Genomic DNA, 56,961 nt, shown 5'->3' on the forward strand with positions numbered 1-56,961 from the left:
ATCGAGGCGATGCCGGCCGAGCGCCGCGAGGCCCTGCTGCGCGAGGCCATGCTCGCGCTGATCGAGCGCATCGAGGCCGACGGCAAGCTCGACCAGCTCAAGTCGCTGTGGGATGCAGCCGGCGGCGCGCAGCGGCGCGACCCCATCCTGCGCCGCCGCTACGCGCGCGCCCTGCACCGGCTCAATGCCGACGCCGAGGCCGCCTCGCTGATCGGCGAGGCGCTCAAGGCCGACTGGGATGGCGAACTCGTGCGGCTCTACGGCGAGCTGCTCGGCAGCGACGGCGTGTCGCGCCTCGCTGCGATCGAGCAGTGGCTCGGCGAATACGGCGAGCGCGAGGAGCTGCTCGTCACCGCCGGCCGCGCCTGCCTGCAGAATAAGCTCTGGGGCAAGGCGCGCAGCTATCTCGAAGCGGCGGTCCGGCTCAAGCCGACGCCGGCGGCTTATCGCGAGCTCGCCCGGCTCTGCGAGCAGACGCAGAACCCCGACGAAGCCGCGCGCTATTACCGGCTCGGGCTGGAGCTGGCGGCGCCGTAGTCCCGTCGGTTCAAACGCCGAACAGCAGCCGGTGCAGCAAGCGCCCCGGCACCGCGAACGCGAAGAATCCGGCGATCAGCAAGCCGCCGACATAGAGCGCGATCATGCTGCGCTTGTGCGTGGCGATATCCCCGCGACGTGCGGCGAAAAACGCCCGCGGCGGGGCGATGATCGCGAGCAGGCTGAACAAGTGGATGTACCCGAAGTGGTTCATCCACCTCGGCCCGAGCACCGCCGGCATCGCCAGCGTGAGCCAGCCCGTCGCGAACATCAGCAGCAGATAAACCTTGCCGAGCGCCCGGTGCGGCGGTGTGCCCTTGGGCCGCAGCATGAGCCAGCTGCCGATCGCGAACGCCGGGACGACCATCGTCAGGTGGATCAGGCTCAATTCGGAATACGTCATTGGGAGCGGGCGGCGGCGGGATCGCCGATAGATTCGCATGCCTCGCATGGCCCACACGAGCGGTTTTTCCGAGCGCACCTAAACCGTTCGGCGGCTCGCATCTTGACCTCTTGGGAAGCTCCCATTTAATTTATTAACCGTTCGTTTTATAAATCGATGGGAGGAGAACCCATGTCGGTCCCCGCTTCGGCAATGGAATGGAAGGACAACAAGCGCGCGCTCTGGCTGCTCGGCGTGATCATCGTCGGCCTGCCGATCTACGCCTTCACCGGTTATGCGCTGACCGGCTGGGGCGTGTTCTGGTGGGCTGGGCCGGTGCTCGTCTATGGGGTGATCCCGCTGCTCGACTGGCTCGTCGGCACCGATACCGAAAACCCGCCCGAGGAACGTGTCGCCAGCCTGTCGCGCGAGCGCTGGTATCGCTGGGCGATCTATCTCGCCGTGCCGGTGCAGTACGCGAGCTTCGTCTGGGGCACGTATCTGGCCGTGACGCATGACCTGGCCTGGTACGAATGGCTAGGCCTGCTGCTGACCGTCGGCGGCGTCTCGGGCGGGGCGATCAACATCGCCCACGAACTCGGCCACGCCACCGACCCGGTCGATCGCTGGCTCGCCAAGATCGCTCTCGCCCCGGTGGTCTACGGCCACTTCTACGTCGAGCACAACCGCGGCCATCACGTGCGCGTGGCGACGCCCGAAGACCCGGCTTCGGCCCGCTTCGGCGAAACCTTCTGGGAGTTCCTGCCGCGCTGCGTGGCCGGATCGATCGCCTCGGCCTGGCGCATCGAGAAGCGCCGGCTCGCACGCCAGGGCAAGCCGGTCTGGCACTGGAGCAACGACAACCTGCAGAGCTGGGCGCTTTCGGCCGTGATCTTCGGCGCGATGACGGCCTGGCTCGGCTGGGCGGCGCTGCCGTTCATGCTGTTGCAGGCGGCCTACGGCGGCAGCCTGCTCGAAGTCGTGAATTATCTCGAGCACTACGGCCTGCGCCGCAGCCAGCGCGAAGACGGCAGCTACGAACGCTGCCGGCCCGAGCACTCCTGGAACAGCAATCACGTGGTGACCAATCTGTTCCTGTATCACCTGCAGCGGCACTCCGATCACCACGCCAACCCGACGCGCCCGTACCAGGCGCTGCGGCATTTCGAAGAAGCCCCGCAGCTGCCCTCGGGCTACGCCTCGATGATCCTGCTCGCCTACCTTCCGCCGCTGTGGTTCCGCGTGATGGATCCCAAGGTGGTGGCGCACTACAAGGGCGACATGCGCCGGGCCAACATCCAGCCGCGACTGCGCGAACGCGTGCTCGCCCGCTATGGATCGACGGTCGAGACGGGGGTTTCTACCCAGACAAGTCAGGCATAATTGCGGCCCCGCCGAGCGGCGGGGCCCCCGACACCTGACTGTTTATCCGAACGTTCCGCATATGAAGAAGTGGCGCTGTCTGGTCTGCGATTTCGAATACGACGAAGCCAAGGGTCTGCCGATGGAAGGCATTCCGGCCGGCACGAAGTGGGAAGACATTCCCGAAGACTGGACCTGCCCGGACTGCGGTGTGGGCAAATCCGACTTCATCATGGTGGAAGCAGACTGATGACCGCCCAATTCGACCAGGTCTCGGTGCTGACCAAGGCCAACGTCTATTTCGACGGCAAGTGCGTGAGCCACACGATCCTGCTGGCCGACGGCACCCGCAAGTCGGTCGGCGTGATCCTGCCCTCGACCCTGCACTTCGGCACCGCGGCGCCCGAGATCATGGAGCTCGTCGGCGGCCGCTGCCGCGTCAAGCTCGATGGCAGCACCGAGTGGAAGGATTACGAAGGCGGCCAGTCGTTCAGCGTGCCGGGCAATTCTGGCTTCGACATCGAAGCGCTCGACGCCGTCCATTACGTCTGCCATTTCGGCTGATAGGCCTCGCATGAACCCGGCCGCCGCAGACTGGATCGCGCGGCTCGGGCTGGCGCCGCATCCGGAAGGCGGCTGGTTCCGCCGCATCCACACCGATGCGCGCCTCGTCGACACGCCCGCCGGCCCGCGCGCAGCAGCGACTTCGATTCACTATCTGCTCGATCGGCGTTCGCCGCTCGGGCGCTTTCATCGCAATCGATCGGACATCCTGCATTACCTGCAAAGCGGCGGGCCGGTGGATTACTGGCTGCTCGAAACCGACGGTTCGGCACGCCGCGTGACGCTCGGTTTCGCGCCTGGTCAGCAGTTGTTCCTGCACGTGCCGGGCGGCGTCTGGAAGGCCAGCGTGCTGCAGGAAACCGCCGATCACGCGCTGGTGTCCGAGGTCGTCACGCCCGGTTTCGACTACGCCGATCACGAGTTCCTGACGCTCGAAACCCTGCGCGCCGATTACCCGCGCCAGGCCGAGTCGCTGGCCGCCTTCGTGCGTCCCGGCTGAGCTCGTCGCCAGCGCGGGATTTCGCCCGTGGATCGCACGTCGAAACCGTGTAGAAAGATCGCGGTCCACCACGTCCGTCACGGCCTCGTCACGCGAAACCGTTTCTCTATATCGGTGGGGGATCGCTGTCGCTACAATGCGCCCCCCATCCGTGCATCCGTATGCGCGGATTCCAATCGATCTCGTAGTTTTCACTTTCCCGCTGTTCCCGTCTTGGAGCGTTTGATGTCCGAATACCTGTTCACGTCCGAATCCGTTTCCGAAGGTCATCCCGACAAGCTCGCGGACCAGATCTCGGATGCCGTTCTCGATGCGATCCTGACCCAGGACAAGGCCGCGCGCGTGGCCTGCGAAACGCTCGTGAAGACCGGCGTCGCCATCGTCGCGGGCGAGATCACGACGAGCGCCTGGGTCGACCTCGAAGCGCTCGTGCGCAAGGTCATCAACGACGTCGGCTACACGAGCAGCGACGTCGGCTTCGACGGCGCCACCTGCGGTGTGCTGAACCTGATCGGCAAGCAGTCGCCCGACATCGCCATGGGCGTCGACGGCACCGACAAGAAGAAGAAGGCACCGGAAGAAATCGGCGCCGGCGACCAAGGCCTGATGTTCGGCTACGCCTGCGGCGAGACCAAGGAGCTCATGCCGGCCCCGATCTACTACAGCCACCGCCTCGTCGAGCAGCAGGCCAAGGTGCGCAAGGCCAAGAAAGGCGGCCTGCCGTGGCTGCGTCCGGACGCCAAGAGCCAGGTCACGCTGCGCTACAACGCGGCCGGCGAAGCGGTCGGCGTCGATGCCGTGGTGCTGTCGACGCAGCACAACCCGGAAGTGAAGCTCAAGGACCTGCGCGAAGCGGTCATGGAGCAGATCATCAAGCCGGTGATTCCGGCCAAGTGGATCGGCAAGAACACCAAGTTCCACATCAACCCGACCGGCAACTTCGTGATCGGCGGCCCGGTCGGCGACTGCGGCCTGACCGGTCGCAAGATCATCGTCGACAGCTACGGCGGCTGGGCTCGCCACGGCGGCGGCGCGTTCTCGGGCAAGGATCCGTCGAAGGTCGATCGCAGCGCGGCCTACGCGGCGCGCTACGTGGCCAAGAACATCGTCGCCTCGGGCCTGGCGACCAAGTGCGAAGTGCAGGTCAGCTACGCCATCGGCGTGGCCGAGCCGACCTCGATCTTCGTCACCACCTTCGGCACCGGCAAGATCAGCGACGCGAGCCTCGAGAAGCTCGTGCGCGCCAACTTCGACCTGCGCCCGGGCGGCATCATCAAGATGCTCGACCTGATCCATCCGATGTACCAGGCCACCGCGAGCTACGGCCACTTCGGCCGCAAGCCTTACGAGATGACCGTGAACGGCGACACCTTCACCGCGTTCTCGTGGGAAAAGACCGACAAGGCCGAGCTGCTCAAGAGCGCAGCCAAGGGCCTCAAGTAAGTTTCACGAGGCTGCAAAAAAGGCCGGGGTGATGCATTCGCCCCGGCCTTTTGTTTTGACAGCGCGCCGCTGGAAGCCGCTCAGGCCTGCTTGTTCCAGGTCACTTCCTGCCCGCCATCGAGGCGCGCGAGCGTGCGTGCGGCGACGAACAGGTAATCGGACAGGCGATTCGCATAGCGCGGCGTGAACGGGTTGAGCGGCTCGCGCTCGTTGAGCTCCCACAGGCGACGCTCGACACGCCGCGCGACCGCACGCGCGACGTGGCAGGCCGCCGCCGACGGATTGCCGCCCGGCAGCACGAATTCCTTGAGCGGCGGTAGCGAGTCGTTGAGCGCCTCGACGGCTTCTTCGAGCCGCAGGATGTCGTCTTCCTTGACGAACACCGTGCCCGGCATCGACAGCTCGCCGCCGAGGTTGAACAGCGTGTGCTGCTCGCGCGAGAGCGTGCGGCGCACTGCCTCGGGCAGCTCCTGCGTGAGCAGCACGCCGATCACCGAATTGAGCTCGTCGGTCTCGCCGATCGCTTGCATGCGCGCATCGAACTTCGGGATGCGATCGCCGGTGGCAAGACCGGTGGTTCCCTGGTCGCCGGTGCGCGTGACGATTTTGCTGAGTCGGTGGCCCATGATGATTTCTCGAACGCTCGAAATGAAAACGGCGGAGCGAGACTAGCTCGACTCCGCCGCCGATGCGCTGGCTTTGACGCTCGAATCAGCTGAGCGGAACCGTCACGAAGTCGATGTTGATCGGAGTGAGACCGGTGTCGATGAAATCCTTCACCACCGTCTCGCGACCGCCCGCATAGCCGAGCACGCTGAGTCCGGGCGCTTCGTTGTCCGTGCGCGAAACCCACAGCTGGCCGTTCGGATCGACCGCTAGCGAACCGAGGGCGAGCGAGGCGTAGCCTTCCACCGCGACCGGCGCCGGCGTGGCGAGGTCCGGGTTGAAGCGGTAGAGCGTCTGGTCGGCGCCGTATCCGGTGCTGCCGATGAAGTACGCGCGATCTTCATCGACCACGGCCACGTCGACGATCTGCCCATACGGATGCGTGGTCGCATCGCCGTCGTCGACGAGCAGGCGCACGTCGTAGTCGTCGCTTTCGATCTCCGCGATGCCACCGTCATAGGCCGGAATGTAGGTCGGGAAGCTGCCGTAATCGCCCGGCGCGACGACCAGGATTTCATCCTCGCCCGGCACCGCGACGAGCTTGCTCGGGTTGCGCAGCGGAAGCTCGATGCCCTTGAGACCGTTCTCGCGCGTGGCGGTGGTGATCTCCTGATCGGTGGAGGTATTGATCACCGCGACGTAGCCGGCCTTGGTGGCCGCGTAGGATTCCAGTCGCTGCATGAGCACGAACAGCTTGCCGTCCTTGATCACGCCGTCGGTGATCTCGGGCACCCCATCGCTGTCGTAGGCGGCCAGATCGATCTCTCCGGTCTTGAACGCCGCTTCGGTGGTCGCAGAGGGATTCACGATCCAGATCTTGCTCGAGCCGTAACGCAGCAGATAAGCCTTGGTCGCGCTCGCGACGACGATGTCGTAGGGGTTGCTCTCGACTTCGCCGGCGCTTTGCGTCGAGTAGGTGTATGTCGGCGTCGTGCTGCCGGCTTCATAGCGCGAAATCAGATTGGCGCGAAACTTTTCGATCAGGAAGTAGTGGTCACCGCCACTGCGCACGCTGATGTCCGAACCCTTGGGGGTGAGATTGTTCTGCGCCGCGAACGGAGCCTGTGCCTGCACGAGCGACACCGCACCACTCGAATAATCGGGAGCCCGCGTCGCGATCACCGCAGCGTCGGCGAATTCCGGATCGTCGTTACCACCACCGCCGCCACCGCAGGCGGCGAGCAGCAGCGCCGGAAGGGCGAGCAGATAGGGTTTCAGATTCATGGAGAGCTCCTTGGGTCGGTGAAATCAGGGGTTTCGGAGGCAGCCGGCGCAGTCGCCGAAGCTGCGGAACGCGGGTAACTCAGCGAAGCCATCCAGCGCCGGCCTGGCATCGGATAGCCGTTGAATTGCTCGGCGCGGTCATCGCTCAGGTTGAGCGCCTGCACCGACCAGCCGAGCTTGCCGAAGCCGCCGCTCAGGCCGATGTCGTGGCGCTGCATTTCGGGCGCCTTGAGGTTGTTCGGGCTGTCGTAGAACTGGCCGGCTTCGAGCCGCCAGGCGTAATGGACGACGAGCGTGCCCCAGCGCTTTTCGATGCGCGTGTTGAGCTGGGTCTCGAAGCGACCGGGCAGCTGCTTGCCGCGCGTCGCCCGCACTTGGCTGCGATCCTCGGTGTGCTGCCAGGTGCCGCCGAGCTCCCAGCCCAGACCGAACAGCGCGCCCGCGCCCGACAACTCGACGCCGTAGATCAGCCCGCGATCGGTGTTGATCGAACGGCCCACGCCCTGCGCGCTGTAGACCGGGCTGATGACGTCGTGCAGATCCTGGGCGAAGGCGGTGAGTTCGAATCGCTCGATGGCGTCATCGAATCCGCAGCGCGCGCCGAGATCGGCGTAGTTCGCGCTCTCGGGCTCGAGCCCCGGATTGCCGCGGAACAGGCCGCGATCGCCATAGCGTTCGAAGAAGGTCGGCAAGCGTTTGCGATAGCCGAGATTGCCCGCGGCGACGCAATCACCGCCGAGCTTCTGCGTCGCTCCGACCGCGGGCTCGATCTGCCAGTAGTCGTCCGAATCGCCGGCCGACTCATCACGAGACCAGGTCGCCTGCAAGGCGGCGTTGTAGTGACGCGGCAATTGTGGATTCGGATCGCTGAGCACGCCGACACCACTGCCGATACCAAGTCTGCGCGCCGAGCCCGTCGGCACCGCGCCGAGCGAATCTTCGGCCGTGTACTCGGTGAACTCGACGCTGCTGCTGTGCTGCCAGCGCTCGAGCTCGCGACCGGCGCTCAGTAGCGTGCGGTTTGTGTCCGAGCGCGTTCGCTGGGCTCCGAGGCCGATCTGGCTGTCCGGATCGCGATAGGTCTCGCGCGTGTAGCGATGCGAAAGCACCGCGCTCCAATCGGAGTCGGCCGGCAGCGCCAGCGAAGCCGCGTAGGACTCGGTGTCCAGGCTTGCATTGGACGTTTCGGAATTGAGTCGCGTCGGCAGCTCCTGGTGATCGTCGACCGCATGCAGGCTCAGCTCGAGCGGGCCGTGGTAACGCAGCAGGCCGTAGTGCTGCTCGGTTCCGGCGTTGCGACGCGGCTCTCTGGCGGTGCGGTCCGGATCGTCCGGGTCGTAGGGCTTGTACTCGTTGACGTAGCGAAAATCGTTGTCGGCCGATTGCGTCCCTACCGCCAGCTGGGCATCGCCGAGCTGGCCGGCGACGTCGAGCTGGCGCTGGCCGAAGCTGCCGACACTCGCCGCTCCAACGACGGGCGCCGGCAACTCGCGCCGGCTGCGCAGGTCGATGGTGCCGGCCAGTCCGCTGCCGAGGCCGATCGGCACGCGGCCCTTGTAGATCGTCACCTCGTCGAGCAGCAAAGGGCTGATCAGCGATAGCGACTGCGATTCGCCGCCACCGCTGTCGAGCGGCAAGCCATCGAGCAGCACGCGAACCTGGCGCCCGCTGCTGCCGCGCAGGCTCGCCTCGCTGTAGCTGCCGAGACCGCCACTGCTGCGCACCTGCACGCCGGGCAATGCGGACAGCAGCTCGGCGAGGTTCGATGCCCCGAGCGGGGCGACCGGCACGGCGATGACGACACCGCTGTCCTGAACCTCGATGCGCTGGGCCTCGACCAGCACCGGCGCCAGTTCGATCGGGGCGTCTTCGGCCAAGGCGGGCCGCGCGCACGGCCACAAGAGCGCAAGCCATGCGGCGCTCCAAAGCGACAGCCGAGCGAAAACAGGATCGATTCTGTACAGCACGCGGGCACTCTTCGTGAACGAAACGTTCGTGGCCCGGCGTGGACTCGCCACACCCGCAAAGTCGCCCGCCGCGACCACGAGATGATCTTTGCAGGCCGGTCTCCGGGCTCATGGGCATGGCCTTCGGCACCTTCCCGGATGCACTGCATCCAGTGGCGTGTCGCCGTGGCTTCCCAATTACCGTTGCGGGGGCAGCGTTCGCTTGTGCACGAACTTCCCGTTTAACCCTTGAGCCGATTGGCGCGCGGGCACCTGCGGCGCGGATTCTACGGACTGCGGCCGCCAGCTGTCTGCTGGCAGAAGCGATCGCCGGAGGCGGGCGGCTTTGCCACGCGCGCTATGATTCGCGCCCGTTTCCCGATCGCACGCCTGCCTGCCGCCATGACCACCCGCCCGTTTCTCGACGCCGCACTCGCCGCCGCCGATGCCGCCAGCGATCTGATTCGCCGCGCCTACCGCGGCAACTTTTCGGTCGAGTACAAGGCCGACGCGAGCCCGGTCACCGAAGTGGACGTCGCCGCCGAGAAGACCATCAAGGGCGTGCTGCAGTCGCGCTTTCCCGATCACGGCTTCTTCGGCGAAGAGACCGGGCGCAGCAACAACGATTCGGATTATCTCTGGCTGGTCGATCCGATCGACGGCACCAAGAGCTTCGTGCGCGGCTATCCGATGTTCTCGGTGCAGATCGCGCTGATGCACAAGGGCGAGCTGATCCTCGGCGTGTCGAGCGCTCCGTGCTGGAACGACAATCGCGGCGAGACCCTGCACGCCGAGAAAGGCCAGGGCGCCTGGCTCGACGGCCAGCGCCTGGCGGTCTCATCGACGAGCGCGATCGAGAAGACCACGCTGTCGACCGGCAATCTCGCAAGCCTGGCGCGCCAGCCCGAGGCCTGGTCGCGCCTCGGCGCGCTGATCCCGCGCCTGCACCGCATTCGCGGCTACGGCGACTTCCTGCACTACCACCTGCTCGCGAGCGGTCGCATCGATGCGATCGTCGAATCCGACGTGAACATTCTCGACATCGCCGCGCTGACCGTGATCCTGCGCGAGGCCGGCGCGGTGTTCACCGACCTGCGCGGCGAACCCGTGGGCCTGGCGACGACGAGCGTGCTCGCGACGGTGCCGGCGCTGCACGGCCCGATCAGGGACGCGATCCGCTTCTGACGCTCAGACCCAGGGTCTGACGGGCCTTCATCCAGAACGCGCGCCGCTCGTCGAGCCCTTTGGTTGCACCATTGATCGCAATGGTGATCTTTTCGAAATCGGCGTCGTCGTCATCGTCGCTGAAGTCGTCGGCCAGCGCGTTGAGGCCGCGCGATTTCCAGAAGTAGCCGGCCGATCGCGCGGCCTGGATTTTCTGCTCGAGCAGCTCGGGCTGCTGTTCGAGGCCCGGCAGGCCCAGCGCTTCGCCGACTTCGCGGTAGTTCGAACGGCCCGTGATCTGGATCAGCCCACGCCCGCGGAACGTCCAGCCATCATCGCTTCCGGGTTGATTGCCGAGCTTGCCGTTGTAGACACGATTGGCCAGCGCGCGATCGCGGCCGTCGTCGACGCCCTTGGTCGACACGTAGGGCGCGGCGTCGGCCGGCATCGGGAAGCGCTTCGGCCAAGTCCTGCAGATGGTCTCGGCCTTCGTGTACTTGAGGCTTTCACGAACGCGCGTGAGCTCGGCGGACTCGTGCGCGATCTGCGCGACGAAGGCGGCGACGCGATCCAGGTTCCTGGCGATGCCGAACTCTTCCATCGCCTGATTGAGTACCGGCGTCCACGCGGCGGTTTCCGGGTTGTTCGGCAGAATCTTCGATAACTGCGCCTGCGTGATCATGCAGCCTCCTTCGCACTGTCCTTATCGACGTCGATGGCGTCGTCCTTGGGCTTGAGGCTCGCGCGCAGATCGACGAGCTTGCTGAGCAGGTCGAACCAGAACGTCGCCCCGAACGACAGCGCAAAGCCGGTGAGCAGCAGGCCGACGATCTTCTTGATGAGGTCATCGACGTGCGCATCGCGGCCGAAGTGGCGCGCGAACTCGCCTTCGAGCCAGCCCAGCGGCAAGCCGAGCGTTTCGGCGATCTCGCGGTTCTGGTTGATCAGGGCGATCTGCTGATCGAGCTTGTCCTCGTCGGCGATGTCGATGCTGTCGGTACGCCGGTCGACGTAGGTGGCGGCGCTGTCGGCGATGCGTTCGGCGAGCAAGGGATCCATCGACAGGCTGCGCACGATCTGCAGCGTGTCCACGTTCGCCGCGAACGCGAGCACCAGGCCGATCGCCAGCAGCACGCCGCGCGCATAGCGCGCAAACCAGCCCGAGACGCGATCCATCGAGGTGTTGAAGTGCTCGACCAGCTCGGCTTCCATCGCGCTGACGAGCGTCTCGCCGGGCGCGAGCACGCGCTGTCCGACCAGGCGCTCGGCATAGGCCCGCAGCCGCACGAACGGGCCTGTCGCCGATGCGTCCTGCGCCAGCGACTTCTCCGCGAGCATCAGCACGGCGCGTGCGAAGCGCAGCGGCGGAATGTACGAGGGCAGCCTGCGGCTGTCTTTCTCGAAGTTTCCATCGAACAGGCTGTTGATGAGCTCGTGTTCGTAGAAGCGCTCGACGTCGGCGTCCACCTCGTCGGACAAGCGCCGCAGGATTTCGGTGATGCCCCTGGCGAGCAGCTTGCCGCGCCGCTTGACGATGATATCGACCGCATCGAACAGCGCCGAGGCGATGCTGCTGAAGATCACGTAGACCAGCGTGAGGCCGATCAGCACATTGAGCAGCTGAAGAATCATGCCGGTGGCTCCTGATGGTCGGCGATGGCGGACCTGCGCCACCAGACTTCGATCACGCCCTTGTCGGTCCTGCCCTGGAAGCGGCTCATGTAGACGCGCTTGATTTCCAGCCCGCCGCCTCCGCAGCCGGGCTGGTCCTTCAAGGCATCGACGATGATCTGCGCCGCCGACTCGTCGGCCGGATACGTGTAGCGAACCTGCAACTGCGCGGGCGAGCGGCTTTCGCCGACGTTTTCGATCTGCGGAGATTTGAACTGGCCCTGCGCGTTGAGCGCATCGCGCAGCGGCGTCGCGGCGGCCAGCGCGCTCGGGTCCGGAACCTGGATGAAGACACGGATGCGCGGACGGTCGCCGGGGCTTGCGATCACGCAAGCGGGCGGTGGTGGTGGTGGCGGCGGCGCTGCGAGTACCGGCGATGGCGAAGTCGCGGGCGACGGATGCAGCATCAGCTGCTGCCGCAGCGCATCGCGTTCGCTCGTCAGGCTGGCGATCCGCTGCTCGAGTGCGCCGACAGCCGACCCGGACGCCGCGCCGGCCTCGACATCGCAGTGGCTCTCGGCTCCGCGCGCGAGCTTGTTGAGCTCGCTGAGGCTGTCGCGCTTGTCGTCCGGCAACTTGGCGATGAAATCGTCCAGCCACTGCTCGGAACCTTCGCGTATGCACTCGCAGACCATCGGCTGCTTGCTCACCGGATCGGCAAGCTGCAGGGCGGCGATCAGCACGGTGCGTGTGCGCTTGGAGACCGTTTGCGTCTTGAGCAGCGAGGCGGCGAGATCGATGCGGGAGCAGAAGCGATCGCCGTCCCGCAGCAGCACCTGCTGCAAGGCGTCGGCGGTCTTGGTGTCGACGTCGGCTTCGCTGGCGAGCCGCCGGTCCTCGGCCTCCTTACGCGCCTGTTCGCGCTCGGTGTAACGCTGGCGCTGCTGCTGGCCTTCCTGATAAACCCCGGTCGCGAGCGGAGCCAAGGCCAGCAGCAGTGCCGCGTTGCGGCCACCGATCAATGGCGGTTTCGGCTTGCGATCGCTCACGACGGCAAACCCCGATTGCCATCGACGCATCCACGATCGCCCAGCAGCGACAGCGCCATGTGACGTTCCCCCCGGAACATGCCCCGGGGAAGAAATTGCCTTTACGGGCGCTGACGGACAAGCGGCTCAGAAGGCTGAACTGTGAGCCGAATCACAGTTCAGCGAGCCGTCCAAAAAGTCAGTCGCCCGATGGGCCGAGCAGGGACTCGAGCTCTTCGAGCGCCTCGCCCGTATAGACCGACAGGCGCTGCACGTGCGGCAGCGTGTCGCGGCAACCGGTGTAGCCGACGTTGAACTGACCGGCGTAGCTGACCACGGTGATGTTGAGCGCCTGGCCGTGCGCGAGCAGCGAAACGGGATACATCTGCTCCATCTTCGCGCCGTTGAAATAGCGGATCGTGTCCGGACCCGGCACGTTGGAGATGGTGATGTTGAACATCGGCCGCGTGAGGCCGCCGAGCCCGCTGAGCAGCTGCAGCATGAACGGCGCCATGAACAGCGAGGTGTAGCTGTTGATGGCCTCGCGCGGCAGGTTCTGGAAACGCTGCTTGGCCAGCTGCGTGCTCTTGCGGATGGCGGCGAGACGCTCGAGCGGATCGGCGATGTGCGTGTGAAGGTTGGCGATGATGAAGCTGATCGCGTTGCCGCTGCCGACGTCGTCGTTCGCACGCACCGACACCGGCAGGCCCGCGGTCAGCGGCTCGTCCGGCAGCACGCCGAGCTCTTCGAGATAGCGCCGCAGCGCGCCCGCGCACATGCACAGGAACACGTCGTTGACGGTGCCCTTGGCGCGCTTGGCGAGCGCGCGGATGCGCGCGAGATCGTAGTGCTGCGTGGCGAAGCGGCGCTGCGCGCCGATCTTGCCGTTGAGCAGCGACAGCGGCGCGCGGAACGGCGAGCCGAGTTCCGGGTGGCGATGCTGCAGCGATTCCTTCCAGGTGTCGGTGATCGCCTTCGCCAGGCTCGGCACGAACTGCGCCTGGCGCCTGGCCTGATCGATCAGCTGCTGCCAGTTCGCACCGGCCGACTTGCCCGCGCGACTCTTTTCGCCCGAGCCCGCAACCCACGGCGGCGGCAGATCGGCCACGTTCGGGTCGGCCGACAGCAGGCGGCTCAGCATGCGCATGCCGCCGACGCCGTCGACGAGCGAGTGATGCATCTTCATGTACAGCGCGAAGCGATCGTTCTCGAGCCCTTCGATGATGTGGCATTCCCACAAGGGCTTTCCGAAATCGAGCGGATACGAATGCAGGCGCGAGATCAGCACGCCGAGTTCGCGTTCGCCACCAGGCTGCGGCAGCGCCGAATGGCGCAGGTGGTAATCGAGATCGATGCGGGTTTCCTCGACCCACGACGGGATCAGGCGATGGGCACCCGGCAGCAGGCGCGACCCGCGCAACTTCAGGTTGAACGGCGCCGCGAAGCCCGCGGGCTTGCGCAGGTGCGCGAACAGGTTCTTGATGAAATCGGGCCCGGCGTCGTCGGGCAGCGAGAAGATGGCGAGCACGCCGACCTGCATCGGCGTGCGCGGCGAATCCACGAACAGCCACGACGCATCCAGCGGATTCATCTGCCTCGCCATGCGCTTCTCCATTGTCGTTATGGCTCCGGCAGCGGGAGCCGGGCGCAGCTACATAGCACCCGTGGGCGAGGCCGACAATGGCCGTTCAACGCGCACTATCGATCGGCAGACCTGGCTGCGGGCGCCGGCAGGCGAGCCCTCGCGCTCAGTGCAGGCGCAGCCACTCGCTGAAATCGGCGGCCGATTGGGTCCGCGCATAGAGCCAGCCCTGGCCCCCGGCGCAGCCCTCGCTTGCGAGCAGATCGCGCTGGGCCGCGGTCTCGATGCCCTTGGCGACGACCCCAACCTTGAGGCTGCGCGCGACGCCGATCACCGCGCGCACGATCGCCGCGTCGTCCGGATCGTCGACGATGCTCTCGACCACGCTGCGATCGATCTTGAGCGTCACCGGGCCGAAGCGCTTGAGATGCGCGAGCGACGAATAGCCGGTACCGAAGTCGTCGATGACGATCTGCACGCCGAGCGACTTGAGCGCGTTGAGCACGGCCAGGCTCTGCTCGGAATTGCCCTGCAGCTGCTTCTCGCCGATCTCGAGCCAGAGCCGCTGCGGCGGCAGGCCGCTTTCGCGCAGGGCGCTGGCCACTTCACCGACGAGCTGAGACGAGCGGAACTGGCGCGAGGACAGGTTCACGCAGACCGCGAGCGCCTTGCCGCCGATCTCCGGCCAGGCCATCGCATCATGGCAGGCGTGGCGAACCGCCCAGTTGCCGATCGCCAGGCTCAGGCCGCTGTCCTCGGCGATATCGAAGAACGCCGCCGGACTCAGCAGGCCGCGCTCCGGATGCTGCCAGCGCAGCAGCGCCTCGGCCGCCACCGGATGCTCGCCGCCGATCGACATCACCGGCTGATAATGCAGGCTCAGCTCGCCACGCTCGGCCGCGCCGCGCAATCCGCGCTCGATCGCGAAGCGCTCCTGCAGGCGCGTGAGCATGTCGCTGCGAAACACCTGCACGGTGTCGCGGCCTCCGGCCTTGGCTTCGTAGAGCGCGCTGTCGGCGCAGCGCAGCAGCGTGGTCAGATCGCCGCCGTCGCGCGGGAACAGGCTCACGCCCATGCTGGTGGTGACGAGCAGCGCGTTGTCTTCGGAGGCGATCGGCTGCTGCACCTGCTGGCGCAGCTTCTCGGCGATCGCCGCGACGTCGGCCTCGCCATGCACGTCCGGCAGCAGCAGCACGAACTCGTCGCCGCCCAGCCGCGCGACGCAATCGCCCTCGCGCACCGAGCTGCGCAGGCGATCGGCGACGACCTGCAGCAGCCGGTCGCCGACCTCGTGGCCGAGCGTGTCGTTGACCTGCTTGAAGCGGTCGAGATCCATGTAGATCACGCCGATCTGCTGCGGCGCCCGGCTGCGGCCGGCGAGCGTGATCAGGCGCTCGGCCTCCTGCGAGAGCCCGGCGCGATTCGCCAGGCCCGTGAGGCTGTCCTGATGCGCGAGCCGCGCGAGCTCGGTTTCGACGCGGCGGCGCTCGGTCAGGTCGCTGACCTGGTACAGGTAGCGCCACGGCCGCTCCCACTGGCGCAACAGCGACACCGACACCAGGCCCCAGATCGTGCTGCCGTCCGCGCGCCGGTAGCGCTTCTCGAACTGGATCGACGACAGCCCCGAGCCGAACAGCCGATGCAGCTGCTGGCGTTCGATCGACCGATCCTCGGGATGCGACAGCCGCTCCTGCGTCGTCGACAGCAGCTTGCGCGCGTCGTAACCGAGCAGCTCGCAAAAAGCCTTGTTGACCTGCTCGAGCTTGCCGTCGAGGCCGACCAGCGCCATGCCGGTCGGGGCGTGATCGAAGGCGCTGCGGAAGCGCTGCTCGGATTCACGCAGCGACTGTTCGGTGCGGATGCGCTCGGAGACATCGCGAAACGCGGTGACCCGGCCCAGTTCGCGGCCCCAGCGATCGTGGATCGGAGCCGACGATTCGTCGGTGCGGATCGTGCGCCCGCTGCGCGTCACCATGACGCTGCCGAACTCGCGCGGAGCCGGTTCGTTGCCAGTCGGCGAGGGCTCCATGTCGAAGCTCGCGAAGCACATGACCTGGCTCACGGGCTTGCCGATGGCTTCGGCGAGCGTCCAGCCGGTGATGCGTTCGGCGGCCGGATTCATGAAGCGCACGCTGCCGTCTTCGTCGCTCGCCACCACGCCGTCGCCGACGCAGCGCAGCGCCGAGGCGAACCACTGTTCGGATTCGCGCAAGCCCGCTTCCATCTGGCCCTTGTAGACCGCGAGCTGGATCGCGGCGCGCAGCTCGCGAATCTGGAACGGCTTGTTGAGATAGCCGAAAGGCCCGACCTGCGTGGCCCGGTCGATCGTCTTCGTATCGCTGAACGCGGTCAGGAAGATGACCGGAATGCCGAGCTCGTCGTGGATCGGCCTGGCGGCCTCGATGCCGTCGCGATCGCCCTTGATTACCACGTCCATGAGCACCAGATCGGGCCGGTGCTGCGTCGCCAGGCGCACGGCCGCCTCGGCGTTGTCGGCGATGCCGACCACCTTATGGCCCAGATCCTGGATCTGGTTCGACAGGTCGAGCGCGACGATCGCTTCGTCCTCGACGATCAGTACTGCTGCCATCTACCGCTCCTCTGCACCCGAAGCCGATCCGCCTGATCGGCGCGAAGCTTCGAAGTCCGCTTCGGGCGCGATCGATGCACGTGATCGCGAAAGCCGCAGCCTGGCCAGCGTTCCGGCGCCGGATTCGAGCGCGAAATCCGCATCCAGCTGCGACGATAGGGAGCGCACGAGCACCAGCCCGAGCGAAGCCGACGAGAGGTGCCGGCCGTCCGCCGGAAGACCGACCCCGTCGTCGTCGACGCTCAGCACGATGCCGTCACCCTCGACTTCCACGCGCAACCGGACCCGGCCGGTGCGGGCGTCGGGGAATGCGTGCTTGAGCGCATTGCCGACCAGTTCGTTGACGATCAGGCCCAGCGGCACCGCGGTATCGAGCCCGATCTGCAGGCGCACGCAGTGGCTCTGCACGTCGATGCCGCGCTCGGCCGCAGCGGTCGAAACCGCGATGCGATGCAGCAGGTCGCCGAAATAATCGTCGAGGTCGATGGCCGACAGCGTCGGCGAGCAATAGAGCTTTTCGTGCAGCAGGGCCATCGTGTGCACGCGATCGGCCGCATCGGCGAGCACCGCCTGCGCCGGGCCCGGCGGCAGCGACCGCAGTTGCAGGTTGAACAGGCTGCCGACCACCTGCAGGTTGTTCTTCACACGGTGGTAGACCTCGCGCAGCAGGGTCTCCTTTTCTTCGAGCGCGGCCTTGAGCTCGCTTTCGTTGCGCTTCTGCTGGCTGATGTCGCTGGCGATGCCGACGAAGCCGGTGACGCGGCCGTTCTCGTCACGCAGGGCCGTCGACGACAGCAGCACCGGCACGCGCACGCGGTCCTTGCGCACGTACTGCCATTCGCGATGATCGGCATCGTGCACATGCAGATAGGCCGTCAGCGCCTCGAAGCCGGTGCCGACTCGGCGGCCGAAGCGCTCGCTGAGCCAGGCGGCGTGCGCCGCCATTTCCTGAGGATCGTGCAGGGCTTCGGCGCGCAGGCGGCCGATCACCTCATCCTCGCGGTAGCCGAGCAGCCGCTGCGCGGCCTTGTTGAAACTGACGATGAGCCCGTCGGCGTCGACGCTGATGATCGCCGCCTGCGCCGAATCGACGATGGCCGACTGCAGGGCCAGCGCCGAGCGCAGGCGCTGACGCTCGCCGGCGTCCTTGATCTGCGCGATGAAGTAGAGCGGCTTGCCGTCGGCACCGCGCACCAGCGACACCGCGAGCAGCACCCAGATCACCTGGCCCTGGCGATGGATGTAGCGCTTCTCGATCTGGTAGCTGCTGATGCGCCCTTCGACGAGCTGCGCCGCCTGGCCGAGATCGGCCTCCAGATCGTCGGGATGCGTGATGTCGTGGAAGCGCAGCCGGCGCAGTTGCGGCGCGCTGTAGCCGGTCATCGAGCACACCGCCGCGTTCACTTCGAGCCAATGGCCGCTCAGCGAGATCAGCGCCATGCCGATCGGCGCGTGCTCCATGGTGCTGCGGAAGCGCTGCTCGGACTCGCGCAGCGACAACTCCGCGGCCTTGCCGGCCCGCAACCGGTTCGCGAGCGGCCCGAGCCGGCGGCGCAACAACCAGCCGCCGCACATCGCCAGGATCAGCGCGAGCACCGACACCTCGAACGCATCGCGCAAGGCGGCGTAGCGCTCCACGCGACCGACGTCGAGCGCCGCCACCAGCCCGAGACCAGTGATCGGCGCGTACGCCACATGGCCGACCACCAAGGCCATATCGCGGTCAGGAAGCGGACGCCGGGACGCGACCGCCTCGCGCAGCGGCTCCGGCAGCTTCGACGACGCGACGCGCTGCAACGTGTCGCCACCACGTCGCGGCAAGCACTCGAGGTCGCCATCGAGCGGCCGGCACAGCTGCAACCCGGGCTCGTCCTGGGCACCGGGACGCAAGCGCGACAGGGGCTGATCGGCGACCAGGTCGGCGAGCGGCCCGCGCCCGTCAGCGATGCGCTCGCGAAAGCGCAGCACGATCGCCTCGGGCGTCCAGCGCAGCTCGATGTCGTACGGGCTCAGCACCGGCAGGCCCGGCCGCGATCGCTGGTCGGGCTCGCCGACCGTCGCGAGTCGCCGGCCATCGGGCGCGAGCAGCTCGATCGCGCTGAAACCGTGGCCGGAAAACTGCTGCAGCTGCTCGCGCAGGCGGGCGCGCTGCGCGGTGTCGTCGGGCTGACCGGCGAGTTCGCGCAACAGCGCGCGCAGCTCGGGACGGTCGGCGATCATCGCGGCGAGCGCGCCGTGCGCTTCCACCGAGTCCACCACGCTGTCGACCGAATCGGCGAGGCTGCGATCGAGCCATCGGCTCAGCGCGCGCGCGCTGTAATGCTGCAACAGCGTCCAGCTCGCGACCGTCAGCACCGCGAGCGCAAGCAAGCCGCCGGCGATCCAGCGCGACCAGGAGTCGGCTTTTTTTGATCGCTCGGTCTTTGGGAAATCCGCCGTGTTCAACGCCGGTGTCCTTGCAGCGGGCATCAAGGCTTATCGGCATCATGCGGCGCAACGGCAGACCTGGATGCATAGAGCATTTATACTCATCGCCCCTTGCTGACCGATCGTTCGATTACGCGGAGCCACCATGACGAGCAACGCCAACGTGTCGTATCTGCCCGGCTCGCAGAGCCATGCGAACGCCAATGAAACCGCACGGTCGATTCAACGCGTCTTCGAACGCCAGCGCGAAACCGCGCTGAGGCTGCGCAGTTCCACGCGCGAGGAACGCGCGTCGAAGATTCGCCGGCTCAAGCAGGCCGTGCTCGATGCGCGGCCGCTGTTCTACGAAGCCGGCATGCGTGATTTCAAGAAGCCCGCGGCCGAAGTCGACCTGACCGAAATCCTGCCCGTCGTCGCCGAAGCCAACGATGCGCTGCGTCACCTCAAGCGCTGGATGAAACCGCAGCGCGTCGCGCCGACGATGATGATGTTCGGCACCCAGGCCTGGGTGCAGCACGAACCCAAGGGCCGCTGCCTGATCATGTCGCCGTGGAATTATCCGGTGAACCTGACCTTCGGCCCGCTGGTGTCGGCGATCGCGGCCGGCAACACCGTGATCCTCAAGCCGTCCGAAATGACGCCGCACCTGACCGCGGTGATGGTCAAGCTCGTGCGCGAGCTGTTCTCCGAAGACGAAGTGGCGATCTTCGACGGCGATGCGAGCGTCGCCACCGCGCTGCTCGAACTGCCGTTCGATCACATCTTCTTCACCGGCAGCCCGGCGATCGGCAAGGTGGTGATGGCGGCCGCGGCCAAGCATCTGACGAGCGTGACGCTCGAACTCGGCGGCAAGTCGCCGACCATCGTCGATGCGAGCGCCGATCTCAAAGCCGCCGCGCGCAACATCCTGTGGGGCAAGTACACCAACAACGGGCAGACCTGCATCGCGCCCGATCACGTCTTCGTGCACGACAGCGTGAAGGACGAATTCGTCCGCCATTGCCGCGAAGTGCTCGCGAGCTCGTACGGCGAAACCGCGCAGGCGCAGATGAGCTCGCCGTATCTCGCGCGCGTGGTGAACCAGCGCCACACCCAGCGCGTCGCGGGCCTGCTCGAAGACGCGAAGCAGCGCGGCGCCCTGGTACTCAGCGGCGGCAGCGTCGACCAGGGCGAATGCTTCGTCGCGCCCACGCTGCTGACCAACATTCCGGCCGAAGCCCGCATCATGAGCGAGGAGATCTTCGGGCCACTGCTGCCGATCGTGGGCTACAGCGAGCTCGATGCGGTGATCGCCGAGATCAATGCGCAGCCCAAGCCGCTCGCACTCTACATCTGGAGCAAGGACGAGCCGACGATCCGCTCGGTGCTGCAGCGCACGAGCGCCGGCGGAACCTGCATCAATCATTCGGTCGTGCAGTTCGTGCATGGACGCTTGCCGTTCGGTGGCGTCAACAACTCGGGCATCGGCAACGCGCACGGCATCTACGGCTTCAAGGCCTTCACGCACGAGCGCGCCGTCGTGCGCAACCGCTACCAGCTCGCGTCGCTGTTCTATCCGCCGTATACGAATTTCACGCGCAGGGTCGGCGAGCTGCTGATGAAGCTCGTCTAACGATCAGGTGAGATCTTCGGCCTGGCTCGGCACTCGCGAGGCCATCGCGAGCGCCGCCATGCAGCGCGCGATCTCGCGTTCGCCCATGACGGTTTCGTTGGCGCCACGCTTTTTCAGGTAAGCCTCGTCGCTGACCGAGTGGGCGCGCGCGATGATGTGCAGATCGGGCTTCTGCTTGCGTGCGAGCTTGATGATGCGCGCCGATTCGAGCACGTTCGGCGAGGCCACGAGCAGCGTGCCGGCACGCTGTATGCCCGCGGCGCTCAGCAGGTCCGGCGCGACCGCGTTGCCGTAGATCACCGGAATGCCGCGTGCGCGCGCGTTGTCGGCCGGCACGTCCTGGGTTTCGATCACCACAAGTTCACGCGGGCTTTCGGCCAGGCCATCGGCGATCAGCGAGCCGACGCGGCCGAAGCCGATCAGCACCGTGTGGTTGTGCCAGGTCAGCGGCGCCATCGGACGAGGCCGATCGATCGCGAGCTTCTGCTCGCGCCGGTCGAGCAGCACGAACAGCAACGGATTGAGCAGGATCGACAGGATCGCGCCGGCGAGGATCAGATCCTGCGCGGGCTTTTCGATGAGCCCCAGATCGAGCCCCATCGCCGCGAGGATGAACGAGAACTCGCCGATCTGCGCGAGGCTCACGGCGATGGTGTTGGCGACCGTCGCCGGATGGCCGAACAGGCGCACGATCGCGAACGCCGCGAGCGATTTGCCGGTGACGATGATCAGGCAGGTCGCGAGCACCTGCAGCGGCTCGCGCACGAGGATGCTCGGGTCGAACAGCATGCCGACCGAGACGAAGAACAGCACCGCGAAGGCATCGCGCAGCGGCAGCGAATCGCGCGCCGCATCGTGCGAGAGCTCGGATTCGTTGAGCACCATGCCCGCGAAGAACGCGCCGAGCGCGAACGAGACGCCGAACAGCATCGCCGAGCCGAAGGCCACGCCGAGCGCGATCGACAGCACCGACAAGGTGAACAGCTCCTTCGATCCGCTGCGCGCCGCGCGCTCGAGCAGCGCCGGAATCACGCGCCGGCCGACCAGCAGCATGAAGGCGACGAAAGCCGCGACCTTGCCGAGCGTGATCGCGATCGTGATCAGCAAGCTGCCGTCGTCCTGCTGCGCTCCATGCGCGAAGGCCGGCAGCAGCACGAGCGCGAGCACCATCGCGAGGTCCTCGACGATCAGCCAGCCCACCGCGATCTTGCCGCGCGGTGTTTCGACCAGCCTTCGCTCTTCGAGCGCGCGCAGCAGCACCACCGTGCTCGCCACCGACAGTGCCAGACCGAATACCAGACCCGCGCCCCAGCCCCAGCCGAGCAGCCAGGCCATCACCGCGCCCATGGCGGTGGCGGCCGCGATCTGCGCGAGTGCGCCCGGAATGGCGATGTGCTTGACCGACAGCAGATCGTCAAGCGAGAAATGCAGGCCGACGCCGAACATCAGCAGGATCACGCCGAGTTCGGCGAGCTGCGGGATCAGTTCCTGGTCGGCGACGTAGCCCGGCGTGAACGGGCCGATGATGATGCCGGCGATCAGATAGCCCACGAGCGGCGACAGCCGGATGCGGCTCGCGATCCAGCCGAGAACGAACGCCAGCACCAGGCCGGCGCAGAGCGTGGCGATCAAGGGCGTGTGGTGCACCATGCCTGGCCTCGGGCTCCCGGAGCAGGCTTGCGAGGCCCGCCTTCGCATCGCACTTCGATCCTGGCGGCGTTCCGCATGCGCGCCACCCCGCAGCGAGCCGTCGAACCTACTTGGAGTTCGTCGGACTCGTCGTCGGCATTTTCTTGAGCAGCAGCTTGAGCGGAGGATCGTCCTCCTTCTGCTGCTCGGCCTTGACGACGATGTAGCCGTTGTCGGGCGACAGCCAGAACTGCGCGCGGCGCTTGTCGTTGTCGATGCGATCGAGCCGCACGGTCTTGAAGTTGCCGGCCGGCGTCTTCACTTCCTCGTGCGCCTTGATCTGGAACACATAGCTGTCGAGCTTCTTGCGATCGGCGTACTTCACTTCCTTGGTGCCGGTCGGCTCGTGGCCGGTGGCGGCATGCTCGGTCAGCAGCCAGTCGCGCAGCACCAGCTGCATGCTCAGGCGATCGACGACGCCGTCGGTGAGCGGCTTGACGTTGCCGTTCTGATAGACGACTTCCTTCTTCGCCCAGTCGAAACGCAGCGAGAAGTTCTCCTTGCTCGCCCCCACGCCGCTGCGGTTGTAACGGTAGGCCACCGGCCGCAGCTGACCGTCGATGACGCAGACGTGGCTTTGCTCGAGGATGTCGCCCGACAGCCAGCGCAGCCAGGCGTTCGGATATGCCTCCTGGCTGTACGACCAGCAGTCCGGCGTGCCGGCCGGCTTGAGCTCGATCTTGCCTTCGCCGAGCTGCTTGTTGTCGCGGTAGACCTCGTACTGCGTGGTGGTCGACACCAGCAGCTCGGGCGACAGCGCCGAAGCCGGAATCGACGGCAGCAGACTCAGGCAGCCGGCCACGAGGGCAGGCCATCGATGACGCATGTGAAGGCGGAATCGAGTGTTCATGATGGGCTTAAGGCTACCGGAGTTTGAGCGTAGGCGAGAAACATGAATGCCGGAGTGCATGGTGGGCGATTGCGGCCCAAAACGAAAAGGCCGGGAATCCCGGCCTTTTCGTCCGCATGGCCGCCGCCTCAAGCCACGCGGTTGCGACCGCCCGTGAACTCGAGCACCTTCGCGCGCTCGGCCTCGGCGGCGCCGACGCTGAAATCGCCCTTGATGTATTCGGGTGCGAAGTCGTCGGTCAGGATCACCTCGTAGCGCAGCGCGTCGTACTCGGCCACCAGCGCGGCTTCCTGCGGATTCAGCAGGCCGCGGGCGACCGCTTCCTGGAGTCGCGAGGTGGTGTCGCTGCCCGCGAACTCGCCCTTCGACAGCGCCTTGAAGAACTTGGTGTACGGCGCTTCGGCGGTCTGCAGCAGTTCGAAGGCCCGCTCGAGCTTGGACACCGCATCGCCCGGGCCGCCGTTGCGGAACACCAGATGGCTCATGCGATCGCGCAGATCGGACGGCTCCATCATCGCGTCGGCGAGCTTCTGGTTCAGGCGATCCGACACCGGCTTGTAGTGATTGCCGAGCGGGAACACCGCCAGGCGCAGCACGGCGGCGACCGGCCGAGCCGGGAAGTTGTCGAAGAAGCCTTCGAAGGCCCTGGCGATCTCGAACAGGCAGTTGTCGAGCGCCCAGCGCGCGTGGTCGAGTTCCTCGGCCTTCTGGCCGTTTTCGATGAAGAACTTGATCACCGCGCAGCCGATGTAGAGCTGCGACAGCACGTCGCCGAGGCGCGCGGACAGGCGCTCCTTGCGCTTGAGTTCGCCGCCGAGCACGCCCATGGTCACGTCGCTCGAAAACGCGAGCGCGGCCGAGAAGCGTTCGAGCTGCTTGAAGTACGGCGCCATCGGGCCCGAGACCGGCGATTTCGCGAGCGCCGAACCCGTCAGACCGAGCGTCAGCGCGCGCACGCCGCGGTTGATCGAAAAGCCCACGTGCCCGAACAGCAGCTTGTCGAAAGCCGCCAGATCGTTCTCGCGCGCGGCTTCCATCTCGGGGAACACGTACTCGTGGCAGCGGATCGCGCCCTGGCCGAAGATCATCAGGTTGCGCGTGAGGATGTTCGCGCCTTCCACCGTGATCGCCACCGGCACCACCTTGTAGGCGGTCGCGATCGGATTGCGCGGACCCTGCTGGATGCCGCGGCCCGACAGCACGTCCATCGCGTCCGTGACCGATTTCCGCAGCAGCTCGGTCATGTGGTACTTGGCGATCGCGGTCACCACCGACGGGGCGCAGTGATCGACCGCCGAAGCCGTCAGCACGCGCATGGCCTCGAGCGTGTAGGCGTTGCCGGCGATGCGGCCGGTGGCTTCCTGCACGCCTTCGAACTTGCCGATCGCCATCTTGAACTGGCGACGCACGCGACTGTACGCGCCGGTCATGCGGAACGCGGCCTGGCCGCCGGCCGTGGCGAGCGCCGGCAGCGAAATGCCGCGGCCCGCCGACAGGCACTCGACGAGCATGCGCCAGCCCTTACCGGCCATCGCCGGACCACCGATGATCCAGTCGAGCGGAATGAAGACGTCGCGGCCGAAGATCGGGCCGTTCATGAAGGCCGCGCCCGGGAAATGGCGGCGACCGATCTGGATGCCCTCGTGCTTGGCCGGAACCAGCGCGCAGGTGATGCCGTAATCGCTCTTTGTTTTGTCGCCGAGCAGGCCCTGCGGATCCTTGAGGTTGAACGCCAGGCCAACCACGGTCGCCACCGGTGCGAGTGTGATGTAGCGCTTCGAGAAATTGAGCTTGATGCCGAGCACGCGCTGGCCTTCGTGCTCGCCGTAGCAGACCACGCCGCTGTCCGGCATCGCGGTCGCGTCGGAGCCGACTTCCGGACCCGTCAGGCCGAAGCACGGAATCTCCTCGCCCGACACCAGGCCCGGCAGCCACTGCTTCTTCTGCTCGTCGGTGCCGTAGTGCATCAGCAGCTCGCCGGGGCCGAGCGAGTTCGGCACCATCACGGTCACCGCGAGCGAGATGTTGCGCGTCGCGAGCTTGGTCACCACGGCCGACTGCGCAGCGGCCGAGAAGCCCAGACCGCCGTATTCCTTCTTGATCAGCATGGAGAAGAAGCCCTTCTCCTTGATGTAGGCCCAGGCCTGCGGCGGCAGGTCCTTGTCCTCGAACTCGACCTTCCAGTCGTCGACGAGCTTGCAGAGCTCTTCGCACTCATGGTCGAGGAAGCTTTGCTCCTCGTCGGTCAGCTTGGTGTAGTGGAAGTCGAGCAGCTTCGACCAGTTGGGCCGGCCGCGGAACATTTCGGCTTCGAGCCAGACGTCGCCGGCCTCGAGCGCCTCGCGCTCGGTGGACGACATCTCGGGCAGCACCTTCTTGAAGGCGCCGAAGATCGGCCGCGTCAGGATCGCGCGGCGCAGCGGCACGATGTTGAGCAGCACGAGCACCGCGAGCGGAACGCCGAGCACGGCGGCCCCGGCAGTGCCGAGCCCCCCGGTCGCGACACCGGCCGCGTATGCCGAGGCGGACAGCACCGTCCACAACCACAGCGGAGCGCCGACAAAGGCCAGAACCCAGGCCACGGCGATGACAGCTACAGCAGCGATAACGAAGGACATGGAATGCTCCTTACGAACGGAAAACCGGATCGGCTCCCTGCGCTCAGACAGAGACCTGGCCCGACGGCGCCTGCGTGCCGTTGAGCGAGCCCGGACCCTCGACGTGCAGCTCGCGCGGCAGCAGGGTCTTGATCAGAAAGCGCAGGTAGTCGTTGAAATCGGGGCCGGTCGGCAGCGCGTCCGGGTTGTCCCGGCGCATGCGTACGGTGCCGATGTGCGTGCAGTGCGCGAGCGTGGCCCAGTAGCGGGCTTCGGCTTCGGTGCAGCCGAGCAGGCGATAGCCGTCCTGGATGTACGAGCGCCAGCATTCGGTCACACGCTGCACGCAGGCACGCGCGGCCGCGTTGTCGGAGCCCGAAAGTGCGAGCAGCACGCGCTCGGAGCGGCGGTCCATGCTCGCGAGCTGGCGAAACAGCGAGAGCATGCGCTCGCGCGCGTCGGGCGCGCTCTCGGCCCGGGCGATGGCGTCGGCGGTTTCGTGACGCTCCCAGAGCTCGAGGGCGGCGTGCAGCAGGGCTTCGCGATGCGTGAAATGCCAGTAGAAGCTGCCCTTGGTCACGCCGAGCCGGCGTGCCAGTGGTTCGACCGCCACCGCTTCGATGCCGTTTTCGGCAATGGCGTCGAGCGCCGCTTCGGCCCAGTTGGCGGCGGTCAGCGTGGCGCGATTGGCGGATTTGGTGGCGGTCGTGACTTCGGTCATGGGCTCAGCTCCGTACGGCGACGTATTTTGACGATGGGTATAACGATACGGGGCAGTATGGGTCAGTACGCTAAGGGGTTCAGTCGCCATAGTGACAACCGGTCGCGGCGCGCCGGACGGAACAACAGTTGATCTGTACACATTGCTGAAACGACTTTGAACCGCGCCGGAACGGCCGGGTCTATGTGCTATCGTCGGCAAGCGAGCGCTTACGCTCGCTTTTCTTTTCAGCAGCCTGAAAATCTGGAGTACGCGTCTTCATGCCTAACCGGCTTCGTGTTCCGCTGGCGCTTGCCGCCGGCGTGTTGATCGGCACCTGCGCCAGCATCACCAGCGGCGTGCTCGCCGAGAAGACCGCCAGCCCCGCGGCCGGCGCCCTGCCGGTCAAGGACCTGCAGAATTTCGTCCGTGTGATGGAGATGGTGAAGCAGGGCTACGTCGAGCCGGTCGACGACAAGAAGCTGCTCGACGACGCCCTGCGCGGCATGCTCTCGGGCCTCGATCCGCATTCGGCCTATCTGGCCGGCGAGGAGTTCACGAGCTTCGAAACCAGCATCAAGGGCGAATTCGGCGGCATCGGCATCGAGGTGCAGATGCAGGACGGCCTCGTGCGCGTGATCTCGCCGATCGACGACACGCCGGCCGCCAAGGCCGGCATCAAGCCGGGCGATTACATCGTCAAGATCGACGACACGCCCGTGAAGGGCCTGTCGCTGACCGACGCGGTCAGCAAGATGAAGGGCACGCCGGGAACCAAGGTGGTGCTGACGGTCGCGCGCGAAGGCCAGACCGGGCCGATGACCTTCGATCTGAAGCGCGACAACATCAAGCTCGTCAGCGTGCGCAGCAAGACGCTGGAGCCGCAGTTCGGCTACGTGCGCATCAGCAGCTTCAACCAGAAGACCGGCGAATCCTTCGAGAACGAGCTCAAGAAACTGCTCGCCGCCGACGCCAAGAACCCGGTCAAGGGCATCGTGCTCGACCTGCGCAACAACCCGGGCGGCGCGCTCGACGAGGCGATCCGCGTTTCCGATGCGCTGCTCAACAGCGGCAGCATCGTCTCGGTGCGCTCGCGCGAAGCCGGCGAGAACCGCGAGTTCAACGCGCGGCCGGGCGATCTGCTCGACGGCAAGCCAGTGGTGGTGCTGATCAACGGCGGCTCGGCCTCGGCGGCCGAAATCGTCGCCGGCGCCCTGCAGGACCAGAAGCGCGCGATCGTGCTCGGCACCAAGAGCTTCGGCAAAGGCAGCGTGCAGACCATCATGCGCCTGTCTGACGAGTCGGCGATCAAGCTCACCACGGCGCGCTACTACACGCCGTCGGGCCGCTCGATCCAGGCCGAAGGCATCGAGCCCGACGTCGTCGTGCGTCCGCTCAAGGTCGCCAAGGACGACGACGCGCCGCAGTTCGATTCGATCAAGGAAGCCGACCTCAAGGGCAGCCTCGTCAACGAGAAGGCCAAGGTCGTCGATCAGGCGGCGGTCGATGCGGCCAAGAAGGTCGAAGAGGACGAAGCCCAGCTCGCGCTGAACGACTACTCGCTCTACGAAGCGCTGACCCTGCTCAAGGGCATCACCGTGAGCCAGGCGCTCATGCAGAAGTAATAACGGCAGCGGATGCGAAAAGACCGGCGATGAGCCGGTCTTTTCGTTTGTGCCTCCACTTGCAGAACGGAACGCTCAGCGCCTGTCGCGCGGCTTCCACCACAGCGCGACGCCGATCGCCGCGAGCACCCAGGTCGCGAGCGGAGCGCCGGCGATGAGCTCGGGACGCACGCCGTCGAAAGCCCACAGCACCGCGGCCGAGACGATCAGGGCCGCGCCGATCAGCGTGCGACGCTGACTGCGACGCTGCTGCCGCAGATCGTCACGCAGTTTTTCGATCGAGTGCCGCAGGCGTCCGTCGAAGCCTTCGCCGCGCTCGAAGCTGCGCGTGAGCTGCTGCACGAGCAGCGGCAGCGATTCGGCGAGCGCCGGAATGTCGCGACGCGCCTGGTTGATGAAGCGCGATGGCCCCATGCGGCTGCGCATCCAGTCCTCGAGAATCGGCTTGGCGGTCTTCCAGAGATCGAGCTCCGGATACAGCTGGCGACCGAGGCCTTCGATGTTGAGCAGCGTCTTCTGCAGCAGCACGAGCTGCGGCTGCACTTGGTAGTTGAAGCGCCGCGCGACCTGGAACAGCCGCAGCAGGAACACGCCGAACGAAATCTCGCTCAAGGGCTTCTGGAAGATCGGCTCGCAAACCGTGCGGATCGCGGCTTCGAAATCCTCGAGTCGCGTTTCGGACGGCACCCATTCGGATTCGAGATGCAGCTCGGCGACGCGCCGGTAGTCGCGATTGAAGAAGGCGAGCAGGTTCTCCGCGAGATAGCGCTGGTCCTGCACCGACAGCTGGCCGACGATGCCGAAATCCACCGCGATGTAGCTCGGATTCCTGACGTTGCTCGCGTCGACGAAGATGTTGCCCGGATGCATGTCCGCGTGGAAGAAATTGTCGCGGAAGGTCTGCTTGAAGAAGATCTCCACGCCACGCTCGCCGAGCACCTTGAAGTCCACGCCCATGGCGCGCAGGCGATCGAGCTCGCGAATGCTGATGCCGCGGATGCGCTCCATCACGAGCACGTTGGCGCGCGTGTAATCGAAGAACACGGCCGGGTGATAGATCAGTTCCGAGCCGAGCCAGTTGCGGCGCAGCTGCGCGGCATTGCCGGCTTCGCGCATGAGATCGAGTTCGTCGAAGACGATCTTCTCGTACTCGGCGACGATCGCACGCGGACGCACGCGGCGCGCCGAGGCGTTGAAGCGCTCGGCCAGGTCGGCGAGCAGATACATGAGCTGCACGTCGTCGTGGATGGTTTTCTCGATGCCCGGACGCAGCACCTTGACGATGACTTCGAAGCCCGGGTCCTTCGGTCCGGTCGGCTTCAGGCGCGCGGTGTGCACCTGCGCGATCGAGGCCGATGCGAGCGGCACCGGATCGAATTCGTCGAACAGCTCGTCGATCGGCTTGCCGAGCGCCTGCTCGACGATGCGCTTGGCTTCCTCGCCCGGGAACGGCGGCACGCGATCCTGCAGCAGCGAGAGTTCGATCGCGATGTCGGGCGGCAGCACGTCGGGCCGCGTCGACAGCGCCTGGCCGAGCTTGACGAAGATCGGCCCGAGTTCCTGCAAGGCGAGGCGAAGCCGCTCGCCGCGCGGACGCGGGTCCGGCTTTTTCGGCGGCTTGCCGATGAACTCGTAGAGTGCGTAGCGACGCGCGACGCGTTGGATCGTCCACATGCGCTGCAGACGTTTGATGCTCATGGCTTGTGCGCCTTGTTGCGTTCCAGCTGTGCGAGGCGCGCCTCGAAGCGATCGATGCGCTCGCGCAGGCGATCGACATCGTCCATCCATTCTTCCACGTCGACACCGCGCGCGAGATCGCGCGTTTCCTCGCGCAGATATTCGGCGGTGTTCTGCGCGAGCGTGTCGGTGCTGCGACGCGTCCAGCCGAGCAGCGACTTGAGCCCTTGCGCGGCGCGATGCGCGGCCCCGTCGCCGATGAACGGAGCGATCCATTCCTCGACGTCGAAGCCGACGCGACCGAGCAGGCGGCGGAAGCGCTGCAGCACTTCGGCTTCGCCCTGCACGTCGAGCCCGGCCGGCACGCCGCCTTCGTGTCCGCGCTTGAGGGCAAGCTTCGCAAACGCGGGCGGCGGACCGCTCACGAGCACGCTCGCGGCTTCGCGACGTTCGTTGAGCACGCGCACGCCGCGCGCGTCGAACTCGATGAACATCCGCCATTCGAAGCCCGACAGATGCAGCTCGATGCTGCTGTCGGCCATGCGAGCGCAATCCTCGAGCGCGGCGGGCTCGAGTTGCAGGTAACGGTTGAGCGCCACTTCGAGGCCGGCGCAGACCAGCGATGGCGCCATCTCAGCGCGCCGCGTAGCGGTGGCCGCGCATCATGCGGCGAGATTGAAGCCGCGATGCACGGCGACGATGCCGCCCGTGAGGTTGTAGACCTGGCAGCGTTCGAGGCCCGCGTTTTCCATCATGCCCTTGAGCGTCTGCTGATCCGGATGCATGCGGATCGATTCGGCCAGATAGCGATAGCTCGCCTCGTCGTTGGCGACGAGCTTGCCCATCAGCGGCAGCAGCTTGAACGAATACTGGTCGTAGACCTTGGCCAGCCCTGAATTGAGCGGCTTGGAGAATTCGAGAACGATCAGCCGTCCGCCCGGCTTGAGCACGCGGCGCATCGAACGCAGCGCCGCATCCTTGTCGGTGACATTGCGCAGGCCGAAGCCGATCGTCACGAGATCGAAGCTCGCATCGACGAACGGCAGGCATTCGGCGTTCGCCTGCACCACCGGCAGCCCGACGATGCCCTTGTCCGCGAGCCGGCGACGGCCTTCGCCGAGCATGGCCGCGTTGATGTCCGACAGGATCACCTGGCCCTGCGGCCCGGCGAGCTTGGAAAACTCTCGCGTCAGATCGCCGGTTCCGCCGGCCACGTCGAGCACGCGTTCGCCCGGGCGCACGCCCGCGAGGTCGATCACGAAGCGCTTCCAGACGCGGTGGATGCCGAGCGACATGAGGTCGTTCATGACGTCGTAGCGGCTCGCCACCGACGAGAACACCTCGCGCACACGGCGTTGCTTGTCGGCGACCGGCACCTGCTCGTAGCCGAAATGCGTCGTGTTGTTCGGATCGCTGCGGTCGCTGCTCACGATTACGGTTTCGCCGGTCTGTGCATCTTGGGTAGGGCGGCCAGTTTAACGATGTCGCTGTCGCGCGACATGTTCATGTCCGCGAGCCGCCGCAGGTACGTGGCCCAGTAGCGCTCGTGGTTCGTCGCGAGATCGTGCAGGACCTGCCACGAGAACAGGCCGGTGTCGTGACCATCGGAAAACCGCAGGCGCACCGCGTACTGGCCGACCGGCTCGATCGCATCGACGCCGACCTCGCGCTTGCCGCCGATCAGGTTCGGCTCGGCTTGGCCGTGGCCCCAGACTTCGGCCGACGGGCTGAACACGCGCAGGTATTCGAGCGGCAGTTCATACGTGCCGCCGTCGGCGTAGCGCAGCTCGAGCGTGCGCGATTGCTTCTTGAGCTTGAGGGCGGTGGGTTTCGGAGCGCTGGTCATTCCCTCAGTTTATTTGGGGCAAACCGCTCCTGTATCGATCCACGCCTGGATCAGCGCCCCGAACTGCTCCTGCGTACCGGGCGCCGGCTCGCGCTTGCCGCCCGGCATCCAGCCCCAGCCGACCAGGCCGTCGTTGGCCATGTGGTCGGCGATCTGCGCGAGCGACTTGCCGCCGTTGCGCTTGCCATCCTTGATCTGCTCGCAGATCTGCCCGAGCGAGCGGCCCTGCCAGGCCATTTCCTTCGGCGCCAGATGCCAGGCGACATTGCCCGGCACGCCCGAGGCCTCGAAGTTGGTCGGCTGGTGGCAGGTCGTGCATTGCATGCCGATCGCCCCGTGCCCGTCCGGGCCGCGAACGACGAGCGGCGAATGCGGGTGCAGGTCTTCGCCCTGTGTCGGGCTGTCGCCCTTGGGATGGCAGTTCATGCAACGCGGATGCTGGATCACCTTGCCGGCTTCGGTGAACAGCGCCACCGAGCGCGCCTTGGGGTCGGCGATGGAGGTGAACTCCTCGGCCGTCTTGAGCGGCTGGGCCGCCACCGCCGAACCGATCGCCAAGGCCAGCAGCAGGCCCAGCGACGCCGCAATCCGGTTCCGATCGAACATGGTTCAAGCTCCTTTTCTGGCTGATCCGGCGGACGGCACGGACGGCTGGTTTTGCGCGATGATAAGCGCGGTTCGTAACCGATTGCTCGTTATGTGGCGACCGACATAACCGACGTTCGAGCTTGTCCGGTCATCGCCATTGAGTATTCTCACGATTCGCCGGGTGGTCCACTCGGCAATCCTTAGCCAACCCGGAACGGCGTTCCAAGGGATAGCCATGCTGAACATCAAGGTCAACGGCGAAGTTCGCGAAGTCGACGCCGACCCGTACACCCCGCTGCTCTGGGTGATTCGCGACGAGCTCGGGCTCACCGGCACCAAGTACGGCTGCGGCGTCGCCCAGTGCGGAGCCTGCACCGTGCACGTCGACGGCAAGCCGATGCGCTCGTGCTCGGCGCCGGCCTACATGGCCGGCGGCCGCTCGGTGACGACGATCGAAGGCCTGTCCTCGCCGGCTGCCAAGGCCGTGCAGAAGGCCTGGATCGACCTCGACGTTGTCCAGTGCGGCTACTGCCAGTCCGGCCAGATCATGTCGGCCGTCGCGCTGCTCGAAGCCAAGCCCAAGCCGAGCGACGAGGACATCGACCACGCCATGTCCGGCAACATCTGCCGCTGCGCGACCTACCACCGCATCCGCGCCGCGATCCACCAGGCCGCGGCCTCACTGAAAGCCTAGGAGCCGGCCATGCGCATTTTCGAAGACGGTCAGCTCGGCGCCGCGATCGGTGCCACCGTCGGTGCCGACGAGGCGCCCCAGCGCGAAGGTCTCAAGCGGCGCGATTTCCTCAAGGGTGGCGCGGCGACCGGCTTCGCGCTGGCCCTGCAGCTGCCGCTAGTCGCACCCGCGAGCGCCGCGCCGGCGGGCGCCGAGTTCGTGCCGAACGCCTTCGTCCACATTGCCCCCGATTCGACGGTGACCTTCGTCATCAAGCACCACGAGATGGGCCAGGGCGCGACCACGGGCCTGGCGACCATCCTCGCCGAGGAGCTCGACGCCGACTGGGCGAACGTGAAGATCGAATACGCCCCGGCCAACACGCCGGTCTACAAGAACCTCGCGTTCGGCGCCCAGGGCACCGGCGGCTCGACTTCGATCGCCAATTCCTGGCCGCAGCTACGCGAAGCCGGAGCGACCACGCGGGCCATGCTCGTGAGCGCCGCCGCGCAGAAATGGAAAGTCGCGCCCGAGCAGATCAAGGTCAGCAGCGGCGTGATCAGCGGCCCGGCCGGGCAGAGCGCCAAGTTCGGCGAACTGGCCGCCGCCGCGGCCAAGCTGCCGGTGCCCAAGAACGTGCCGCTCAAGGACCCGAAGAACTTCGTGCTCGTCGGCAAGCAGCAGACGCGGCGCCTCGACTCGATCGCCAAGTCCACCGGCAAGGCCCAGTACACGATCGACGTGAAGCTGCCGGGCCTGCTGACCGCGGTGATTGCGCGTCCGCCGGCCTTCGGCGCCAAGCTCAAGTCGGTCGACGACAGCGCCGCCAAGGCGGTCAAGGGCGTGAGGTTCGTCGTGAAGGTTCCCGAAGGCGTCGCCGTGGTCGCCACCGGCATGTGGCCGGCGTTGCAGGGCCGCAAGGCGCTCAAGCTCGACTGGGACTTGAGCGCCGCCGGCCCGAAGTCCACGGAGGCGATGTTCGCCGACTACCGCAAGCTCGCCAGCGCAAGCGGCGGCGCGCGCGCCAACCGTTCCGAGCAGACCGCGGCGCAGCTCCAGGGCGCGGCCAAGACCATCGAGGCGGTCTACGAATTCCCCTACCTCGCGCACGCGGCGATGGAGCCGATGAACTGCGTCGCCTGGCTGCACGACGGCATCGTCGAAACCTGGAGCGGCCACCAGTTCCCGACCTTCGACCAGAACTTCGCCGCCAAGGCCGCCGGCCTGCCGCCCGAGAAGGTCAAGCTCAACACGCTCGTTTCGGGTGGCAGCTTCGGCCGCCGCGCGAACAGCTGGTCGGACTTCACGGTCGAGGCCGTCAACGTCGCCAAGGCGATCTCGAAGCTGCCGGGCGGCAAGGTGCCCGTGCGCGTCCAGCAGACGCGCGAGGACGACATGCGCGGCGGCCTGTACCGGCCGCAGTACGTGCACGCGGTCAAGGTCGGTCTGGCCAAGGACGGCAAGCTCGCGGGCTGGCAGCACAGCATCGTCGGCCAGTCGATCATGGCCGGCACGCCGATGGCCGAGCTGATCAAGGACGGCGTCGACGAAACCTCGGTCGAAGGCGTCTGGCCGACTCCCTACGCGCTGCCGAGCCCGAGCGTCGAGCTGCATTCGCCGACGCAGGCCGTGCGCCCGCTCTGGTGGCGCTCGGTCGGGCACACGCACACGGCCTTCGTGATGGAAACCCTGCTCGACGAGGCCGCCACGCTCGCCAAGCAGGACGCGGTCGCCTATCGCCTGGCGCTGCTCGACAAGCAGCCGCGCATGGCCGGCGTGCTCAAGCTCGCGGCCGAGAAGGGCGGCTGGGGCAAGAAGCTGCCCAAGGGCAAGGCGCAGGGCGTCGCCGTGCATTTCTCTTTCAACAGCTACGTGGCACAAGTCGTCGAGGTGAGCCTCAAGCCCAGTGGTGAGCCGCGCGTGGAGCGCGTGACCGTGGCCGTCGACTGCGGCGTGCCGGTGAACCCGGACCAGATCAAGGCGCAGATGGAAGGCTGCGTCGGCTTCGGGCTCGCCGCCGCGCTCTATGGCGAAATCGAGATCGAGAACGGCGCCGTGAAGCAGAGCAACTACCACGACTACAAGGTGCTGCGGATCCAGGACATGCCGGTCGTCGAGGTGCATATCGTCAACTCGCAGGAGGCGCCGACCGGCGTTGGCGAACCCGGCGTGCCGCCGCTCGCACCGGCGGTCGCCAATGCGCTCGCCAAGCTCACGGGCCAGCGCGTGCGCCGGCTGCCGTTCTCGCGTCATACGTTCAAGTCGGTTTGAGCCGCGAGCATTGAATGGCTGAAGGCGAGGCGATCACCCAAACCTTCGAAGGCGGCTGGCCGGCCTGGCCGTCGTACGCGCTCGTCGATGACCTGCTGCCGGTGCTCGAGCGCTGGACGCGCCAGGGCCGGCGCTTCGCGCTCGCCACGCTGATCGACGTCGTCGGCTCCTCGCCGCGTCCGGTCGGCTCGGAGATGGCGATCGCCGACGACGGCGAGTGCGCAGGCTACGTCTCGGGCGGCTGCGTCGAAGCGGCCGTCGCGGCCGAAGCCCTGGCCGTGCTCGCCGACGGCAAGCCGCGCGTGCTCGACTACGGCGCCGGCTCGCCGGTGCTCGACGTGCAGCTGTCCTGCGGCGGCCGCATCCGCATCCTCGTGCGCGCGGTCGCCGACGCGCAGGCCTACGTGTCGACCCTGCGCGCCGCACGCAACGAACGGCGCACGCTGGTGTCGGTCACCGATTGCGAAACCGGCGGCACGCAGTTTTCGGCGGCGGACGGCGCGAGCGCCGCTCAAACCGGGATCGAGCGGAACCCGCAGCTTTATCGCCATCTGCACAAGCCGCCCCTGCGGCTGATCGTCGTCGGTGGCGATCCGATCGTGCTGGCGCTGCTGCGGCTGGCGCCGATGTTCGGCGTCGACACCGTGCTGCTGCGTCCGCGCGGGCCCGAATCGTATCCGGACGATCTGCCGGCTCCGCTGCACTACGACCGCAGCAGCCTCGAAACCTCGCTGGCAGCGATCACGCTCGATGCGCGCACGGCCGTCTACACGCTCTCGCACGATGCCGACGCCGATCACAGCTTGCTGATGTGGGCGCTGCGCTCGGACGCGTACTGCGTCGGCGCACTCGGCAGTCGCAGCAAGGCCAGGCTGCGGCTCGAACGCCTGCGCGCCGATGGCATCGACGAAGCGGCCTTGTCGCGACTGCACACGCCGGCCGGCATCGACATCGGCGCAAAGACGCCGCAGGAGATCGCGCTGTCCATCCTCGGACAAGTCATCGCCGAGCGGCCGGCCTGATCGCGCGGTGACGCGACGAAATGCTGGAGCGATCGGCTGCGTGGTCCTCGCGGCCGGCCGATCGAAACGCTACGGCCGCGCGAACAAGTTGCTGAGCCCGGTTCATGGACAGCCGCTGCTGTGGTGGACGCTCGATGCGGTCAGCGCGTCGAGCGCGCGACCGGTCGTCATCGTCACCGGGCATGAGTGCAGCTTGGTCGAACGCAGCCTGCGTGAGTATCGGCAGCGGCATCGTTGGGCGCCGCGGTTGCTCACGGTGTTCAATCCGCGCTACCGGCGTGGTATGTCGGGTTCGCTGCAGACGGGTTTGCGCCGCCTGCCCGAATCGAGCGCCGGAGCCTTGATCGTGCTCGGCGACATGCCGGCTCTGCGGCCGGGGTTGATCGAATCGTTGATCGAGGCATGGAATCCGAGCCTCGAGGCGGTGCAACCGATCGCCGACGGGCGACGCGGCAACCCGGTATTGCTGTCGCGGCGGATTTTCGCGGCCATCGACGAACTCGAGGGCGATCAGGGCGCGCGTCGCATCCTGCAGCGCTCCCGTCGCCTCGAGCTCGTCGAGACTCGCGAGGACATCGGCTTCGACGTCGACCGCCGGCGCGATCTGCGCCGGCCGTGGCTCAAGCGCCTTCTTTCAGCTCGGCGATAGACCAGCCGCTGGTTTCGGGGTGGGCCTTGCAGTCGAAGTGGCGCGTCACCACGCCCGCATCGCTCTTGGCCTTCACGCCGATCTTGAAGCGGTAGTCGCCGCTTTCGTCCACCGTTCCGGTGGTGGCTTCGAGCTCGTCGGCGAACTCCGCAGTCGACGGATCACGCAGGCTTTGCAGAATCGCCACGCGGCAGGCCGATGCGGCCTTGCGCTGGTCGAAAGCGGCTTTTTCTTCGGGCTTGCTGGGCACCTGTTCCTCGACCTGCGCCGGGCCTTCCTCGGGCACCGTGACTTCGGCCTGCTTCTTACCGCATCCGCTGCTCGCCATCGCGATCCCGCAAGCCATCGCGCCGCCCAGCAGCAATTTGATTCCCCGGCTCATGTCGCACTCCTCATTTTTTGGTGACATCAGCGCGAGTCTTAACACAGGCCTGGATAACCGAAACCTGAATGCGCGGCGGTTATTTACCGATGCAGAAGCTCGCGAAAATGCGGCCGAACAGATCCTCGCTCGTGACCTGGCCGGTGATTTCGCCGAGCGCCGCATGCGCCAGACGCAGTTCCTCGGCGATCAGTTCGGCGGCTGCATTCGCGGTGAGCGCGCGCATCGCCACGTCGAGGTGCCGGCGCGTTTCGGCCAGCGCGAGCACGTGACGCGTGCGCGCGGTGAAGCTGCTGCTCTGCTGGTCGGCCGCGCCGAGGCCGGCGAATTCGCGGATCGCGGTGGTTAGCAAGCCGATGCCTTCGCCGGTCGCGGCGCTCAGGCGAATCTCGGTCGATGCCGCATCGAGCCGCTGCGCGCCGCGATTCGCCAGATCGCACTTGTTGCGCACGACGATGCGCGGACGATCGGCCGGCAGTCTGGCGAGCAGTTCGAGATCCTGCGGATGATCGTCGTGCCGATCGTCGACGAGATAGAGCACGAGCTCGGCCTTGTCGACCGCGCTCCAGCTGCGGCGGATGCCTTCCTGCTCGATGCGATCGTCGGTCTCGCGCAGGCCGGCGGTGTCGACGATCGTGATCGGCATGCCGTCGAGCACCAGATGCTCGCGCAAGCTGTCGCGCGTGGTGCCGGGCTGGTCGCTGACGATCGCCGCGTCGACGCCCGCAAGACGGTTGAGCAAGGTCGACTTGCCGACGTTGGGCTGGCCGACGATGGCGACGACGAGACCTTCGCGCAGGCGCCGGCCCTGGCCGACCTGGGCGATCAGCGCATCGAGCGAGTCGCTCCAGTTCGAGAGCCGCGTGCGCAGGCCGTCGTCGGCGAGCCAGTCGACATCCTCGTCGGAGAAATCGAGCGCGCCTTCGACCCAGGCGCGCAGGCCCATGAGCTCGTCGGCCAGCGCGGTGACGCGTTCGGAGAACGCGCCTTCGAGCGAGCGCTGCGCCGCGACCACGGCTTGGCGCGAGGCCGCGTCGATCAGATCGCCGACCGCCTCGGCCTGCGCGAGGTCGAGCCGGCCGTTTAAGAACGCGCGTTCGGAAAATTCACCGGGCCGCGCCATGCGCGCACCGGCCGCGATCGCCGCTTCGAGCAGCAATTGCAGCAGCACGACGCCGCCGTGTCCTTGCAGCTCGACGAGATGCTCGCCCGTGTACGAGCGCGGAGCAGGGAAGACGAGCACGAGACCTTGATCGATAGCCTCGCCATTGCGGTCGCGAAAAGTCCGCAGCCCGGCTTGTCTGGGCGGCGGCAGCGAGCCGGCGATCGATGTGGCGACTTCGAGCGCGATCGGCCCGCTGATGCGCAGCAGGCCGATCGCGCCGCGGCCCGGAGCCGTGGCGATGGCCGCGATCGTATCGGCCGTCGCCACGTCGGCCTTACTTGGCCGGCTTGGGCTGCTTGGCAGCGCCGGTTTTGGCCGCTTCGGCGCGTTCGATCTTGCGCGTGATGTACCACTGCTGGGCGATGCTGATGCAGTTCGAGACGCACCAGTACAGCACCAGGCCGGCCGGGAAGAACGCGAAGAAACCGGCCATCGCGATCGGCATCACGTTCATGACCTTCTGCTGCATCGGGTCCATCGTCGCGGTCTGGCCCGAGAGCTTCTGCATGAAGAACATGCTGAGGCCATAGATCACCGGCAGCACGTAGAACGGATCGGGCGAGGTCAGATCGTTGATCCACAGCGCGAAATCGGCCTGGCGCAGTTCCACGCTCTCGAGGAAGACCCAGTACAGCGCAAAGAACACCGGCATCTGCACGAGCAACGGCCAGCAGCCGGCCAGCGGATTGAAGCCCTCTTTCTTGTAGAGCTCCATCATCGCCTTGGACATGCGCTCGCGATCGTCCGCGTAGCGCTCCTTGAGCTCGGTGATGCGCGGCGCGAACTTGCGCATCTTCGCGGTCGAGCGGTACTGCGCGGCCGCGAGCGGGTAGAACAGCGTCTTCACGAGCACGGTCAGCAGGATGATCGCCACGCCCCAGTTGCCCGTGTACTTGTGGAACCACTGCATGACGCTGAACAGCGGCTCGGAGATCGCGGTCAGGATGCCGTAGTCGACCGTGTATTCGAGGCCCTTGGCGGCCTTGCCGATCGAGTCCTGCAGCTTCGGTCCGACATAGAGCCTGGTGACGAAGCTTTGTTCGATGCCGGGCTGAACCTGCGCGCTCGCCCCGAGGTACTGCGCGACATAGCCTTCCTTGCCGGGCTTGCTCTCGAAGCGGTGCTTCTCGTCCTCGGCAGGCAGGATCGCGGCGACGAAGTAGTGCTGCAGCATCGCTACCCAGCCGCCGGTCTGCTCGACGCTGTAGGGCTCGTCGTCGAGATCCTTGAACGGCAGTTTCTTGAAGCGGAACTTGTCGGTGCCCGGCTTGGCCTCGTAGACGCCCACGCCCATGAAGGTATGGATGAACGGCGGCTCTTCGCCGGCCGCCACGTTGGTGCGCTGCATGCGCACGTAGGGGCTCGCCGAGACCGCGCTCGCCGAACTGAGCTTCTGCTCGAGTTCGAACTCGTAGCTGCCGCGGTGGAAGCGATAGATCTTGGTGACCTTGTTGCCAGCCGCGTCCTGGTGTTCGAGCGGCACTTCGAGCACGTCGCTACCCTTGGCCATCTGGTAGACCGCCTGCGGCGTGCTGAAAGCTTCGAGATGGCTGCCGAGCGCCTTGTTCGCGGTGGCGATGCCGCTTTGCAGCACGAAGAAATGGCCTTCGCGATCGTTGAGCAGCGGAATGTTCTGATCCGGCTGCTTCTTCGAGACCGGGTAGCCGACCAGTTCGAGCCGGCGCAGGTCACCGCCGAGCAGCGCGATTTCGCCGACGTACAGATCGGTCTGCACCTTGATGCGCGCGGATTCCGACACCGCCGGCGTCGCAGCGCCCGCAACCGCCTCGGGCGCCAGCGTCGGGATCTCGCCGGCCGTGGCCGCAGCCTCGGCGCGGGTCGCCGCGGTGGCTTCGGTTTCCGGCGGCGCGATCGGCTTCTTGGCGCCGTATTCGGTCTGCCAGGCCTGATAGATGAAGAACATCAGCACGCCGAGAACGGCGAGCAGGATGAAGCGACGATTTTCCATGAGCGAGTGTCAGCGCGATTCGGTGCTCGGCCGGTCGCCCCGGGCGCTAGGCACCGGATCGTACCCGCCAGGGTTCAGGGGATGGCAACGCAGGATTCTGCGGGTCGCTAGCGTAGCGCCCCTGGCGAAACCGTGTTGTTGCAGGGCTTCGACGGCGTAGTGCGAACAGCTCGGATAAAAACGGCAACGCGGCGGCAGCCAGCGGCTGATGCCCTTCTGATAAAGCCGGATCAGGACAACGAGGAAGCGGACCATCGTTGAATGACGCGATTCCAGAGCTTGTCCAGATCCGCAACCGCAGCGGCTGAACCGAGATTCTTGGCCTGCGGCTTGGCCATGACGACGAGATCGCATGCGGGCAGGCGATCCTGTGCTTCGCGAAAGCTCGCCCGAATCTGTCTCTTGATGCGATTGCGGTCGACGGCGAGCGCGGCCTGCTTGCGCGAAATCGCCAAGCCCAGCCTCGGCCCTTCGTCGGACAGGACCGCGACGGCGGTGAAATGGGTCACCGTCTCGCGTCTGCCGTTCTTGAAAACCCGCTCGAATTCAGCAGGTTTGAGCAGGCGAGCGCGCCGTGGAAAGCGCGCCACGCCTCAACAATCTCGAACAATGAGGATCTGCAAGAGATCCGATCGGACGAAGCGGCTCAGACCGGCGTCAGACGGGCGCGGCCCTTGGCGCGACGGCGGGCCAGAACCTTGCGACCACCAACGGTCGCCATGCGGGCGCGGAAACCATGCGTGCGCTTACGACGCAGCGAGTGCGGCTGGTAGGTGCGTTTCATTGTTAGATCGTCGGCAACAAAAAAGGGCGCGGATTGTATCGGGAGCCGAGAACAATGTTCAAGCGCCCGCGCCTTGGCAGCCTGTGGATAGCTTGGGCAAAGGGGCGATAGACTGTGAGGCCATCCGCAGTCATCCATCCTCTCGCCGGCCTCTCGTGCCTGGCGTGCGCGGCCGACTTTTCTCCAAGGACGGTTTTAGTGAGTCTGTCTGTCTATCCCTCGCTGTCGACGCTGTGGCGGTGTGCCCGATGAATCAGAGCGATATCGATACCTGGAACCGCTGCGTGCTCTGGCTCGAGGGCGACATGAGCCCACTGGACGTCAGCACCTGGATTCGTCCGCTGCAGGTTCGCCGGCTGCCGGACCGCCTGAGCATCGTCGCCCCGAACCGCATGGTCATGGAGCGCGTGCGCGCCGAGTTCGTCGGGGCCATCCAGCGCGCCTGGCTGGCCTGCGACGGCGCCGACCTGCCGGTCGAAATCGGTACCGCCAACGAGGCGCGGCCGACCAGCGCCGCAGCGACCACCGCGGTCGAGCCCGAGCGCTGGACCCAGAACGGCAAGCTCGATCCGCGCTACACCTTCGGCAGCTTTATCCAGGGCAAGTCGAATTCACAGGCCAGGGCCGCCTGCCAGCACGTGTCCGAATCGCCCGGCGTGGCCTACAACCCCTTGCTGATCTATGGCGCCTCGGGTCTCGGCAAGACGCATCTGATGCATGCGATCGGCAATGCGCTGCTCGCGCGCTCGGCTCGGGCGCGCGTGGTCTACGTCGGCGCCGAGCAGTGGGTGACCCAGTTCGTTTCGGCCCTGCGTCACAACAATACCGACGAATTCAAGAACTTCTATCGCTCGGCCGATGCGCTGCTGATCGACGACATCCACTTTTTCGCGGGCAAGGCGGTGAACCAGGAAGAGTTCTTCCACACCTTCAACACGCTCATGGACGGGCGCAAGCAGATCGTGCTGACCTGCGACCGCTTCCCGAAGGAGCTCGACCGTCTCGACGACCGCCTGAAGTCGCGTTTCAGCTGGGGCCTGACGGTGTCGGTGGAACCGCCCGACATGGAGACGCGCTGGGCGATCGCCCAGTCCAAGGCCGAGAGCTTCGGCCTCGCGCTGCCCGATGAAGTCGCCGAGTTCGTGGCACAGAACATCCGATCGAACGTTCGCGAGCTCGAAGGCGCGCTGCTGCGCCTGGCCGCGGCGGTTCGCCTGCAGGGCGTGCCGATCACGATCGAATTCGCGCGCCAGACCCTGCGCGACATGCTCGCGCACTACGAAAAGCTCGTGACCATCGACAACATCATGGGAACGGTCAGCAAGTACTACAACATCCAGCTCAAGGAGCTGCGCTCGCCTCGGCGCAATCGCTCGCTGGCCCGGCCGCGGCAGATCGCGATGAGTCTGGCCCGCGAGCTCACACAGCACAGCCTGCCCGAGATCGGCGCGGCTTTTGAAAAGGATCACACCACGGTGCTGCATGCCTGCCGGACCATCGGCAAGCTCAAGGAAGAGGATGGCCGGGTGCGGGAGGACTACGAAAACCTGCTGCGCCAGCTGAGCTTTTGAAGGCAATTGGCCGACAGTTGATCAAGCTGTTCGCAGCTATGTTGGCGGGACTGTTGATAACTTGGTGGAAATTGGAGGATGGATTTGATTCACTCCTTATCCACAGTCGGCGCCTTGGCTTACCCCGAGCTTTACGCTTTCTGAATGAGCAGTTAAGTTTCTGTTCCGACAAGATAAATTGAGTTTGTCCACGGCCACGGGCCTGCTCTATAACTAGTATCTAGAAATACAAGTACCAAGCTAGGTAATGACATGAAAATCCAGGTGGGTCGTAACGAATTGCTGGGCGCGCTCCAGTCGGTCATCGGTGTGGTCGAGCGTCGTCAGACCTTGCCCGTGCTCGCCAATTTCCTGCTCGAAGTCAGCGAAGATGTGCTGACCGTGATCGGTACCGATCTCGAAATGGAGCTCGTGGGTCGGGCCCGCGTGCAGAACCTGGCTCCGGGGAAGACCACGGTTCCGGCCCGCAAGCTGTTCGACATCTGTCGTGGCTTGCCCGAGGGCGCCGAAGTCTCGCTCGAGCAGAGCGGTGACAAGGTGCTGCTCAAGTCGGGCAAGAGCCGGTTCTCGCTGTCGACGCTCAAGCCCGACGAGTTCCCGAGCATGGGCTCGGCGACTGCGGCCTCGAGCGAGCTCCGGCTCAAGCGGGTCGAACTCAAGCAGTTGCTAGAGCGCACGCAGTTCGCCATGGCCCAGCAGGACGTCCGTTATTACCTGAACGGTCTGCTGCTCGACGTGGCGCCGGCTCGTCTGCGCGCGGTCGCCACCGATGGCCATCGGCTGGCTTTCAGCGAACTCAAGCGCGAAACCGGCGTGACCACTGCCCAGCAGGTGATCCTGCCGCGCAAGGCCATCATCGAGCTGAGCCGCCTGCTCGACGCCACCGATGAGGAAGTCGTGCTCGTGCTGTCGCCGGGGCAGGCGGTGGTCGACATCGATACGGTTCGCCTGACGACCAAGACGATCGACGGGCGTTTCCCCGACTACGAGCGCGTGATTCCGGAGAACGGCGACAAGCACGTGCTGGCCGATCGCGAACAGCTGCGCAAGGCGCTCGCCCGGACGGCGATTCTGTCGAACGAGAAGTTCCGCGGTGTCCGCCTGCTGCTCGAAGAGGGAACCCTCAAGCTGCAGACGCACAATCCCGAGCACGAGGAAGCCGAAGAGGAAGTGGAGGTCAGCTATAGCGGCCCGTCGATCGAGATCGGTTTCAACGTCAACTACCTCATGGACGCGCTCGGTGTCATGCATTCGGAGCAGGTCGCGCTCGAACTCAAGAACGCCGAATCGAGCGGCCTGCTGCATGAAGCGGAAGACCGGTCGAGCAAATACGTGATCATGCCGATGCGCCTCTGACACAGTGGCTCGAATCGCCCGCTTCAAGGGTGAAAATCTGAGGCTGTATTCGCAGGTCGAGCTCAGGCCGCATGAGCGGCTCAACTTGATCGTCGGTTCCAACGCGGCGGGCAAGACCACTTTATTGGAAGGGCTGTACATCCTCGGCCGGGCTAGAAGCTTCCGCGCCGCCGACCAGGGTGAGCTTGCTGGAAGCGGGGGCCGTTGGTGGCACTTGTTTGCCGAGCTTTCGGATGAACAGCAGGGCTGGAGCGACAAGATCGGCGCAGGCTGGAGTCCGGAAGGCCAGCAGCTTCGGCTCAACGAGCAACGCGCCAAGTCCTCGGAACTTGCTCGGCGGCTGCCGATTCAGCTGATCGATCCGGTGGGCCATCGGCTCGTCGAGGACGGGCCGGGATATCGGCGCAGCTATCTCGACTGGGGTGTGTTCCACGTGGAACATCATTTCTTTGGAGCCTGGCAGCGATACCAGCGGGCGCTCAAGCAGAGAAACCAAGCGCTGCGGATGGGCTTGAGCGATGCAGCGGTCTCAGCCTGGGACGCAGAATTGGCCGAATCGGGCGGCTTGGTTACGGCGGCCCGACGGCGCCACGTCGAGAATCTGGCCGTGAATTTCGAGCCGCTCGCCGAGGAGCTTCTGCAGCTTCCGGAGGCGCAGCTGGATTTCCAGGCCGGATGGGACGAGCAGCGCGAGCTCATCACGGTCTTGAAGGAACAGCTGGTTCAGCATCGGCGGCTCGGCGTGACGGCCCAGGGGCCGCAAAGAGCTGAGCTCAAGCTTTCTTTGGGCAGCCAGAGATTAAGGGGGAGGGTAAGCCGAGGACAGCAAAAACTGCTCGTCGCCGCCCTGGTCCTGGCACAATGTCGGATTCTGACCGACGCCGGACTGCCCCCACCCGTGATCCTCGTCGATGACTTCGGTGCGGAACTGTCGGCGGAGTACCAGAACCGACTCGCGACCGTGCTGAATCGCTATCCCGGGCAAATGTTTATTACGGCTTTCGAGCGACCCCAGGCCTTCGAAAGTGGATCGATGTCGATGTTCCACGTGGAACATGGGCGTCTGACAGCTGTGAACTGAAGAGATTGCAATGTCTGATAACGAACAGGTTTACGACGCTTCCAGCATTCGGGTTCTGAAAGGGCTCGAGGCCGTGCGTCAGCGTCCGGGCATGTACATCGGCGATACCGACGATGGCACCGGCCTGCATCACATGGTGTTCGAAGTCGTCGATAACGCCATCGACGAAGCGCTCGCCGGGTATTGCACCGAAGTCACGGTCACGCTGCACGGCGACGGCAGCGTCGCGGTAACCGACAACGGCCGCGGCATTCCGACCGAAATCATGCCCGAGGAAGGTCGTTCGGCCGCCGAAGTGATCATGACCATCCTGCACGCCGGCGGTAAGTTCGGCGGCAGCGGCTACAAGGTCTCGGGTGGTCTGCATGGCGTGGGTGTTTCGGTGGTCAACGCGCTGTCGGACAAGCTGCTGCTCGACATCTATCGCCAGGGTCGCCACCACCATCAGGAGTATCGGCTCGGTGAACCGCAAGCTCCGCTGGCCGATCAGGGCGACACCGACAAGCGGGGAACCAGCGTCCGCTTCTATCCGAGCGGCAAGATTTTCAGCAATCTCGAAATGCACTACGACATCCTCGCGCGCCGTTTGCGTGAACTGTCGTTCCTCAATTCGGGCGTGCGCATCGTGCTGCGTGAGGAAGCCAGCGGTCGCGAAGACGTTTTCGAATACAAGGGCGGCATTTCGGCCTTCGTCGAATATCTCAACAAGACCAAGTCGCCGATCCACGATTCGGTGCTCTACATGGTGGCCGAGCTCGACAATGTCGTCGTCGAAGCCGCGCTGCAGTGGAACGACTCGTACACCGAGAACGTGTTCTGCTTCACCAACAACATTCCGCAGCGCGACGGCGGCACGCATCTGACGGGCTTCCGCAATGCGCTCACGCGCACGCTCGGCGAATACCTCGAAAGCCAGGGCATCATCAAGAAAGAAAAGATTTCGATGATGGGCGACGACACGCGCGAAGGCCTGACCGCCGTGCTGTCGGTCAAGGTCCGTGATCCCAAGTTCTCGTCTCAAACCAAGGAAAAACTGGTCTCATCCGAAGTGACGCCGGTCGTCTCGACCGTCGTCGGTGACAAGCTGCGCGACTTCCTGCTCGAAAACCCCAAAGACGCCAAGATCGTCGCCGAGAAGGTCGTCGAAGCCGCTCGAGCACGCGAAGCCGCCCGCAAGGCCAAGGAACTGAACCGTCGCAAGTCGGTGCTCGATATCGCTGGTCTGCCCGGCAAACTCGCGGATTGCCAGGAAAAGGATCCGTCGAAATCCGAACTGTTCCTCGTCGAGGGTGACTCCGCAGGTGGTTCGGCCAAGCAGGGCCGCGATCGTCACTTCCAGGCGATCCTGCCGCTCAAGGGCAAGATCCTGAACGTCGAGAAGGCGCGCATCGAGAAGATGCTGTCCTCGGCCGAAGTCGGCACGCTGATCACCGCGCTCGGCTGCGGCATCGGCAAGGACGAGATGAGGCCCGAGAAGCTGCGTTACCACCGCATCATCATCATGACCGACGCCGACGTCGACGGCGCGCATATCCGCACGCTGCTGCTGACCTTCTTCTACCGGCACATGTATTCGCTGATCGAGAACGGCTACATCTACATCGCCCAGCCGCCGCTCTACAAAGTGAAAAGCGGCAAGCATGAAACCTACGTGAAGGACGACAACGAAATGGCGCGCTGGCTGCTGTCGGCCGCGTTGTCCGATGCGGGCCTGCGCACGGCGGCCGGCGAAGCCTGGACCGACGAAGTTTTCAAGAAGCTGGCGGCCGATTACACCGAGGTGGAACAGACGCTCGAACGCCTATCGCGCCGCTACGACGAGCAGGTGCTGCGCACACTCGCACGGTCACCGCGCATCCCGACCCAGGAGAGCGAACTGAACGCTTGGGGTGAAGCGCTCGAAACGCGCCTGAACGCCGAAGTTCGCTTCGGTAGCCACCAGGTTACGGCCCGTTTGGGCGAAGATGGACCGACGCTGCGCATCCTGCGCCGCCTGCACGGGCTCGATCACTGGTTCGTGCTCGGGGCCGATTTCTTCGTGTCGGCCGACTACCAGCGCATTGCCGATCTAAGAGCCGCGATCTCGGCCCACGATCTGGCCGGCGCCACGGTCCATCGCGGCGAACGCAGCAGCGTCGTAGACGGTTTCGACGCGGCCTATCGCTGGCTGCAGAACGAGGCGCGCCGCGGTCTGAGCATGCAGCGCTACAAGGGTCTCGGCGAAATGAATCCAGGCCAGCTCTGGGAAACCACGCTCGACCCGACTCAGCGACGCCTCGTGCAGGTGCGGGTCGAGGACGCGATCGGCGCCGATCAGATGTTCACGACGCTGATGGGCGAGCAGGTCGAACCGCGTCGCGAATTCATCGAGAAGTATGCCCTGCAAGCGGGCAATATTGATATTTAAGTCTTTGTTCTAGAAGACTATTTCTGCAGCCAGGCGCCGCCGGCGTCCTGGTAGTACCAGCCGCTCTTGGCGCGGGCGATCCAGCGCGCGGCGAAGGCCGAACGGATCTGGGCCTCCCACTGCGGCTGGCCGTTGGCGACCGCGATCTCGCGATACAGCGAGGCGCGGTCGGCGTTTTCGTTGGCGACCAGCGAACGCACCGCATTGCGGTCGGCGAGCGGCACCGAACCGGCGTCGCGGATGCCGATGTAGCCGTCGTTCGTGAGTCCGAGCGTGCCCGAATTGAGCAGCGGTTCGAGCTGCGGGAAACGGGCCTCCATCGCCCCCGACAGCCGCTTGACTTCGGCCGAGCTGACGTCGAGCTTGGGTTCGGCTGCTGCGGCAACCGGCATCACGAAGTCAGCGGCCACGAGCCACAGTGGCTTCGATTCGAGCTGCGAGGTATCGCCGCTGGCAGCGGGTTGCGGCGTCGCCCCGGTGCCCCAGACATCGTCGATGATCTTGTCGGCCGCCTTCTGCGCCTCGGCGGCCGGAAAGTAGACGTTGATCGTCACGCAGGCGCTCATGAAGGCGGCTGGAGCGGCGACCAAAACGACGGCGGCCGTGGATTGGAAGCTCGTGGACGGCTGGCGCATCGGGCGACTCCTGGCGATCGGTCTGCCGACAGTATAGGCAGGCTCTGAATCGGTTCTTAAAGGGCCCAATGCCGGCGAGCCCCTAGCGAATTTCGACGCCTTGCGACTGCCGGACCGCGAGCAATTGCTCGACGAAACGGTTCCAGTCGACGCGCCGCTCGTAGCCGACGACCTCGATGCGCGGCAACCAGCGACCTTCGACGAGCACGTAGCCGCCGTCCTCGGTCGGCTCGATGCCGTCCATGAGGCAGACGCCATCGGCGAGCTTGCAGCTCCAGCCGATGCGCCGATAGCCGAAATCGTCGAAAAATCGCAGCGCGCCACGCGACAGCAAACCGGTCGGGCCGCCGCCGAGCGAGGACAGATTGTCGATCGCGCGCTGCGAAATGCGCCGCCGGCCCGGATCGTTCGGCGAGCTGTAGACGCGCGCATCGAAGGCCACCGGCTGCCAGTCGAGCATGCGCAATCCGCTCACCTCGCCGTCGATGCGCCCGTCGATGCGGCCGAACGAAAACGCCTGCGTGAGCTGGCGCAGATCGATGTTGCGCAGCCGCACGTCCGCGAGCAGCTTGCGCAGCCGGCCGAACAGGTCCGGCATGCGCAGGCTGCCGATGCGCACGTCGCCACCGAAGACTTTCGCGTCGAGCCCGCCGTCGAGCGACAGCTCGCCGTCGCGCAGCTGCACGCCCGGAACACGGCCCGACAACTGGCCGCCGAATTCGGGCCAGCCGAGCGCGCGGCACAGCGCGGCGAGCTCGATCGGTTCGAGCTCGGCCACCAGATCGGCCGACATCGAGGGCTTGCCGACATCGGCGAGCGCGAGGCGCTGCAACAGGAGCGCACCGTCGAGGATCGGCTGGCGCATCGGCTCGAGCAGACGCAGGCCGAGCGGGCTGGCCTCGAAGCGCAGCGTCGCCGGGCCCAGCGGCAGGCTCGCGTACTGCGCGCCGCGCCAACTCAGCACCGACGGCGGTGCGACTCCTTCGCGCAGCCAGTGCACGGAGCCGGCGAGGTGCTCGACTGCGATTGTCGGCATGCCGGCCTTGAGCGTGGCCGAGCGCAGCTCGAGGTCGGCGGCGGCCGGCGCATTGTTCGTGACCGCGAGGTGCAAGTCGGCCGAACCGGCCGCGCTGAGCGATTCCCAGCGTGTTCCAGCCAGAAACGGCGTCAGGTAGCGACTCACGAGGCCGTCGAGCCGTGCCTCGCTCGCCTGCAGGTTCGCCTGCTCGACGAGCACCGAAGGGGAAAGCCGCAGCGCCGTCGCGTTCACGCTGAGCCGGCTGATCAGATCGTGCTGCGAGCCTTCGAGCCGCAGATCGCGTATCGACCGGCTCGTGGTATCCCAGCTACCCGTGGCGACGAGTTCGAGCGGGTTCTGGGCGAAGTCGAGAAAGACCGGCTCGATGTAGGCCTGGCCGGCCGACGAGGACAGCCGTGCGTCGAAATGAGCGATCGGACCGTCGAGCCGGGCCTGCGCGTCGAGCCGCAGCTGCGCCTTGTCGGTCGCGTAGCGGCCACTTGCTTGTTCATAGCTGAAACCGGCCAGCTCCAGCGCCGCAACGGCCTCGCCACGGCCACGGGCATCGCGCGAGTAGCGCGCCTGGGCCTCGACCGAACCGCCGAACAGTGTCGATGGCAGCACCTGGGCCTGCCAGCCCGAGGTCGACCACTCGCCGCTACCGCGCAGCTCGCTGAGGCCGCCCGGCTCGCTGCGAAACGACAGCTTCGCGTCCTGGCAGCGCAGCACCGAGGCCGCCGCTTCGAGCATGCAGCCGGCGTCCACGTCGTGCAGCACCGACGGCAGCGCACCGCCTTCAGCCTTGCCGACCTGCAGGCGGATCTGCAGCGCAGCCGTCGCCTGCCCCGTCCACAAGGCCAGAAGCGCGACCACCGTCGTCATTCCACGATGCACTTTGCGAACGCTCCGATGCGATCTTCGACCGGTTCCGGAAATACCGGAACGGCGGCGACCGCGAACTGAAGGACGGCCAAGGACACTCCGATCAAGCTACTGCGCCCGTCCTCGCGCGGGCGTTCGCTCGCGACGCTCGATCAGAGTTTCCCTAAACTGGCGGCCCGCCGATGCGCGCCCCGACGAGCTTGCCCATGCGCCCCCACCCGCGCCCTTTCCGGCGCCGCCCGATGATGTTGCTTGTACTGTGCGCCGCGTTGAGCGCCTGCGGGCAGACCGGGCCGCTGTATCTGCCCGATCAGGTTCCCGAGAGCGAAAAGCCGCCGAGTCAGCGCAACAAGGAACGCGCCCAGGGCAAGCCGGCCACGCCGCAGCCCGCACCCGCGCCGACCGCAGAATCCACCGCTCCGGTGGCGCCCTGAGCGCCCGCCGATCCACGCAGACCTTGCGAAAAACGCATAACAGCCGAACCAGACCGTGACCCACTTCGAGTACCGAGACGGCGAACTCTACGCCGAACACGTTCCGCTCTCGCGCATCGCCGAGCAGCACGGCACGCCGACCTACGTCTATTCGCGCGCCGCGCTCGAGCAGCAATATCGCGCGTTCGACGAGGCGCTCGCCGAGGTGCCGCATCAGGTCTGCTACGCGGTCAAGGCGAATTCGAACCTCGCGGTGCTGCAGGTGCTTGCGCGCCTCGGCAGCGGCTTCGACATCGTCTCGGCCGGCGAGCTGCGTCGCGTACTCAAGGCCGGTGGCGATCCGACCAAGGTGGTGTTCTCGGGCGTCGGCAAGACCGTGGACGAACTGCGCTTCGCGCTCGACGCCGGCATCGGCTGCTTCAACGTCGAATCCGAAGCCGAGCTGCATCAGCTCGACGCGATCGCGCGTTCGCTCGGCAAGCGCGCGGACATCGCGCTGCGCGTGAATCCGGACGTCGATGCGAAAACGCATCCATATATTTCCACCGGCCTCAAGCAGAACAAGTTCGGCGTCGATCTCGTCACGGCCGAACGCCTGTATCGCGAGGCCGCGAACCTCGGCGGCCTGCGCATCGTCGGCATCGCGAGCCACATCGGCTCGCAGCTGCTCGATGTGTCGCCGTACCTCGATGCGCTCGATCGCGTGCTCGCGCTTGTCGACAAGCTGCAAGCCGCCGGCATCGAGTTCGAACACATCGACGTCGGTGGCGGCCTCGGCGTGCGCTATCGCGACGAACAGCCGCTCGAACCCGCGAGCTGGGCCGCCGCGATCCTGCCGAAGCTCGCAGGCCGCGGGCTTGCCGTGCACACCGAGCCGGGCCGCGCGATCGCGGGCGCCGCCGGCGTGCTGCTCACGCGCGTCGAGCTGCTCAAGCAGACCGAAGAAAAGAACTTCGCGGTCATCGATGCGGCGATGAACGATCTGCTGCGTCCGGCGCTGTATCAGGCCTGGATGGACATCGTGCCGCTGCGCCAGCAGTCGAGCGCGAAGCCGCTGTCCTACGATCTCGTCGGCCCGGTCTGCGAATCGGGCGACTGGATCGGCAAGGAGCGCGAGCTCGCGCTCGAAGCCGGCGACCTGCTCGCAGTGAAGACCGCCGGCGCCTATGGCTTCGTCATGAGCTCGAACTACAACACGCGCGGCCGCGCGGCCGAGATCATGGTCGACGGCGATCGCGCGCATGTGATCCGCACGCGCGAGAGCTTCGACGATCTGATCCGCAACGAACGCCTGCTGGAGCGTCGTCATGGCTGAAGCGGCCGCCGGCCAGTTAACGGATCAGCCGTTGATCCTGATCGACGGTTCGAGCTGGCTGTTTCGCGCGTTTCACGCGCTGCCGCCGCTGAGCAACTCGCGCGGCGAACCGACTGGCGCGGTCTACGGCATCGTCAACATGCTCAAGCGCCTGTGCCGCGAATACGAGCCGCAGCGCATCTGCGTGGTGTTCGATCCGAGCGGCCCGGTGTTCCGCAACGAGCTCTACGCCGACTACAAGGCCAATCGCGATGAAACGCCGGCCGAACTGTCGGCGCAGTATCCGGACGTGGTCGCGGTCATCAAGGCGCTCGGTTTTCCGCTGCTCGTCGTCGATGGCGTCGAAGCCGACGACGTCATCGGCACGCTGACCAAACAGGGCCGCGAGCGCGGCCTGCCGGTGCTGATCGTCACGAGCGACAAGGACATGGCGCAGCTCGTCGACGAGCACGTGCACCTGCTCGACACGATGAAGAACAAGCGCATGGATCGCGCCGGCGTGATCGAGAAGTTCGGCGTGCCGCCCGAGCGCATCATCGATTACCTCGCGCTCGTCGGCGACACCGTCGACAACATTCCGGGCGTTCCGGGTGTGGGGCCGAAGACCGCGGCGAAATGGCTGACCGAGTTCGGCTCGCTGGACGCGATTCGCGATCGCGCGGGCGAGATCGGCGGCAAGATCGGCGAAAAGCTACGCGCGGCGCTCGACATCCTGCCGCTCTCGCATCGGCTCGCGACGATCGTCTGCGACGTCGAGCTGCCCGTGCAGCTCGATGACCTCGTGCCCGGCGAGCGCGACGTCGAGCAGCTCGTCGCGCTGTATCGCAAGCTCGAATTCCATCGCTGGCGCGAGGAACTCGAAGGCGGCAAGCCCGCGGCGGAAGCCGCGCCCGAGGCCGGCACCGAACTCGAAAGCGCGGCGCCCGAATCACTCGCCGCGGTCGGCGCGAACGCGGCCGACATCGGCACCGTGTCCAAGCCCACGCAGGCGATCTGCGTGGTCGACGAAGCCGAGCTCGATCGCATGATCGGCTGCCTCGAACGGGCCAGCCTGATCTGCTTCGACACCGAAACCGATGCGCTCGACGCGAACCAGGCCGGGCTCGTCGGCCTGGCGTTTTCGGTCGAATCCGGCAGCGGCTGGTACGTGCCGCTCGCGCACAACTATCTCGGCGCGCCCGAGCAGCTGTCGCTGCAGAGCGTCATCGCGCGCGTGAAGCCGCTGCTCGAAGACCAGAGCAAGCCCAAGCTCGCGCAGCACGGCAAGTACGACATCAACGTGCTCGCGCGCTACGACATCGAAGTGCGCAACCTGCGCTTCGACACCATGCTCGAAAGCTACGTGCTCGATGCGGCCGGCAATCGCCACGACATGGATACGCTGGCCGACAAGTACCTCGGCCACAAGACGATCCAGTTCGCCGACGTAGCCGGCAAGGGCAAGAACCAGCTGACCTTCAATCAGGTCGCGCTCGACAAGGCCACCGAATATTCGGCCGAGGACGCCGACATCACGCTGCGCCTGCACGAGACGCTGTATCCGAAGCTCGAGGCCGAGCCGGTGCTCGCGAAGGTCTTCCACGAAATCGAAATGCCGCTGGTGCCGGTGCTCGCGCGCATCGAGCGTCGCGGTGTGAAAGTCGATGCGCCGCTGCTGCGCAAGATCAGCGCCGAACTCGCGCAGCGCATGGACGAGCTGCAGGCGCAGGCTTACGTCGTCGCCGAGGGCGAATTCAACCTCGGCTCGCCGAAGCAGCTGCAGACCCTGCTCTACGAAAAATTCCAGCTGCCGGTACTCGCCAAGACGCCCAAGGGCGATCCGTCGACGGCCGAAGACACGCTCGAACAGCTCGCGGCCCAGCACCCGCTGCCGCGCCTGATCCTCGACTGGCGCGCGATGCAGAAGCTGCGCAGCACCTATGCCGAGCAGCTGCCGGCCGCGATCAATCCACGCACCGGCCGCATCCACACGAGCTATCACCAGGCGGTGGCCGCGACCGGCCGGCTGTCGTCGCAGGATCCGAACCTGCAGAACATTCCGATCCGCACGGCCGAGGGCCGGCGCATCCGCCAGGCCTTCGTCGCCGAACCCGGCAATACGCTGCTCGCGGTCGATTATTCGCAGATCGAACTGCGCCTGATGGCGCATTTCTCGGGTGACGAGCGCTTGCAGAAGGCGTTCCGGCAGAACCTCGACGTGCACCAGGCCACGGCCGCCGAGGTCTTCGGCCTGCCGCTCGAAAAAGTCGGCAGCGACGAGCGCCGCGCCGCCAAGGCGATCAACTTCGGACTCATCTACGGCATGTCGGCCTTCGGGCTCGCGCGCCAGCTCGGCATCGGCCGCAACGAGGCCGGCGAGTACATCGAGCGCTTCTTCGGCCGCTATCCGGGCGTCAAGCAGTTCATGGACGACACGCGCTCGGCGGCGCGTTCGCGCGGCTACGTCGAAACCCTGTTCGGCCGCCGGCTCTACCTGCCGAACATCAACGCGCGCAACCAGGGCCTGCGCCAGTACGCCGAGCGCACCGCGATCAACGCCCCGCTGCAGGGTACCGCGGCCGACCTGATCAAGAAGGCGATGATCGAGCTGCAGGCTTGGCTCGACGCCCATGCGCCCGGGATCAGCATGATCATGCAGGTGCACGACGAACTGGTCTTCGAGGGGCCGGAGGCCCTGCTGCGCGAAAAAGCGCAGACGATCGCCGACCAGATGGTGCGAATCGCCCCGCTCGCGGTTCCGCTGGTGGCCGACTTCGGCCTGGCCGGGAACTGGGACGAGGCGCACCAGCCGCACGGACATGCACGTTCGACCGGCTGAAGCTGTTCGTACGACCGTTCGTCGGTCGCCGGGCTTCGACAGGCGCTCGACTTTAAAACAAGAAAATCAAACGAATCAGCAATTTAAAGAAAGACCCGCATGATCCCCTACGGTTTTCGCGAAAAAACTGGAAACCGGCGTGAACTTTCGATCAGGCCTGCCCTCTAAGACTGCGAGCGTGAATCTCTCCCTTTTCACGCTCCCCGCCTCTACTCCCTGGGCGGGTCCGGCATCCCCCAAGCCGGAGCTGTTGCCCCGTGAGTCTCCCCCCGGCTCACGGGGCATTTTCTTTTCAGAATCCTTTCGAATTCCGGGCCCTGTTCGGCGACTCTCCGAATGCGGGCCTCAATTGTTCAGTTTGATGCGAAATTCCATACGCCGCCGCGCTCAGGCGACCGGGGCTTCGGCCCGGTTCGCCTCCGGCACGACGCCGGCGAGCATCGACTGTAGACGTTCACGCGCCTCGTCGAGGCCCTGGTGGCTGCTGGACGAGAACAGCTGGACCGTCGCGAGGCTGCCGAGCTCCTTGAGCCCCTTGCGTGTCGCAAGCAAGGTTGCCTTCGACGCCCCGTAGCCGAGCTTGTCGGCCTTGGTCAGCAAGACGTGGCAGTCGCGGCCGGCGCTGACGGTCCAGGCCAGCATCTGCTTGTCGTAATCGGTCAGCGGGTGGCGGCAATCCATGATCAGGAACAGTCCGCGCAGGTTCCTGCGCTTCTCGACGTAGCCGCCGATCAGCCGGCCCCAGCTCGCACGGACGGGGTTCGGAACCGAAGCGTAGCCATAGCCCGGCAGGTCGGCCAGCCGCGAGCCGTCGCTGATTCCGAACAGGTTGATGAGCTGGGTTCGACCGGGCGTCTTGCTGACGCGGGCGAGCGAATGGCGGCCGCACAAGGCGTTCAGGGCACTCGACTTGCCGGAGTTGGACCGACCCGCGAAGGCGACTTCCGGGTGCTCGTCGTCGGGCAGCTGCGTCAGCTGCGCGCAGGAGAGCAGGAACTGGGCCTGGGAAAAGGGATTCTGCATTGAGCAAGTCGGAGTGTAGAATTACGCCGCCAAATTATCCGGTTAGCTTGCGTCGTGCTACTCGACGCCCAGCGCCGTCTGCGATTTCACCGGCAACGAACCTTAGATGCCGGACGATCGCCACCGTTGCCTACCGCGTTTGCCTACTGGGAGTGCTGTTGATGAAACGCCTTTTGATGGCGCTGGTTCTCGTCGCCCCATTTGCCACGGTTTCTGCCCAGGAAGCGGGATCAAAAGATCCCTTTACCCAGGGAGATGCCACCGCCGGCGCCACCAAGGCCGCATCCTGCGTCGCCTGCCATGGACCTGGCGGTAACAGCGCCATGCCGGACTGGCCCAAGCTGGCCGGCCAGGGGTCCAGCTACATTGCGCATCAGCTCAAGGCCTTCAAGTCGGGCGAGCGCAAGGACCCGGTGATGTCCGCCCAGGCCGCTCCGCTGTCGGAGGCCGACATCGCCGACATCTCGGCCTACTTCACCCAACAGAAATCCACCCCCGCGGCCGGCAGCAAGGACGCGGTCGCCGTGGCCGAGCCGCTGTTCCGCGCGGGCGATGCCGCTCGCGGCATTCCGGCCTGCGCGAGCTGCCATGGCCCCAAGGGCGCCGGCAATCCCGCCGCCGGCTATCCGCGCATCGGCTCGCAGCACGCCAAGTACACCGCCAAGCAGCTCGCCGCCTACAAGGCCGGGGAACGCAAAGTCGGTCCCACCGGTCAGATGATGGCCGCCGTGGCGTCCAAGCTCACCGATGACGAGATCCAGGCGCTGGCGTCCTACATCAACGGCGTCCAATAGCAACGGGCTGTTGGGGCCTCATCGAGACTTCTCAATGCGTTTTTCCATGCGCCTGCTGCTCGCCAGTGTGTTCGCCGGCCTTTCCCTGATGAGCTTGCCGGGCTTGGCGGAAACTCCCGCTTTCAAGGAAGGCGAGCAATACAAGCTCGTGCGGGACACGCAGAAGCCGATCGACCCCAAGCGCATCCTCGTCGAGGAAGCGTTCTGGTACGGTTGCCAGCACTGCTTCCACTTCGATCCGAAGATCGAGGCCTGGCGCAAGACCAAGGCGGCCGACGTCGATTTTGCGCGTCTGCCGTCCAGTCTCGGCCACCCCGAAGGCGTGCTGCACCAGAAGGCCTATTTCACGGCGCAGTCACTCAACATCGGCGACAAGATCCACACGCCGCTGTTCGACGGCATCCACGTCAAGCACGACACCTCGCTGTTCACGCAGGGCGGCATCGCCACGCTGTTCTACCGCCAGGCCGCGGTGTCGGAGGACGTGTTCAACGGCACCTTCG

The 56,961-nt window shown here is 66.1% G+C and carries 50 protein-coding genes and 1 riboswitch (2 of these 51 only partly in view); of the genes, 22 read left to right on the forward strand and 28 right to left on the reverse strand.

Annotated features, from left to right (window positions below; genetic code table 11):
• Positions 1-537, forward strand: the 3' end of a protein-coding gene (locus AC3WUM_RS09985; protein WP_492410122.1) for a heme biosynthesis HemY N-terminal domain-containing protein. The gene continues 648 nt to the left of window position 1, outside the view; the window shows 537 of its 1,185 coding nt (coding positions 649-1,185); the start codon falls outside the window, past its left edge; it ends in the stop codon at positions 535-537.
• 10 nt (positions 538-547) lie between these two features.
• Here the strand turns inward: AC3WUM_RS09985 and AC3WUM_RS09990 are convergent, their stop codons facing one another.
• Positions 548-940: a DUF2306 domain-containing protein gene (locus AC3WUM_RS09990; RefSeq protein WP_492410123.1), complete on the reverse strand. Its 393-nt coding sequence runs from the start codon at positions 938-940 to the stop codon at positions 548-550.
• A 171-nt stretch (positions 941-1,111) separates the two neighbouring features.
• On the opposite strand from AC3WUM_RS09990, the gene AC3WUM_RS09995 reads away from it, so the two are divergent.
• The 5 genes from AC3WUM_RS09995 (at position 1,112) to metK (ending at position 4,787) form a co-directional block, all read left to right on the forward strand.
• Positions 1,112-2,302, forward strand: a complete 1,191-nt coding sequence (locus tag AC3WUM_RS09995) for an alkane 1-monooxygenase (RefSeq protein WP_492410124.1) — start codon at positions 1,112-1,114, stop codon at positions 2,300-2,302.
• Between the two features lie 61 nt (positions 2,303-2,363).
• Entirely contained in the window at positions 2,364-2,531 is a 168-nt protein-coding gene (locus AC3WUM_RS10000) for a rubredoxin (RefSeq protein ID WP_007184824.1), read from the forward strand.
• On the forward strand, positions 2,531-2,845 hold the full coding sequence (ppnP, locus tag AC3WUM_RS10005) for a pyrimidine/purine nucleoside phosphorylase (protein ID WP_007184823.1): 315 nt from the start codon (positions 2,531-2,533) through the stop codon (positions 2,843-2,845). The genes AC3WUM_RS10000 and ppnP overlap by 1 nt, the downstream gene beginning before the upstream one ends.
• Before the next feature lie 10 nt (positions 2,846-2,855).
• Positions 2,856-3,344 carry a cupin domain-containing protein gene (locus tag AC3WUM_RS10010; RefSeq protein WP_492410125.1) on the forward strand — a complete coding sequence of 163 codons (489 nt, stop codon included), beginning with the start codon at positions 2,856-2,858 and terminating at the stop codon, positions 3,342-3,344.
• Between the two features lie 225 nt (positions 3,345-3,569).
• The gene (metK, locus tag AC3WUM_RS10015; protein WP_492410126.1) at positions 3,570-4,787 is read left to right on the forward strand and encodes a methionine adenosyltransferase; all 1,218 of its coding nucleotides are present in this window, start codon (positions 3,570-3,572) and stop codon (positions 4,785-4,787) included.
• Between the two features lie 80 nt (positions 4,788-4,867).
• On the opposite strand, the gene AC3WUM_RS10020 is transcribed toward metK, so the two are convergent.
• The 3 genes from AC3WUM_RS10020 to AC3WUM_RS10030 form a co-directional block, all read right to left on the reverse strand.
• Entirely contained in the window at positions 4,868-5,413 is a 546-nt protein-coding gene (locus tag AC3WUM_RS10020) for a cob(I)yrinic acid a,c-diamide adenosyltransferase (RefSeq protein WP_492410127.1), read from the reverse strand.
• Positions 5,414-5,498: 85 nt separating this feature from the next.
• Positions 5,499-6,677 (reverse strand): hypothetical protein, encoded by a 1,179-nt coding sequence (locus AC3WUM_RS10025; protein WP_492410128.1) that lies wholly within the window; start codon positions 6,675-6,677, stop codon positions 5,499-5,501.
• Positions 6,674-8,554, reverse strand: a complete 1,881-nt coding sequence (locus AC3WUM_RS10030; RefSeq protein WP_492410129.1) for a TonB-dependent receptor plug domain-containing protein — start codon at positions 8,552-8,554, stop codon at positions 6,674-6,676. The genes AC3WUM_RS10025 and AC3WUM_RS10030 overlap by 4 nt, the downstream gene beginning before the upstream one ends.
• 166 nt (positions 8,555-8,720) lie before the next feature.
• A riboswitch (cobalamin riboswitch) is annotated at positions 8,721-8,915 on the reverse strand.
• Between the two features lie 110 nt (positions 8,916-9,025).
• Here AC3WUM_RS10030 and AC3WUM_RS10035 point away from each other — a divergent pair.
• Positions 9,026-9,808 (forward strand): inositol monophosphatase family protein, encoded by a 783-nt coding sequence (locus tag AC3WUM_RS10035; protein WP_492410130.1) that lies wholly within the window; start codon positions 9,026-9,028, stop codon positions 9,806-9,808.
• On the opposite strand, the gene AC3WUM_RS10040 is transcribed toward AC3WUM_RS10035, so the two are convergent.
• The 6 genes from AC3WUM_RS10040 to AC3WUM_RS10065 all read right to left on the reverse strand — a co-directional run bounded on the left by AC3WUM_RS10040 (position 9,786) and on the right by AC3WUM_RS10065 (position 19,043).
• Positions 9,786-10,469 (reverse strand): glycoside hydrolase family 19 protein, encoded by a 684-nt coding sequence (locus tag AC3WUM_RS10040; RefSeq protein WP_492410131.1) that lies wholly within the window; start codon positions 10,467-10,469, stop codon positions 9,786-9,788. The two genes, AC3WUM_RS10035 and AC3WUM_RS10040, sit on opposite strands and share 23 nt — an antisense overlap.
• Positions 10,466-11,419: a hypothetical protein gene (locus AC3WUM_RS10045; RefSeq protein ID WP_492410132.1), complete on the reverse strand. Its 954-nt coding sequence runs from the start codon at positions 11,417-11,419 to the stop codon at positions 10,466-10,468. Before AC3WUM_RS10045 ends, AC3WUM_RS10040 begins: the two co-directional genes overlap by 4 nt.
• Positions 11,416-12,447 (reverse strand): hypothetical protein, encoded by a 1,032-nt coding sequence (locus tag AC3WUM_RS10050; RefSeq protein ID WP_492410134.1) that lies wholly within the window; start codon positions 12,445-12,447, stop codon positions 11,416-11,418. Before AC3WUM_RS10050 ends, AC3WUM_RS10045 begins: the two co-directional genes overlap by 4 nt.
• A gap of 178 nt (positions 12,448-12,625) precedes the next feature.
• On the reverse strand, positions 12,626-14,029 hold the full coding sequence (locus AC3WUM_RS10055) for a WS/DGAT/MGAT family O-acyltransferase (RefSeq protein ID WP_492410136.1): 1,404 nt from the start codon (positions 14,027-14,029) through the stop codon (positions 12,626-12,628).
• A 145-nt stretch (positions 14,030-14,174) separates the two neighbouring features.
• Positions 14,175-16,598, reverse strand: a complete 2,424-nt coding sequence (locus AC3WUM_RS10060; RefSeq protein WP_492410137.1) for a GGDEF domain-containing response regulator — start codon at positions 16,596-16,598, stop codon at positions 14,175-14,177.
• On the reverse strand, positions 16,599-19,043 hold the full coding sequence (locus tag AC3WUM_RS10065; RefSeq protein ID WP_492410138.1) for a sensor histidine kinase: 2,445 nt from the start codon (positions 19,041-19,043) through the stop codon (positions 16,599-16,601). It abuts the gene before it with no gap.
• Positions 19,044-19,170: 127 nt separating this feature from the next.
• Here AC3WUM_RS10065 and AC3WUM_RS10070 point away from each other — a divergent pair, with 127 nt between their 5' ends.
• The gene (locus AC3WUM_RS10070) at positions 19,171-20,637 is read left to right on the forward strand and encodes an aldehyde dehydrogenase family protein (protein WP_492410139.1); all 1,467 of its coding nucleotides are present in this window, start codon (positions 19,171-19,173) and stop codon (positions 20,635-20,637) included.
• A 3-nt stretch (positions 20,638-20,640) separates the two neighbouring features.
• Here the strand turns inward: AC3WUM_RS10070 and ybaL are convergent, their stop codons facing one another.
• From ybaL to AC3WUM_RS10090, 4 genes are all read right to left on the reverse strand, one after another.
• On the reverse strand, positions 20,641-22,287 hold the full coding sequence (ybaL, locus tag AC3WUM_RS10075) for a YbaL family putative K(+) efflux transporter (protein ID WP_492410140.1): 1,647 nt from the start codon (positions 22,285-22,287) through the stop codon (positions 20,641-20,643).
• Positions 22,288-22,393: 106 nt separating this feature from the next.
• On the reverse strand, positions 22,394-23,152 hold the full coding sequence (locus AC3WUM_RS10080) for a DUF3108 domain-containing protein (RefSeq protein WP_492410141.1): 759 nt from the start codon (positions 23,150-23,152) through the stop codon (positions 22,394-22,396).
• 152 nt (positions 23,153-23,304) lie between these two features.
• The gene (locus AC3WUM_RS10085; protein ID WP_492410142.1) at positions 23,305-25,794 is read right to left on the reverse strand and encodes an acyl-CoA dehydrogenase; all 2,490 of its coding nucleotides are present in this window, start codon (positions 25,792-25,794) and stop codon (positions 23,305-23,307) included.
• A gap of 43 nt (positions 25,795-25,837) precedes the next feature.
• On the reverse strand, positions 25,838-26,494 hold the full coding sequence (locus tag AC3WUM_RS10090) for a TetR/AcrR family transcriptional regulator (RefSeq protein WP_492410143.1): 657 nt from the start codon (positions 26,492-26,494) through the stop codon (positions 25,838-25,840).
• Between the two features lie 260 nt (positions 26,495-26,754).
• Here AC3WUM_RS10090 and AC3WUM_RS10095 point away from each other — a divergent pair, with 260 nt between their 5' ends.
• Entirely contained in the window at positions 26,755-28,098 is a 1,344-nt protein-coding gene (locus tag AC3WUM_RS10095; protein ID WP_492410144.1) for a S41 family peptidase, read from the forward strand.
• Between the two features lie 75 nt (positions 28,099-28,173).
• Here AC3WUM_RS10095 and ubiB read toward each other — a convergent pair whose 3' ends face one another.
• Genes ubiB through AC3WUM_RS10120 form a run of 5 tightly spaced genes read right to left on the reverse strand, consistent with a single transcriptional unit; the run spans position 28,174 to position 32,227 of the window.
• Complete coding sequence (gene ubiB / locus AC3WUM_RS10100) at positions 28,174-29,796, reverse strand: ubiquinone biosynthesis regulatory protein kinase UbiB (protein ID WP_492410145.1); 1,623 nt, start codon at positions 29,794-29,796, stop codon at positions 28,174-28,176.
• Complete coding sequence (locus AC3WUM_RS10105; RefSeq protein WP_492410146.1) at positions 29,793-30,407, reverse strand: ubiquinone biosynthesis accessory factor UbiJ; 615 nt, start codon at positions 30,405-30,407, stop codon at positions 29,793-29,795. The genes ubiB and AC3WUM_RS10105 overlap by 4 nt, the downstream gene beginning before the upstream one ends.
• 30 nt (positions 30,408-30,437) lie before the next feature.
• Entirely contained in the window at positions 30,438-31,205 is a 768-nt protein-coding gene (gene ubiE, locus AC3WUM_RS10110) for a bifunctional demethylmenaquinone methyltransferase/2-methoxy-6-polyprenyl-1,4-benzoquinol methylase UbiE (protein ID WP_492410148.1), read from the reverse strand.
• A gap of 2 nt (positions 31,206-31,207) precedes the next feature.
• Positions 31,208-31,621 carry a gamma-butyrobetaine hydroxylase family protein gene (locus AC3WUM_RS10115; protein WP_492410149.1) on the reverse strand — a complete coding sequence of 138 codons (414 nt, stop codon included), beginning with the start codon at positions 31,619-31,621 and terminating at the stop codon, positions 31,208-31,210.
• A gap of 9 nt (positions 31,622-31,630) precedes the next feature.
• The gene (locus AC3WUM_RS10120) at positions 31,631-32,227 is read right to left on the reverse strand and encodes an Isoquinoline 1-oxidoreductase subunit (protein ID WP_492410150.1); all 597 of its coding nucleotides are present in this window, start codon (positions 32,225-32,227) and stop codon (positions 31,631-31,633) included.
• 217 nt (positions 32,228-32,444) lie between these two features.
• Between AC3WUM_RS10120 and AC3WUM_RS10125 the strand changes: the two genes are divergently transcribed.
• The 4 genes from AC3WUM_RS10125 to AC3WUM_RS10140 are packed head-to-tail and all read left to right on the forward strand — an operon-like array spanning position 32,445 to position 36,824.
• Positions 32,445-32,903, forward strand: a complete 459-nt coding sequence (locus tag AC3WUM_RS10125) for a (2Fe-2S)-binding protein (RefSeq protein WP_492410151.1) — start codon at positions 32,445-32,447, stop codon at positions 32,901-32,903.
• A gap of 9 nt (positions 32,904-32,912) precedes the next feature.
• Positions 32,913-35,153 (forward strand): xanthine dehydrogenase family protein molybdopterin-binding subunit, encoded by a 2,241-nt coding sequence (locus tag AC3WUM_RS10130; protein WP_492410152.1) that lies wholly within the window; start codon positions 32,913-32,915, stop codon positions 35,151-35,153.
• 14 nt (positions 35,154-35,167) lie between these two features.
• Positions 35,168-36,175: an XdhC family protein gene (locus AC3WUM_RS10135; RefSeq protein WP_492410153.1), complete on the forward strand. Its 1,008-nt coding sequence runs from the start codon at positions 35,168-35,170 to the stop codon at positions 36,173-36,175.
• Between the two features lie 7 nt (positions 36,176-36,182).
• Positions 36,183-36,824 (forward strand): nucleotidyltransferase family protein, encoded by a 642-nt coding sequence (locus tag AC3WUM_RS10140; RefSeq protein ID WP_492410154.1) that lies wholly within the window; start codon positions 36,183-36,185, stop codon positions 36,822-36,824.
• Here the strand turns inward: AC3WUM_RS10140 and AC3WUM_RS10145 are convergent.
• The 6 genes from AC3WUM_RS10145 to rpmH form a co-directional block, all read right to left on the reverse strand.
• Complete coding sequence (locus tag AC3WUM_RS10145) at positions 36,796-37,206, reverse strand: hypothetical protein (RefSeq protein ID WP_492410155.1); 411 nt, start codon at positions 37,204-37,206, stop codon at positions 36,796-36,798. The genes AC3WUM_RS10140 and AC3WUM_RS10145 overlap by 29 nt on opposite strands.
• Positions 37,207-37,285: 79 nt before the next feature.
• Positions 37,286-38,638, reverse strand: a complete 1,353-nt coding sequence (gene mnmE / locus AC3WUM_RS10150; RefSeq protein WP_492410156.1) for a tRNA uridine-5-carboxymethylaminomethyl(34) synthesis GTPase MnmE — start codon at positions 38,636-38,638, stop codon at positions 37,286-37,288.
• A gap of 7 nt (positions 38,639-38,645) precedes the next feature.
• Positions 38,646-40,340 (reverse strand): membrane protein insertase YidC, encoded by a 1,695-nt coding sequence (gene yidC, locus AC3WUM_RS10155; protein WP_492410159.1) that lies wholly within the window; start codon positions 40,338-40,340, stop codon positions 38,646-38,648.
• 9 nt (positions 40,341-40,349) lie between these two features.
• A complete protein-coding gene (gene yidD, locus AC3WUM_RS10160) occupies positions 40,350-40,595 on the reverse strand; it encodes a membrane protein insertion efficiency factor YidD (protein WP_492410161.1) in 246 nt (81 codons plus the stop codon).
• Positions 40,571-40,930 carry a ribonuclease P protein component gene (gene rnpA / locus AC3WUM_RS10165; RefSeq protein ID WP_492410163.1) on the reverse strand — a complete coding sequence of 120 codons (360 nt, stop codon included), beginning with the start codon at positions 40,928-40,930 and terminating at the stop codon, positions 40,571-40,573. The genes yidD and rnpA overlap by 25 nt, the downstream gene beginning before the upstream one ends.
• A gap of 56 nt (positions 40,931-40,986) precedes the next feature.
• Positions 40,987-41,124, reverse strand: coding sequence for a 50S ribosomal protein L34 (gene rpmH / locus AC3WUM_RS10170; RefSeq protein WP_007184791.1), 138 nt, complete (start codon positions 41,122-41,124; stop codon positions 40,987-40,989).
• Between the two features lie 248 nt (positions 41,125-41,372).
• Between rpmH and dnaA the strand changes: the two genes are divergently transcribed.
• The 4 genes from dnaA (at position 41,373) to gyrB (ending at position 47,539) form a co-directional block, all read left to right on the forward strand.
• On the forward strand, positions 41,373-42,695 hold the full coding sequence (gene dnaA / locus AC3WUM_RS10175; protein WP_492410165.1) for a chromosomal replication initiator protein DnaA: 1,323 nt from the start codon (positions 41,373-41,375) through the stop codon (positions 42,693-42,695).
• A gap of 252 nt (positions 42,696-42,947) precedes the next feature.
• Complete coding sequence (gene dnaN, locus AC3WUM_RS10180; protein ID WP_492410167.1) at positions 42,948-44,051, forward strand: DNA polymerase III subunit beta; 1,104 nt, start codon at positions 42,948-42,950, stop codon at positions 44,049-44,051.
• Positions 44,052-44,055: 4 nt separating this feature from the next.
• Positions 44,056-45,132 (forward strand): DNA replication/repair protein RecF, encoded by a 1,077-nt coding sequence (gene recF / locus AC3WUM_RS10185; RefSeq protein ID WP_492410168.1) that lies wholly within the window; start codon positions 44,056-44,058, stop codon positions 45,130-45,132.
• A gap of 10 nt (positions 45,133-45,142) precedes the next feature.
• Positions 45,143-47,539 (forward strand): DNA topoisomerase (ATP-hydrolyzing) subunit B, encoded by a 2,397-nt coding sequence (gyrB, locus tag AC3WUM_RS10190; protein ID WP_492410169.1) that lies wholly within the window; start codon positions 45,143-45,145, stop codon positions 47,537-47,539.
• A gap of 17 nt (positions 47,540-47,556) precedes the next feature.
• Here gyrB and AC3WUM_RS10195 read toward each other — a convergent pair whose 3' ends face one another.
• Both AC3WUM_RS10195 and AC3WUM_RS10200 read right to left on the reverse strand, forming a co-directional pair.
• The gene (locus AC3WUM_RS10195) at positions 47,557-48,174 is read right to left on the reverse strand and encodes a YdbL family probable chaperone protein (protein WP_492410170.1); all 618 of its coding nucleotides are present in this window, start codon (positions 48,172-48,174) and stop codon (positions 47,557-47,559) included.
• A gap of 82 nt (positions 48,175-48,256) precedes the next feature.
• Positions 48,257-50,074 (reverse strand): translocation/assembly module TamB domain-containing protein, encoded by a 1,818-nt coding sequence (locus AC3WUM_RS10200; protein ID WP_492410171.1) that lies wholly within the window; start codon positions 50,072-50,074, stop codon positions 48,257-48,259.
• A 242-nt stretch (positions 50,075-50,316) separates the two neighbouring features.
• Between AC3WUM_RS10200 and lptM the strand changes: the two genes are divergently transcribed.
• From lptM to polA, 3 genes are read left to right on the forward strand one after another with little or no spacing between them, the layout of a single operon-like run.
• Entirely contained in the window at positions 50,317-50,508 is a 192-nt protein-coding gene (gene lptM / locus AC3WUM_RS10205; RefSeq protein ID WP_492410172.1) for an LPS translocon maturation chaperone LptM, read from the forward strand.
• Between the two features lie 55 nt (positions 50,509-50,563).
• A complete protein-coding gene (gene lysA, locus AC3WUM_RS10210; RefSeq protein WP_492410173.1) occupies positions 50,564-51,823 on the forward strand; it encodes a diaminopimelate decarboxylase in 1,260 nt (419 codons plus the stop codon).
• A complete protein-coding gene (gene polA / locus AC3WUM_RS10215; RefSeq protein ID WP_492410174.1) occupies positions 51,816-54,641 on the forward strand; it encodes a DNA polymerase I in 2,826 nt (941 codons plus the stop codon). The genes lysA and polA overlap by 8 nt, the downstream gene beginning before the upstream one ends.
• 387 nt (positions 54,642-55,028) lie before the next feature.
• On the opposite strand, the gene yihA is transcribed toward polA, so the two are convergent.
• On the reverse strand, positions 55,029-55,664 hold the full coding sequence (gene yihA, locus AC3WUM_RS10220; protein WP_492410175.1) for a ribosome biogenesis GTP-binding protein YihA/YsxC: 636 nt from the start codon (positions 55,662-55,664) through the stop codon (positions 55,029-55,031).
• Positions 55,665-55,825: 161 nt separating this feature from the next.
• Here yihA and AC3WUM_RS10225 point away from each other — a divergent pair, with 161 nt between their 5' ends.
• Together AC3WUM_RS10225 and AC3WUM_RS10230 are read left to right on the forward strand one after the other, a co-directional pair.
• Positions 55,826-56,458 (forward strand): c-type cytochrome, encoded by a 633-nt coding sequence (locus AC3WUM_RS10225; RefSeq protein WP_492410176.1) that lies wholly within the window; start codon positions 55,826-55,828, stop codon positions 56,456-56,458.
• A gap of 34 nt (positions 56,459-56,492) precedes the next feature.
• A protein-coding gene (locus AC3WUM_RS10230; protein ID WP_492410177.1) for a thiol:disulfide interchange protein DsbA/DsbL crosses the window boundary here: on the forward strand, positions 56,493-56,961 show its 5' portion. Its footprint extends 191 nt past the window's final position; the window shows 469 of its 660 coding nt (coding positions 1-469); it begins with the start codon at positions 56,493-56,495; its stop codon lies beyond the right edge, outside the window.

This window comes from Hydrocarboniphaga sp. FW305-C-57 (assembly GCF_058783045.1).

Bases quoted from the DNA above. Each gene is read 5' to 3' on its own strand.
- AC3WUM_RS09990 (WP_492410123.1), bottom strand. From the start codon at position 940: ATGACGTATTCCGAATTGAGCCTGATCCACCTGACGATGGTCGTCCCG.
- AC3WUM_RS09995 (WP_492410124.1), top strand. From the start codon at position 1,112: ATGTCGGTCCCCGCTTCGGCAATGGAATGGAAGGACAACAAGCGCGCG.
- AC3WUM_RS10000 (WP_007184824.1), top strand. From the start codon at position 2,364: ATGAAGAAGTGGCGCTGTCTGGTCTGCGATTTCGAATACGACGAAGCC.
- ppnP (WP_007184823.1), top strand. From the start codon at position 2,531: ATGACCGCCCAATTCGACCAGGTCTCGGTGCTGACCAAGGCCAACGTC.
- AC3WUM_RS10010 (WP_492410125.1), top strand. From the start codon at position 2,856: ATGAACCCGGCCGCCGCAGACTGGATCGCGCGGCTCGGGCTGGCGCCG.
- metK (WP_492410126.1), top strand. From the start codon at position 3,570: ATGTCCGAATACCTGTTCACGTCCGAATCCGTTTCCGAAGGTCATCCC.
- AC3WUM_RS10020 (WP_492410127.1), bottom strand. From the start codon at position 5,413: ATGGGCCACCGACTCAGCAAAATCGTCACGCGCACCGGCGACCAGGGA.
- AC3WUM_RS10025 (WP_492410128.1), bottom strand. From the start codon at position 6,677: ATGAATCTGAAACCCTATCTGCTCGCCCTTCCGGCGCTGCTGCTCGCC.
- AC3WUM_RS10035 (WP_492410130.1), top strand. From the start codon at position 9,026: ATGACCACCCGCCCGTTTCTCGACGCCGCACTCGCCGCCGCCGATGCC.
- AC3WUM_RS10040 (WP_492410131.1), bottom strand. From the start codon at position 10,469: ATGATCACGCAGGCGCAGTTATCGAAGATTCTGCCGAACAACCCGGAA.
- AC3WUM_RS10045 (WP_492410132.1), bottom strand. From the start codon at position 11,419: ATGATTCTTCAGCTGCTCAATGTGCTGATCGGCCTCACGCTGGTCTAC.
- AC3WUM_RS10055 (WP_492410136.1), bottom strand. From the start codon at position 14,029: ATGGCGAGGCAGATGAATCCGCTGGATGCGTCGTGGCTGTTCGTGGAT.
- AC3WUM_RS10060 (WP_492410137.1), bottom strand. From the start codon at position 16,598: ATGGCAGCAGTACTGATCGTCGAGGACGAAGCGATCGTCGCGCTCGAC.
- AC3WUM_RS10070 (WP_492410139.1), top strand. From the start codon at position 19,171: ATGACGAGCAACGCCAACGTGTCGTATCTGCCCGGCTCGCAGAGCCAT.
- ybaL (WP_492410140.1), bottom strand. From the start codon at position 22,287: ATGGTGCACCACACGCCCTTGATCGCCACGCTCTGCGCCGGCCTGGTG.
- AC3WUM_RS10080 (WP_492410141.1), bottom strand. From the start codon at position 23,152: ATGCGTCATCGATGGCCTGCCCTCGTGGCCGGCTGCCTGAGTCTGCTG.
- AC3WUM_RS10085 (WP_492410142.1), bottom strand. From the start codon at position 25,794: ATGTCCTTCGTTATCGCTGCTGTAGCTGTCATCGCCGTGGCCTGGGTT.
- AC3WUM_RS10090 (WP_492410143.1), bottom strand. From the start codon at position 26,494: ATGACCGAAGTCACGACCGCCACCAAATCCGCCAATCGCGCCACGCTG.
- AC3WUM_RS10095 (WP_492410144.1), top strand. From the start codon at position 26,755: ATGCCTAACCGGCTTCGTGTTCCGCTGGCGCTTGCCGCCGGCGTGTTG.
- ubiB (WP_492410145.1), bottom strand. From the start codon at position 29,796: ATGAGCATCAAACGTCTGCAGCGCATGTGGACGATCCAACGCGTCGCG.
- AC3WUM_RS10105 (WP_492410146.1), bottom strand. From the start codon at position 30,407: ATGGCGCCATCGCTGGTCTGCGCCGGCCTCGAAGTGGCGCTCAACCGT.
- AC3WUM_RS10115 (WP_492410149.1), bottom strand. From the start codon at position 31,621: ATGACCAGCGCTCCGAAACCCACCGCCCTCAAGCTCAAGAAGCAATCG.
- AC3WUM_RS10120 (WP_492410150.1), bottom strand. From the start codon at position 32,227: ATGTTCGATCGGAACCGGATTGCGGCGTCGCTGGGCCTGCTGCTGGCC.
- AC3WUM_RS10125 (WP_492410151.1), top strand. From the start codon at position 32,445: ATGCTGAACATCAAGGTCAACGGCGAAGTTCGCGAAGTCGACGCCGAC.
- AC3WUM_RS10130 (WP_492410152.1), top strand. From the start codon at position 32,913: ATGCGCATTTTCGAAGACGGTCAGCTCGGCGCCGCGATCGGTGCCACC.
- AC3WUM_RS10135 (WP_492410153.1), top strand. From the start codon at position 35,168: ATGGCTGAAGGCGAGGCGATCACCCAAACCTTCGAAGGCGGCTGGCCG.
- AC3WUM_RS10145 (WP_492410155.1), bottom strand. From the start codon at position 37,206: ATGAGCCGGGGAATCAAATTGCTGCTGGGCGGCGCGATGGCTTGCGGG.
- yidC (WP_492410159.1), bottom strand. From the start codon at position 40,340: ATGGAAAATCGTCGCTTCATCCTGCTCGCCGTTCTCGGCGTGCTGATG.
- yidD (WP_492410161.1), bottom strand. From the start codon at position 40,595: ATGGTCCGCTTCCTCGTTGTCCTGATCCGGCTTTATCAGAAGGGCATC.
- rpmH (WP_007184791.1), bottom strand. From the start codon at position 41,124: ATGAAACGCACCTACCAGCCGCACTCGCTGCGTCGTAAGCGCACGCAT.
- dnaA (WP_492410165.1), top strand. From the start codon at position 41,373: ATGAATCAGAGCGATATCGATACCTGGAACCGCTGCGTGCTCTGGCTC.
- dnaN (WP_492410167.1), top strand. From the start codon at position 42,948: ATGAAAATCCAGGTGGGTCGTAACGAATTGCTGGGCGCGCTCCAGTCG.
- gyrB (WP_492410169.1), top strand. From the start codon at position 45,143: ATGTCTGATAACGAACAGGTTTACGACGCTTCCAGCATTCGGGTTCTG.
- AC3WUM_RS10195 (WP_492410170.1), bottom strand. From the start codon at position 48,174: ATGCGCCAGCCGTCCACGAGCTTCCAATCCACGGCCGCCGTCGTTTTG.
- AC3WUM_RS10200 (WP_492410171.1), bottom strand. From the start codon at position 50,074: ATGACGACGGTGGTCGCGCTTCTGGCCTTGTGGACGGGGCAGGCGACG.
- lptM (WP_492410172.1), top strand. From the start codon at position 50,317: ATGATGTTGCTTGTACTGTGCGCCGCGTTGAGCGCCTGCGGGCAGACC.
- polA (WP_492410174.1), top strand. From the start codon at position 51,816: ATGGCTGAAGCGGCCGCCGGCCAGTTAACGGATCAGCCGTTGATCCTG.
- yihA (WP_492410175.1), bottom strand. From the start codon at position 55,664: ATGCAGAATCCCTTTTCCCAGGCCCAGTTCCTGCTCTCCTGCGCGCAG.
- AC3WUM_RS10225 (WP_492410176.1), top strand. From the start codon at position 55,826: ATGAAACGCCTTTTGATGGCGCTGGTTCTCGTCGCCCCATTTGCCACG.